At 66.2% G+C, this 56,284-nt stretch carries 59 protein-coding genes, 1 tRNA gene and 1 pseudogene; 23 read left to right on the top strand and 38 right to left on the bottom strand.

Annotated elements, in window-relative coordinates; genetic code table 11:
* Positions 1–216: 216 nt before the first annotated feature.
* A complete protein-coding gene (locus ABCR94_RS00315; protein WP_347116908.1) occupies positions 217–795 on the top strand; it encodes a DUF1353 domain-containing protein in 579 nt (192 codons plus the stop codon).
* 54 nt (positions 796–849) lie between these two features.
* On the opposite strand, the gene ABCR94_RS00310 is transcribed toward ABCR94_RS00315, so the two are convergent.
* From ABCR94_RS00310 to ABCR94_RS00285, 6 genes are all read right to left on the bottom strand, one after another.
* Positions 850–975, bottom strand: a complete 126-nt coding sequence (locus ABCR94_RS00310) for a hypothetical protein (protein ID WP_347116907.1) — start codon at positions 973–975, stop codon at positions 850–852.
* A gap of 84 nt (positions 976–1,059) precedes the next feature.
* The gene (locus tag ABCR94_RS00305) at positions 1,060–1,407 is read right to left on the bottom strand and encodes a hypothetical protein (RefSeq protein ID WP_347116906.1); all 348 of its coding nucleotides are present in this window, start codon (positions 1,405–1,407) and stop codon (positions 1,060–1,062) included.
* A gap of 86 nt (positions 1,408–1,493) precedes the next feature.
* Positions 1,494–1,733 carry a hypothetical protein gene (locus tag ABCR94_RS00300; protein ID WP_347116905.1) on the bottom strand — a complete coding sequence of 80 codons (240 nt, stop codon included), beginning with the start codon at positions 1,731–1,733 and terminating at the stop codon, positions 1,494–1,496.
* Entirely contained in the window at positions 1,730–2,131 is a 402-nt protein-coding gene (locus tag ABCR94_RS00295) for an HK97 gp10 family phage protein (RefSeq protein WP_347116904.1), read from the bottom strand. Before ABCR94_RS00295 ends, ABCR94_RS00300 begins: the two co-directional genes overlap by 4 nt.
* Positions 2,128–2,547 carry a DUF6093 family protein gene (locus tag ABCR94_RS00290; protein ID WP_347116903.1) on the bottom strand — a complete coding sequence of 140 codons (420 nt, stop codon included), beginning with the start codon at positions 2,545–2,547 and terminating at the stop codon, positions 2,128–2,130. Before ABCR94_RS00290 ends, ABCR94_RS00295 begins: the two co-directional genes overlap by 4 nt.
* Positions 2,540–2,908 (bottom strand): hypothetical protein, encoded by a 369-nt coding sequence (locus ABCR94_RS00285; RefSeq protein ID WP_347116902.1) that lies wholly within the window; start codon positions 2,906–2,908, stop codon positions 2,540–2,542. Before ABCR94_RS00285 ends, ABCR94_RS00290 begins: the two co-directional genes overlap by 8 nt.
* 153 nt (positions 2,909–3,061) lie before the next feature.
* Here ABCR94_RS00285 and ABCR94_RS00280 point away from each other — a divergent pair, with 153 nt between their 5' ends.
* Positions 3,062–3,403, top strand: a complete 342-nt coding sequence (locus ABCR94_RS00280) for a histone-like nucleoid-structuring protein Lsr2 (protein ID WP_347116901.1) — start codon at positions 3,062–3,064, stop codon at positions 3,401–3,403.
* A 126-nt stretch (positions 3,404–3,529) separates the two neighbouring features.
* On the opposite strand, the gene ABCR94_RS00275 is transcribed toward ABCR94_RS00280, so the two are convergent.
* From ABCR94_RS00275 to ABCR94_RS00260, 4 genes are read right to left on the bottom strand one after another with little or no spacing between them, the layout of a single operon-like run.
* Positions 3,530–4,252, bottom strand: coding sequence for a DUF6082 family protein (locus ABCR94_RS00275; protein ID WP_347116900.1), 723 nt, complete (start codon positions 4,250–4,252; stop codon positions 3,530–3,532).
* The gene (locus ABCR94_RS00270; protein WP_347116899.1) at positions 4,249–4,407 is read right to left on the bottom strand and encodes a hypothetical protein; all 159 of its coding nucleotides are present in this window, start codon (positions 4,405–4,407) and stop codon (positions 4,249–4,251) included. Before ABCR94_RS00270 ends, ABCR94_RS00275 begins: the two co-directional genes overlap by 4 nt.
* 17 nt (positions 4,408–4,424) lie before the next feature.
* The gene (locus tag ABCR94_RS00265; RefSeq protein ID WP_347116898.1) at positions 4,425–4,946 is read right to left on the bottom strand and encodes a DUF6879 family protein; all 522 of its coding nucleotides are present in this window, start codon (positions 4,944–4,946) and stop codon (positions 4,425–4,427) included.
* Positions 4,939–5,208, bottom strand: coding sequence for a hypothetical protein (locus tag ABCR94_RS00260; RefSeq protein WP_347118399.1), 270 nt, complete (start codon positions 5,206–5,208; stop codon positions 4,939–4,941). The genes ABCR94_RS00265 and ABCR94_RS00260 overlap by 8 nt, the downstream gene beginning before the upstream one ends.
* Positions 5,209–5,627: 419 nt before the next feature.
* On the opposite strand from ABCR94_RS00260, the gene ABCR94_RS00255 reads away from it, so the two are divergent.
* From ABCR94_RS00255 to ABCR94_RS00245, 3 genes are all read left to right on the top strand, one after another.
* Positions 5,628–6,146 (top strand): proline dehydrogenase, encoded by a 519-nt coding sequence (locus ABCR94_RS00255; protein ID WP_347116897.1) that lies wholly within the window; start codon positions 5,628–5,630, stop codon positions 6,144–6,146.
* A 286-nt stretch (positions 6,147–6,432) separates the two neighbouring features.
* Positions 6,433–8,154 (top strand): hypothetical protein, encoded by a 1,722-nt coding sequence (locus ABCR94_RS00250; protein WP_347116896.1) that lies wholly within the window; start codon positions 6,433–6,435, stop codon positions 8,152–8,154.
* A gap of 122 nt (positions 8,155–8,276) precedes the next feature.
* On the top strand, positions 8,277–9,467 hold the full coding sequence (locus ABCR94_RS00245) for an amidase domain-containing protein (RefSeq protein WP_347116895.1): 1,191 nt from the start codon (positions 8,277–8,279) through the stop codon (positions 9,465–9,467).
* A 39-nt stretch (positions 9,468–9,506) separates the two neighbouring features.
* On the opposite strand, the gene ABCR94_RS00240 is transcribed toward ABCR94_RS00245, so the two are convergent.
* The 8 genes from ABCR94_RS00240 to ABCR94_RS00205 form a co-directional block, all read right to left on the bottom strand.
* Complete coding sequence (locus ABCR94_RS00240; protein ID WP_347116894.1) at positions 9,507–10,163, bottom strand: hypothetical protein; 657 nt, start codon at positions 10,161–10,163, stop codon at positions 9,507–9,509.
* Positions 10,156–10,692, bottom strand: coding sequence for a SigE family RNA polymerase sigma factor (locus ABCR94_RS00235; protein WP_347116892.1), 537 nt, complete (start codon positions 10,690–10,692; stop codon positions 10,156–10,158). The genes ABCR94_RS00240 and ABCR94_RS00235 overlap by 8 nt, the downstream gene beginning before the upstream one ends.
* Before the next feature lie 367 nt (positions 10,693–11,059).
* On the bottom strand, positions 11,060–11,698 hold the full coding sequence (locus tag ABCR94_RS00230) for a 2'-5' RNA ligase family protein (RefSeq protein ID WP_347116891.1): 639 nt from the start codon (positions 11,696–11,698) through the stop codon (positions 11,060–11,062).
* Between the two features lie 91 nt (positions 11,699–11,789).
* Positions 11,790–12,647 carry an endonuclease/exonuclease/phosphatase family protein gene (locus ABCR94_RS00225; protein WP_347116890.1) on the bottom strand — a complete coding sequence of 286 codons (858 nt, stop codon included), beginning with the start codon at positions 12,645–12,647 and terminating at the stop codon, positions 11,790–11,792.
* A gap of 96 nt (positions 12,648–12,743) precedes the next feature.
* Positions 12,744–12,920: a hypothetical protein gene (locus ABCR94_RS00220; protein WP_347116889.1), complete on the bottom strand. Its 177-nt coding sequence runs from the start codon at positions 12,918–12,920 to the stop codon at positions 12,744–12,746.
* Complete coding sequence (locus tag ABCR94_RS00215) at positions 12,920–13,975, bottom strand: phosphotransferase enzyme family protein (RefSeq protein WP_347116888.1); 1,056 nt, start codon at positions 13,973–13,975, stop codon at positions 12,920–12,922. Before ABCR94_RS00215 ends, ABCR94_RS00220 begins: the two co-directional genes overlap by 1 nt.
* Positions 13,959–14,255: a hypothetical protein gene (locus ABCR94_RS00210; protein ID WP_347116887.1), complete on the bottom strand. Its 297-nt coding sequence runs from the start codon at positions 14,253–14,255 to the stop codon at positions 13,959–13,961. Before ABCR94_RS00210 ends, ABCR94_RS00215 begins: the two co-directional genes overlap by 17 nt.
* Entirely contained in the window at positions 14,252–15,139 is an 888-nt protein-coding gene (locus ABCR94_RS00205; protein WP_347118398.1) for a phosphotransferase enzyme family protein, read from the bottom strand. The genes ABCR94_RS00210 and ABCR94_RS00205 overlap by 4 nt, the downstream gene beginning before the upstream one ends.
* A 468-nt stretch (positions 15,140–15,607) precedes the next feature.
* On the opposite strand from ABCR94_RS00205, the gene ABCR94_RS00200 reads away from it, so the two are divergent.
* On the top strand, positions 15,608–16,984 hold the full coding sequence (locus tag ABCR94_RS00200; RefSeq protein WP_347116886.1) for an NsdA family TPR-like regulatory protein: 1,377 nt from the start codon (positions 15,608–15,610) through the stop codon (positions 16,982–16,984).
* A complete protein-coding gene (locus tag ABCR94_RS00195; protein ID WP_347116885.1) occupies positions 16,926–17,627 on the top strand; it encodes a 2'-5' RNA ligase family protein in 702 nt (233 codons plus the stop codon). Before ABCR94_RS00200 ends, ABCR94_RS00195 begins: the two co-directional genes overlap by 59 nt.
* On the opposite strand, the gene ABCR94_RS00190 is transcribed toward ABCR94_RS00195, so the two are convergent.
* From ABCR94_RS00190 to ABCR94_RS00155, 8 genes are all read right to left on the bottom strand, one after another.
* Positions 17,602–18,093, bottom strand: a complete 492-nt coding sequence (locus ABCR94_RS00190) for a helix-turn-helix domain-containing protein (RefSeq protein ID WP_347116884.1) — start codon at positions 18,091–18,093, stop codon at positions 17,602–17,604. The two genes, ABCR94_RS00195 and ABCR94_RS00190, sit on opposite strands and share 26 nt — an antisense overlap.
* Positions 18,094–18,145: 52 nt before the next feature.
* Positions 18,146–19,384, bottom strand: a complete 1,239-nt coding sequence (locus tag ABCR94_RS00185; RefSeq protein ID WP_347116883.1) for a cytochrome P450 family protein — start codon at positions 19,382–19,384, stop codon at positions 18,146–18,148.
* Positions 19,288–20,598: a cytochrome P450 gene (locus tag ABCR94_RS00180; protein WP_347116882.1), complete on the bottom strand. Its 1,311-nt coding sequence runs from the start codon at positions 20,596–20,598 to the stop codon at positions 19,288–19,290. The genes ABCR94_RS00185 and ABCR94_RS00180 overlap by 97 nt, the downstream gene beginning before the upstream one ends.
* Positions 20,595–21,194, bottom strand: a complete 600-nt coding sequence (locus ABCR94_RS00175) for a GTP-binding protein (protein WP_347116881.1) — start codon at positions 21,192–21,194, stop codon at positions 20,595–20,597. The genes ABCR94_RS00180 and ABCR94_RS00175 overlap by 4 nt, the downstream gene beginning before the upstream one ends.
* Entirely contained in the window at positions 21,148–21,528 is a 381-nt protein-coding gene (locus ABCR94_RS00170) for a DUF742 domain-containing protein (protein WP_347116880.1), read from the bottom strand. The genes ABCR94_RS00175 and ABCR94_RS00170 overlap by 47 nt, the downstream gene beginning before the upstream one ends.
* The gene (locus tag ABCR94_RS00165) at positions 21,525–21,950 is read right to left on the bottom strand and encodes a roadblock/LC7 domain-containing protein (protein WP_347116879.1); all 426 of its coding nucleotides are present in this window, start codon (positions 21,948–21,950) and stop codon (positions 21,525–21,527) included. The genes ABCR94_RS00170 and ABCR94_RS00165 overlap by 4 nt, the downstream gene beginning before the upstream one ends.
* Positions 21,950–23,263 (bottom strand): ATP-binding protein, encoded by a 1,314-nt coding sequence (locus tag ABCR94_RS00160; RefSeq protein ID WP_347116878.1) that lies wholly within the window; start codon positions 23,261–23,263, stop codon positions 21,950–21,952. The genes ABCR94_RS00165 and ABCR94_RS00160 overlap by 1 nt, the downstream gene beginning before the upstream one ends.
* Before the next feature lie 97 nt (positions 23,264–23,360).
* A complete protein-coding gene (locus tag ABCR94_RS00155) occupies positions 23,361–23,555 on the bottom strand; it encodes a hypothetical protein (RefSeq protein ID WP_347116877.1) in 195 nt (64 codons plus the stop codon).
* 748 nt (positions 23,556–24,303) lie between these two features.
* Between ABCR94_RS00155 and ABCR94_RS00150 the strand changes: the two genes are divergently transcribed.
* Positions 24,304–24,834: a helix-turn-helix domain-containing protein gene (locus ABCR94_RS00150; RefSeq protein ID WP_347116876.1), complete on the top strand. Its 531-nt coding sequence runs from the start codon at positions 24,304–24,306 to the stop codon at positions 24,832–24,834.
* Here the strand turns inward: ABCR94_RS00150 and ABCR94_RS00145 are convergent, their stop codons facing one another.
* Together ABCR94_RS00145 and ABCR94_RS00140 are read right to left on the bottom strand one after the other, a co-directional pair.
* The gene (locus tag ABCR94_RS00145) at positions 24,835–25,701 is read right to left on the bottom strand and encodes an IS3 family transposase (protein ID WP_347118397.1); all 867 of its coding nucleotides are present in this window, start codon (positions 25,699–25,701) and stop codon (positions 24,835–24,837) included.
* Between the two features lie 50 nt (positions 25,702–25,751).
* Complete coding sequence (locus ABCR94_RS00140; protein ID WP_347116874.1) at positions 25,752–26,081, bottom strand: transposase; 330 nt, start codon at positions 26,079–26,081, stop codon at positions 25,752–25,754.
* A 55-nt stretch (positions 26,082–26,136) separates the two neighbouring features.
* On the opposite strand from ABCR94_RS00140, the gene ABCR94_RS00135 reads away from it, so the two are divergent.
* The 6 genes from ABCR94_RS00135 (at position 26,137) to ABCR94_RS00110 (ending at position 31,944) form a co-directional block, all read left to right on the top strand.
* Complete coding sequence (locus ABCR94_RS00135; protein ID WP_347116873.1) at positions 26,137–27,144, top strand: NsdA family TPR-like regulatory protein; 1,008 nt, start codon at positions 26,137–26,139, stop codon at positions 27,142–27,144.
* 10 nt (positions 27,145–27,154) lie between these two features.
* The gene (locus ABCR94_RS00130) at positions 27,155–27,883 is read left to right on the top strand and encodes an HAD family hydrolase (protein ID WP_347116872.1); all 729 of its coding nucleotides are present in this window, start codon (positions 27,155–27,157) and stop codon (positions 27,881–27,883) included.
* A 756-nt stretch (positions 27,884–28,639) separates the two neighbouring features.
* Positions 28,640–28,963 carry a hypothetical protein gene (locus ABCR94_RS00125; protein WP_347116871.1) on the top strand — a complete coding sequence of 108 codons (324 nt, stop codon included), beginning with the start codon at positions 28,640–28,642 and terminating at the stop codon, positions 28,961–28,963.
* A gap of 4 nt (positions 28,964–28,967) precedes the next feature.
* Positions 28,968–30,269, top strand: coding sequence for a radical SAM protein (locus ABCR94_RS00120; RefSeq protein WP_347116870.1), 1,302 nt, complete (start codon positions 28,968–28,970; stop codon positions 30,267–30,269).
* Positions 30,266–31,141 carry a radical SAM protein gene (locus tag ABCR94_RS00115; protein WP_347116869.1) on the top strand — a complete coding sequence of 292 codons (876 nt, stop codon included), beginning with the start codon at positions 30,266–30,268 and terminating at the stop codon, positions 31,139–31,141. Before ABCR94_RS00120 ends, ABCR94_RS00115 begins: the two co-directional genes overlap by 4 nt.
* 17 nt (positions 31,142–31,158) lie before the next feature.
* Positions 31,159–31,944 (top strand): hypothetical protein, encoded by a 786-nt coding sequence (locus tag ABCR94_RS00110; RefSeq protein WP_347116867.1) that lies wholly within the window; start codon positions 31,159–31,161, stop codon positions 31,942–31,944.
* 141 nt (positions 31,945–32,085) lie between these two features.
* Here the strand turns inward: ABCR94_RS00110 and aspS are convergent, their stop codons facing one another.
* Together aspS and ABCR94_RS00100 are read right to left on the bottom strand one after the other, a co-directional pair.
* Positions 32,086–33,408, bottom strand: coding sequence for an aspartate--tRNA(Asn) ligase (gene aspS / locus ABCR94_RS00105; protein WP_347116866.1), 1,323 nt, complete (start codon positions 33,406–33,408; stop codon positions 32,086–32,088).
* A gap of 579 nt (positions 33,409–33,987) precedes the next feature.
* A tRNA-Trp gene (locus ABCR94_RS00100) sits at positions 33,988–34,063 on the bottom strand.
* Between the two features lie 487 nt (positions 34,064–34,550).
* On the opposite strand from ABCR94_RS00100, the gene ABCR94_RS00095 reads away from it, so the two are divergent.
* The 5 genes and pseudogenes from ABCR94_RS00095 to ABCR94_RS00075 all read left to right on the top strand — a co-directional run bounded on the left by ABCR94_RS00095 (position 34,551) and on the right by ABCR94_RS00075 (position 45,066).
* A complete protein-coding gene (locus tag ABCR94_RS00095) occupies positions 34,551–36,725 on the top strand; it encodes an N-6 DNA methylase (RefSeq protein WP_347116865.1) in 2,175 nt (724 codons plus the stop codon).
* A gap of 75 nt (positions 36,726–36,800) precedes the next feature.
* Positions 36,801–38,884: pseudogene (locus ABCR94_RS00090) on the top strand (type I restriction-modification system subunit M).
* Positions 38,884–40,128 carry a restriction endonuclease subunit S gene (locus tag ABCR94_RS00085; protein WP_347116864.1) on the top strand — a complete coding sequence of 415 codons (1,245 nt, stop codon included), beginning with the start codon at positions 38,884–38,886 and terminating at the stop codon, positions 40,126–40,128. The pseudogene ABCR94_RS00090 and the gene ABCR94_RS00085 overlap by 1 nt, the downstream one beginning before the upstream one ends.
* 3 nt (positions 40,129–40,131) lie before the next feature.
* A complete protein-coding gene (locus tag ABCR94_RS00080; protein ID WP_347116863.1) occupies positions 40,132–43,347 on the top strand; it encodes a type I restriction endonuclease subunit R in 3,216 nt (1,071 codons plus the stop codon).
* Between the two features lie 165 nt (positions 43,348–43,512).
* Positions 43,513–45,066, top strand: coding sequence for a serine/threonine-protein kinase (locus ABCR94_RS00075; protein ID WP_347116862.1), 1,554 nt, complete (start codon positions 43,513–43,515; stop codon positions 45,064–45,066).
* A gap of 114 nt (positions 45,067–45,180) precedes the next feature.
* On the opposite strand, the gene ABCR94_RS00070 is transcribed toward ABCR94_RS00075, so the two are convergent.
* From ABCR94_RS00070 to ABCR94_RS00050, 5 genes are all read right to left on the bottom strand, one after another.
* The gene (locus ABCR94_RS00070) at positions 45,181–45,501 is read right to left on the bottom strand and encodes a hypothetical protein (protein WP_347116861.1); all 321 of its coding nucleotides are present in this window, start codon (positions 45,499–45,501) and stop codon (positions 45,181–45,183) included.
* 60 nt (positions 45,502–45,561) lie between these two features.
* Entirely contained in the window at positions 45,562–45,774 is a 213-nt protein-coding gene (locus ABCR94_RS00065) for a hypothetical protein (protein WP_347116860.1), read from the bottom strand.
* Positions 45,771–46,820, bottom strand: a complete 1,050-nt coding sequence (locus ABCR94_RS00060) for a major capsid protein (protein ID WP_347116859.1) — start codon at positions 46,818–46,820, stop codon at positions 45,771–45,773. Before ABCR94_RS00060 ends, ABCR94_RS00065 begins: the two co-directional genes overlap by 4 nt.
* Positions 46,817–47,245: a head decoration protein gene (locus ABCR94_RS00055; protein WP_347116858.1), complete on the bottom strand. Its 429-nt coding sequence runs from the start codon at positions 47,243–47,245 to the stop codon at positions 46,817–46,819. The genes ABCR94_RS00060 and ABCR94_RS00055 overlap by 4 nt, the downstream gene beginning before the upstream one ends.
* 108 nt (positions 47,246–47,353) lie before the next feature.
* Positions 47,354–48,025, bottom strand: coding sequence for a hypothetical protein (locus ABCR94_RS00050; RefSeq protein ID WP_347116857.1), 672 nt, complete (start codon positions 48,023–48,025; stop codon positions 47,354–47,356).
* 161 nt (positions 48,026–48,186) lie between these two features.
* Between ABCR94_RS00050 and ABCR94_RS00045 the strand changes: the two genes are divergently transcribed.
* On the top strand, positions 48,187–48,753 hold the full coding sequence (locus ABCR94_RS00045; RefSeq protein ID WP_347116856.1) for a hypothetical protein: 567 nt from the start codon (positions 48,187–48,189) through the stop codon (positions 48,751–48,753).
* 13 nt (positions 48,754–48,766) lie between these two features.
* On the opposite strand, the gene ABCR94_RS00040 is transcribed toward ABCR94_RS00045, so the two are convergent.
* The 3 genes from ABCR94_RS00040 to ABCR94_RS00030 form a co-directional block, all read right to left on the bottom strand.
* On the bottom strand, positions 48,767–50,536 hold the full coding sequence (locus tag ABCR94_RS00040; protein ID WP_347116855.1) for a hypothetical protein: 1,770 nt from the start codon (positions 50,534–50,536) through the stop codon (positions 48,767–48,769).
* 205 nt (positions 50,537–50,741) lie between these two features.
* Positions 50,742–52,280 carry a terminase large subunit domain-containing protein gene (locus ABCR94_RS00035; protein ID WP_347116854.1) on the bottom strand — a complete coding sequence of 513 codons (1,539 nt, stop codon included), beginning with the start codon at positions 52,278–52,280 and terminating at the stop codon, positions 50,742–50,744.
* The gene (locus tag ABCR94_RS00030; RefSeq protein ID WP_347116853.1) at positions 52,267–52,818 is read right to left on the bottom strand and encodes a hypothetical protein; all 552 of its coding nucleotides are present in this window, start codon (positions 52,816–52,818) and stop codon (positions 52,267–52,269) included. The genes ABCR94_RS00035 and ABCR94_RS00030 overlap by 14 nt, the downstream gene beginning before the upstream one ends.
* Positions 52,819–53,296: 478 nt before the next feature.
* Here ABCR94_RS00030 and ABCR94_RS00025 point away from each other — a divergent pair, with 478 nt between their 5' ends.
* The 3 genes from ABCR94_RS00025 to ABCR94_RS00005 all read left to right on the top strand — a co-directional run.
* On the top strand, positions 53,297–53,947 hold the full coding sequence (locus ABCR94_RS00025; protein ID WP_347116852.1) for a DCL family protein: 651 nt from the start codon (positions 53,297–53,299) through the stop codon (positions 53,945–53,947).
* A 60-nt stretch (positions 53,948–54,007) separates the two neighbouring features.
* Positions 54,008–55,630, top strand: coding sequence for a DUF6417 family protein (locus ABCR94_RS38990; RefSeq protein WP_521975845.1), 1,623 nt, complete (start codon positions 54,008–54,010; stop codon positions 55,628–55,630).
* Between the two features lie 199 nt (positions 55,631–55,829).
* Positions 55,830–56,284 (top strand): hypothetical protein (locus ABCR94_RS00005; RefSeq protein ID WP_347116851.1); only part of this gene is annotated, 455 nt, incomplete at its 3' end.

Below are 56,284 nucleotides of genomic sequence, written 5' to 3'. Positions count from 1 at the left end.
GCAGTGGGATGTCTCCGTAGCGACGCGATTGGCAGCGGCGCAGCATCTATCGACCGTTGCCGGCCGCTCACGAGCATGCAACTCTACGCCTGCTGCATCCCGTTGGCACGGGAAGACTGTTCACTGCCCTACCCAGATGCGCAAGCATCTGGGTAGGGGGAAAATGGACTCGACAGGCTCGGCCAGCTCCTGGCTTGACTGAAGGCGATGTTCGCTATGGCGGTCTCCGCTGTCCCCTCGGTGCAGGAAGTCTTCAGCGAGGTATCAATCAAGCAGGTCGACGATAAATTCTGGCAACTCGTTACGGACCTTGAGTACCAAGGCAGTCAGGGAAGATATGTAGTCCCTACCGGATTTGAAACGGATCTGGCTTCAGTGCCACGCCACTTCGTATGGCTTTTCCAAACGTACGGCAGGTACACCCAGGCGGCCATCCTCCATGATTGGCTAATCAAAGAAGAGCCGACCGTAAACCGGTCTGAGGCCGACCATGTCTTCCGCGTTGCCATGCTGGAGTTGAAGGTTCCGTTTGTGCGCCGCTGGATGATGTGGGCTGCTGTGCGCGCTGGTGGACGCCTAAGCTACACAAGGCCCACGCAGCTTATGTCCTGGACTTGCGTAATCCTGCCGTCATTTATCTTCCTGGCGGTACCGTTCTTCATCTTGACTGCTTGGTTGATGCTGTTCAAGATCATCGAAGTGATCTTCTACGTCGCCCTGAAGCCATTCAGCAAGAAGCCTGTCCCTTCCCCAAACGTGTTGCCGGAAGGGCGGATAATTACACACGGCGAATAGGTGCTCGCCCCATACGCAGGGATTTGGCATAAAGTCGGAATGCCCTGTTTTTGCTCATGGGATGGCGAGGATCTTGAGGCGGCGGGTGGCGTCGCGGGCCTTGCGCGGCAGCGCGGCGCCGATCGCATGGTGTCCGGTGGTGCGGAGGGCGCCGAGGGCGAGGTTGCGCCAGGTGGCCATGGCTCTTGGTGCGTTTCCGGTCCGTAGCTGGGAGGCGTCCTCCGCGCCCCCGAACAGCGGAAACACCAAAATCTGGCCGGAGTACTACAGGGGCGTCGACGAGACATCGAGCTGATATCGCTGGATGGATGTCACCACACCTTCGCTCGCCATTGAGTGATCAGGGCCCTCGTCAGCCATCAGCTCGCGCGACCACACTTCGATGCCGTGCGCCGTGATCGGATGCTCCCAGCCGTTGGCCGACTCCCGGTCGAGGAAGGCTCGTCGTACGCGGTCAGCCAGCCACTCCGCCTGATCCGTACGGCCAGCAACGACGGTCACCTGGTAGACGAGATGAGCATCCTCCGACGCGTCGGCCAGCGGCGCCCCATCGACCAGCCCTCCCTGCGGGTACAACACCGTGTACGGCACTGCGGCGGGCTTGCCGTCCACGAGGGGCAGGCTCCCGAGCCCGCACGGCCGCTCCGTCGCCCGGGCGGTCATAGTCCGTACAGCGGCAGACATGGAAGCGCGGTCGATCATTCGCCGTCCCCAGTGAAGTGAGCCCCCGCAGGTCCCTCGATGGACAGCACCCCATAGCGGCACATGCCCAGCGCGTCCCATTCCGGAAGATCTGGTGTCGTCAGGACGGACAATGTCCGCTCGCCGTCTTCATCCAGCACCTCTGCGACCACCACGGCGCGAGCGAGCATCCCCCGCTCGTTATCGGCCAGGACCTCCGCCAAAGCAGCTTCCAATTCCTCAGTCAGCGCGCTCACAGGGCCCTCCCCACGGCCTGGCCAATCTCCCGCACAAGTGCGGGCCCGGCCTGCTCGACAGCCATCCCCAGGTGCGGGAACGGCGGCTGGTTGTAATGACGCCCCAAACTGTCGACGCCGACGAACCCGAACTCCAACCGCCTGCCCTGCGGCGCACCCGTACCAACCTCACCGACCACCACCGGCCCAGCACGGTGAACCTCCGTACGCCACGACGCCCGATACCGACCGGTGATCGCACGCGGCCCCGGCCTGCCCGAGGCGTGGCGCTGCACCTGCACCAACAGCGCCTTCGCACCGTGATGCATCGCCACCTCCGCTGCTGCCATGGCGGCCACGGCACTCCGATCCAAGGTTTTGGCGAGCGCCGCCGGGTCCGTGAACGCCCCGCCGCTCACGGCGCCGACGTCTTCCGGTTGTGCTCCTCCAACCACACGGTGCGAACGACGGGGAACGACGACACTTCGCCGAGCGCCGTCACCCGGTACGTACGGCCCACCGCCTGCTCGTCCCGGGCCTCCACGACCAGCACCATGTCGTTCTCCCACACCTCCGGCGCAGCCAGCGGCAACAGCATCCGATAGCCGGCCAGTGCTTCCTCTACCCACGCACCGCTGGGGTCGCCCTTTCCTCGGATGCGCTCCTGGTGCCCGTACAGTCCAGCGGCGCCCGCATACACCTGCACGGGATCGGCAGGTATCAGGTCACCCGTCGACGAGTCGAAGACGTCGTCACCGGTGCCCCGAGTGGCCTTCACCTTGTCCGGCATCAGATGCTGTTCGGCGAACCGGGCTATCCCGGACTGATCAAGCACGCTTCGCCCACTCCGTCAGCTGCGCCAGCACCCCCCGGGTCAGCTCACCCGGCTTCCCGTCGAGATCCCCACGGCCAAGGACGGCTTCATCGAGCTGCCGCCAGTCCACAGACTCCAGGAAGCCGACCACGACGTGCCGAAGGTCGGCGGGTTCCGCCGTCACCTCAGCCAGCCCGTCGAACTCCACACCCTGCCAACCCTGCTGTACGTACAGAGTGACCTCGGGGCCCTCGTCGACGGTCTGCGTGATCCGATACGCCTCCACCGCCGATGCGACATCGTGTCCATCGATCTCAATGACCGCGGGTTCATCCGGGCGGGCCGCGATCCGAACGCGTTGGGGCTTCAGGTACGTGCTCATGTTCTGGAGCCTAGGTGTGCGAAGCATGCTCCGACCGCGGCAAGGGCAGGCGCCCGACGCGTGGGACAGCCCGGTCGCAGCGTAGGCCTGGCCCCTTCCAATGTGCGGTGATGTCTGGCTTCTCGCCCTTTCCAGCCGCCATATCATTCGAGCATGGCCCAAAAAATAGTCACGACATATGTGGACGATTTGACCGGCGAAGAGTCGGCGGAAATCTCCACACACAGCGTTCTTATCGACGGCGCTGGGGTCGAAATCGATCTCACGGACAAGAACTACGATGCCCTCCTCGAAGCCCTGAGCCCCTACCTTCACGCGACAGGTGCCCGAAGGGTTCGCGGCGGAACAGCAGGCAAGCAGCAGGCCCGCAAGACGACCAGCAACACGGACGACGCGGCTGCTATCCGCCGCTGGGCGAAGGAGAACGGCTACGACGTCAGTGACCGCGGACGCGTGCCGGCGCCGGTCAAGGAGGCGTACGAGAAGGCCCGCTGACCCTCTCGACCACACGAAGGGTGCCACTTGCCGAGGCGTGGGATTCCGGCTGACGCCTCGCGCTACAGCCGCCGGTTCTTCAGGCACTCAACGACGCGATCGTTGGCGGTCAGTCACGCCGGACCACTACTCGATATCTGACACCACTCGCGGCGGGGTGACGCCCGGGACGCCGTGGTCGGGGAGGGCCGGCGCAATGCGAGGCGGCGTGCGGAGCGCAATCTCGTAGCGTCCGTCAATGATCTGGTGCAGGAGCCGGGAGCGCCGGGTGGCGGCCGTCGCGATGCGGCCGGTGCGTGAGCGTGCCCAGAACGTGCGGCCGATCTCGCCGGCAAAGATCTCGTCCGCCCCGGCGGCCACCCATTGATCGGTGAGATCCCCGACCTCGAACGCCATCTCCCAGTGCGAGACGACAAGGTTGACGTACATGTGCTGCTGGCGTAGCAGGACACTGCGGGTGGCGTCCGGGCCTCCCCAGCAGTCGAGGTACTGAGGGTTCTCCATGGCGGTCTTGGCCAAGTCGATGTGCATGATCCGCGTGTTCTGCACCCGGGCAGCCTTCGCCTCGCGGGCCTGCAACACCAAAGACGCGACAACGCCGAGCACGGCCAGTGCGGACAGCAGGGCCGACACCGCCCCGTACGTCTGGCCGATCTCACTGATCCGCTTCCAGTCGTGTTCACTTCCGCGGTCCAGCGCAGGCAGGGCGAGCGGAGAGACATAGACGAGACCGAGCGAGGCGACCAGAGCGAGTACGGACAGGGCCAGCACGAACGCCCGGGACCGGTACCAGGACCGTTTCCGGACCACGGTGCGTGGTGCCGTAGAAGGCTCGGGTGGCGAAGTCATTCCGCAGCCTCCGCACACCGGGCGCGCAGCAACGGCTCCGTCTCGCGGGCATGAAAGACCGAGAAGTCCTCACCGGCGGCGTACAACTGCTCGAAGTCGGACCGGCAAGCATCGATCAGTGCCGGATCAGTGTGCCGGTAAGCGCCAGCAAGCACACCGTCAGGCTTGTACCTCAGCTCAAAGAGCGAGTACGTCCCGAGAAAGACCAGTTCGGAAAACCATCGGGGGGGGGTGCCAGTTTGCCAGGTCGGCTCTCGCCGACCACTACACGGATCTGCTCGCCCAGCTCAGCACGCTGCCGAAGCACAGCCATCTCCCACAGCACGTAATCCGACGGCGGAATCTCGACATAGCGGACACGCCGCAGTCGCAGCCCGCGCTGCTCGGCATCAGCGAACTGCCGCCCCATCGCGGGGTGCTCCTCAGCAAGAAGGGCGAGGGACTCGCGCCACGCACCCTTGTCCACCGCCTCCCAGGAGGGGAAGCCCGGCTCTTGGAAAACCTGGCCACACTCCAACTTGTCGACCACAGACACCTCGGGGCGGGCGTAGTCCTCCCGAAACGCCTTCAGGTAGCCCCCCAGAGGCAGGAAGGAGCCGCGCTCATCGGCAGGAAGCACAGTGAGAGCACCGATGCCAGTACGGCCACCGGGGACCTCGGCGGCCTCACCGGCATCACGTATCGGCTCATGCATCAGGAATGTCCGGCTTGGCCGCGACGATCAGGCTCCGCGGGATGAGAACCAACCGCTCGTCCGCACCTATCGATACCCCGGCGGGAAGACGCTCGGCCACCTCCGACGTGACATCTCGACCAATCACCGCAACATCACCATTGGCCATTTCCCATATATCCGGGCAACTCTCCGTCGCGCTCGTGATCCCCAACTCCTGCGGGGACCGCCCCAGACGACGAACAAACCCCGCACCCGAATCAGCTTCCCAAAGCCGCGCCATGGTCATCTCCCCCGCAACGAAACATAGTTGACCACTCGGCCATACACACGAAGATCGATCCGAGGCTAACAACCAGGACACACAGCCGCAATGGCACCTCAGGTATGCTCCCACCCGCGATGTACTCCCCGCCAGAACAAGTTCATGGTCGCCGCAGCCCGACACGTCCACACGGTTCGCCACCGCTCGAAGAGCCGCACCCTTGTACACCGGAACGCTCGGGTCGCTTGTCCATTGTCTTCTGTGCCCGTTGCTGAAGCGCCGCCAATTACATCGGACGTCAGGGCCGGGCTTGTCACGGCCGAGCACACGTGCCCGCACTCGCTCAGTCACGTGATCATTGCGAGCGTGCCTTTCTGGACTGTGGCGAGGTCGCGGACCTGACTGCCAGCGGATCGAAGGGGCGACAGAATGGGATCATGGATGCTGGACTCGCCGCACTTCTCGGCGCCGCCGTAGGCTCCCTCGCCACCCTCGGCGCGGCGATGGTGAACGGGCGTGCGTCGGCTCGCTCGCAGTTCGGCCAGTGGCGCAGGCAACACCGTAGGGACGCCTACGCGAATTACCTCGGCGCGCTTCACGACCGCGACATTGCTATGGACGCGGTCTTCGATGCACTCCAGCCGGACACCCCTGACCTGCGAGATGTCGACGACAAGGTTCAACGCTTCGTCACGCTGGCGCGGGAGGTCCACCGGGCCGTCGAGATCGTCGTACTTGAAGGCCCTTCCTCCGTGGTGGAAGCAGCCGAGCAGGTGGCCCACGCATCCGGCGACCTCTCAGAGGTCATGCGGCGGATGGTGCGCAACGCGCACGCAAGCGAAGCTTCCCGCAAGGCAACGGACGGCGCTCTGGGCACCGAGCGGCAGCACCTCCTCTACCAGGCCGTGAAGAGCTTCCGCACGGCAGCGGGTGATGTCCTCGGCAACGCGAACTGACCAGTCCACGATGACGGCACCGTGCAGCCGGTCGCCGATCACCTGGAGAGGCCGTCCTTAACCTTCAACACACGGGACAGGTAGACGGCTTCAGCTTCGCGACCGCTGTCAGGTGGAGCCACTTCAAACCGTCCTCGCGATTTCCCAGCTTCACGAACTGCGGCCAGTGCAAGCCGTTTTGGTGGGCTCAGATGACGCCACCGTAGTTGCCGGACGATCGTCCGCCGCGGGGAGAGGCGTGGCCGTGCTCGCCCGGGGCCTCTGGGGGAGGTCTAAGGTCCTGGGCATGCCTGCGCATCCGCTCGCCGACCAGGCCGCCTCCCTGCGGTCCACCACGCTGACCTTCCTGCGCTCTTCGCTGAGCCGAGAGCTGTGGAGCGATCTGCTCGCAGAGGGGGCCACGTTCGTCATGCCCGCAGCATGGGGAACGCTGCCCCGCGCACGGCAGGTCGAACAGTCGCTGAAGGCGGAGGAGCGCCGGGTGGCCGGCGGCACCACCTACGGGCTCGATATCCCGGTGGTGGCCGCGGTCCGGGCCGTCGCCGCGGATCGCTCGATCCCGCTGCCGTTCACCGAAGAGATATTGCCCGCCCCGTCCGGCATGCTCGTCGCCGCAGCCCCGCTCCACGACCTCGGCGAAGCACCGATGATCGCGGCGACCTGGGGCCCGCCCTTGGAAGGCTTCGGCCCGGGTGTCCATCTGACGTGGTGGTTTGTGGCGGATGCATCCGGTCCTCCCGTGATGACACGGACCGGCCGCCAGGTGCCGCTGGCCCCCGACTTTGATCTGCACCTGCCGTTTGCACCGATCGTGGACAGCCGCCTCTGGCACGCTGAGGTGTCATCGGACCTGGAGAGCTCGGCGGCGCCCTTGCGGGCGGTCGTCGCCGCCTGGTACGTACTGTCCGGACACCTTGCCGACGTGTCCGAGCAGCGGCCACACCCCTCCGTCGGCCGCGCCCTGGCCGCGCAGAAGGCCAGGCACCGTAGTGTCCAGGTCGCCACCGCCCCGTCCGCCGACGATGTCCGCCAGGCCGTCATCGCCCACGCCGCAGCGCAGAGCGCACAGGTCCGCGAGAAGTACCACGCCGGGGAGATCGGCGGCCTCGACTCGTGGAGCGTCACGCCCCGGACCGTCTCCCACGGGGTGTTCGATCCCGAACTCGATCACCAGCTGGACGCGCAGGGACGTGACCTCGCGCGCCTTTACCGTGAGGCCGCCGGGTACTGGCACCGGCTCGAAATGGAGGTGTTCCAGACCTACCCGGGCCTGTTCGAGCAGCTGGAGGAGTTGCGGGCCCGCGAGCAGGGAAAGTGGAAGCCGTGGTGCTGGGTGCCGGCCACCCGGGTGGCCGCCTGGCTCGTGACCCAGTTCCAGGTGCCCGTGGACCAGGCGTTGTGGGACAGCCCGCGTATCGCGGCCCTTGGGGCGTGGCGCAGCGGCGGCCGCCACGCTATCCTTCCCAAATTCTGGCGCCCGCACCTGTCCGGCGACCGTGTTCCCACCGAGCTGCCCCAGATCCTGCCGGTCCCCGGGATAGGCCTCCTGATCCCGGATGGGGAGACCGTCCGCCTGGTCCTCGCTTGCCTGGACGACAACAAGAACGCCACCGGTGGTGAGTTGATGCTCATCGACGACCAGGGGGACCGCACACGCGGGTTCCGCGACCTGACCAAGACCACGCTGTTCCTTACCGGCGAGACGCTCCTCGACGCGGTCAGGACGACCCAGCAGGACTACGACCGCGCCGCCGTACAAAACGGCGAGCCGCCGGAACCGACCGACGAAGCCCTGTACGCCCAGCACGCCCAATTCCAGGGCTTCTTCACCGGACTGCTGTCCACGGTATGCGCCCCCGATGCAGTCCTCAAGGACGCCGGAGCCACCGTGGGCCGCAAAACCCCCGCCCCCTGGCCACCCCAACCGGGCCGACTGCCGGAAATGCTGCTCTGGCTCCTGCCGCGCCAACGGACCTCCGCTCCCCGGCGCTTTTCGGCCCAACTTTGACGAGTGCGCATCAAGGCCCTCCTCGTGCCGCTAGCGTCGGCCCCGACCACTCGACGTACGTCATCAACTCCCGTTGCGCAGGCGCCGCGTACGGGGAAGGCATACGAGACAGGGGACAACGAATGATCATCCGGACAGGGGCGGGGCGGGCTGCGATCGCCGCGGCCGTCACGGGATTAGCCGCAACACTTCTCACGATCAGCCCGGCGCAGGCCGCGCCGGCCGCCGAGGAATCGGCACTGCTCGAATCCGCGAAGACCTACTTCGCCGGTGAGAACGCGATCACGGTGGAGGGCGGCCCGGCGGCTGCCACCCGCAAGGCTGAGAGCCTCAAGGTCGCCGACACGTTCCGCGCCACACGGGACAACCGTATGGAGGCGCGCGAGCAACTGCAGAGCATCAATGACCTTGCGGGCGTGCGCTATTCGGCCGTCGATACAGAGCTCACCCCGGTCGGCAAGGCCCGCACCGAGGGGGACACCGCGCGGATCGGCGTGCTGGAGCACACGGAGTACACCTTCGCCGGCAGCAAGGACGCGCCGTACAGCTACACCGTGCGGCACGAGCTGTCCTTCGTACGGGCCGACGGCGGCTGGGCCCTCGCCAAGATCTCCACCCAGGACGGTCCGGCGGACCTGGCCACACCGAACAAGCTCGACCCCACCGAGCTGAGCGCCGCGCAGAAGGCGGCCAAGGAGCTGCGGGCCGGGGCCGCGAACGGCGAGAAGAAGCTGACCGACCCGGCGCAGAAGCAGCAGTCGAGCCGTGAGCGGGGTGCCGGCCCGAAGGGTGAGGGTGCCCGACCGCTGGCCGCGTACGACTACACGGCGATGGTGAACTTCGCCACCAAGTACGCCAAGCCCGTGCCGAAGGACAACGTCCCCTACATCAGGGACACGAACGACTGCACCAACTTCGTCTCGCAGGCGCTGAAGGCCGGCGGCTGGGAGCGGGTGCTCGGCTGGTACCGGAGCGACTCGGCCTGGTGGTACACGGGCAACCCGTGGCCGTTTCCGAAGCACAGCTACACCTGGGGCGGAGCGCCCAACTGGCAGCGGTTCGCGCGCGACGAGTCCGAGCGGGTATATGCGCTGTCCGGTCCCGCCGGCCTCGGGATCGCGGATGTGGTCCAGTTCGAGATCTTCGGCTACAGCGACCCGGGGCAGCCAGGGCACACCATGATGGTCACGGACTTCACTCCGGACTGGATGCCGAAGATGAGCTACCACAGCACGGACACGCTCAACCGGCCGCTCAGCGAGATCATCGCGGAGCACAGCGGCGGTGAGAAGTTCTGGTACTTCCGTACCTGAGCTGTCCCGGAATGAGGGCGCGCGTCGCGGTGGCCGGGGTCATGCCCCGTTCACGGCGGCGCGCAGCCGGTCCTGCGGCACCGAGCCCGTGCTGCCGTCGGCACACCGCAGTTGGACGCGACCGTCGGCGCTGAGGGGCAGCGCCTGCTCCGGAGCCAGATGGAAGAGGGGTGCGCCCTTGCTGTCGGGGCGGTCCGCGCGGTCGAGGAGGAGTACATAGCGTCCGGGGGAGGGGAGTTGGACCTCGGCCGTCGGGTACCAGACGTGGACCGGTCCGGTAGACGGGACTCCGGTGCCGTCGGCAAGGGCGCCGTCGACGTCGAAGCGGAACGCCGAGCTCTTGGTGACCCCGTCGTCCATCCGGATCCGGCCCTCGCGCAGGGTGCCGTACACCGGACGGTAGCCCTGCCCCTGGCGTTCCTTGATCTTCTGCACCGCGTCGTGCAGACACTCCGCGGACGCGGCCGGAGGCGGCTCGTCATTCCCGGTCGCACCCCCGACGAACAGTGTCCCGGCCACCGCGGCGGCGCCTGCCGCAAGCGCGGCCGTCGTCACAGCGAGGCGGCGGCGCAGAAGCGAGCGGCGGGCACGGGCGGTGAAGGCCGTACCCGGTGGGGCGATCCGGCCCTCCGGTTCGGCGGCGGACATGAGCAGCAGGCGTACCCGCTCGTTCTCCGGAAGCTGCTTGTCAGTCATCGGCGTGACCCCTCTCCCGGATCGCCCGGTCGGGTACCGAGGTGGTGGAGAACCCTTCGGCACGCAGTGTGGCAAGGGCGCGGGCGGCCCGGCTCTTGACCGTGCCGGGCGAGCAGCCGAGCACATCGGCGATCTCCCGCTCGGTGAACTGGTGGTAGAAGCGCAGCACGAGCACGGCCCGTTGCGCCGGGGGGATGGTGCGCAGGAGTTCGCGTACGGCAACCGCGGTCGCCACCTGCTCCTCGTGTCCAGGACCCGGGAGCTCCGGCAGGCGCTCGGCAGGGATCTCGGTGTGCCAGCGCCGACGCCGGTCCTTGACCAGGAGCCGCACCATGGTGGTGCGGGTGTAGGCCTCGGCGGCCTCGAGCCGTCCGATCCGGTGCCAGGCCCGGTATGTGCGAAGGAGCGCCTCCTGCGCCAAGTCCTCGGCCCGCGGGCGCCCGCCGGTGAGTAGCGTGGCGGTGCGAAGGAGCGAACTGTAGCGTGCGGCCATGAAGGCCGTGAACGCCTCGTCCCTGCGGTTCCGCATCCCCTCGCCTCTCACTCGGCGCTATTGACCCCTACCCCTATCAGAGGACCTGGGGGTCCCAGAGGGTTCCCCAGCGGGCACCGCGAGCCCATGCGCCCACATTGTGGAGGACCAGTACGTACCCGAGTAGTGCTTCTGCCCGTCCCGCCAACGGACGGTACGCCACGGTACTGAAGGCTGGAGCACATCGACGCTCGTCCCCAGCCAGGCCCGATCCGCATCGATCTTCCCGTCTGTACGACGGAGACTTACCGAAATCTGTCCGATCACGCGCGACATGCCCCCCAAGCAGCGTGAGCTGGGATCGGAAGCCCGACGGAACCGCCGTCCGGCCACGACTGTCCCGCGAAGATCGGCACGATTTTCTTCATGACGCTCCTCTAGGGTCGGTGGTTTCCGGCAGGGCAGGGCCAAGAGGAATGGTGGTGATCGGTGTCCACGAATACAGGCGCCGCCAGTCCTGCTGCTGGTCGACGAGCATGATCCTCTCGACCGTCATGCGTGCGCGCGCCGGCCGCACTTCCTTGGCGAGGGCGCGCTTGAGGTCGTCGTCATTCCACTGAGAGTTCGAGTACGCGAGGGAGAGATGGGGCCAAAACCGGTCCGGGGCCGGCGGCAACGCATCGGGGCCGATGACGCTCTCCGTTGCTTTGCGCAGAGCCCAGTACACGGCGGAGAGATTCTCCTCGGGGTAGAGGTCGACCACGACGCCGTTGTGGATCGCGTGCACCGGGCCGATCTCGATGTCGAACGGCTGTATACCAGTGAGTGCGGTCCGGCCAGCTTCGCCCACCGCGGTGGACTGCTCGGCAGTGAGCGGGCCGATGGACTCCAAGGTGGTGTGCAGCCACTCCACCGGAACCCGGGTCAGCTCCGGATAGCGGGCTAGGAGATCGTCATGGGCGTGAGCGAACCGGTGGACGTCTGCCTCGCCCTGGAACAACAGGTGCCAGTGGGCGCGCCGTTCACCGGCTGGCCACTGATGGGAGCTCCAGAAGTCCTTCATGCGAGTGCCTCCAGCAGGTAGTGGGTTTCGCGTACGGTGCGGATCTCGGAGGGGGCAGCCGTTGCTGTGTTCGCGCGGGCTCAGAGTTGTGTCACCGGTAGGTCCACGGGGTGGTGGTGTCGATCAAGTCGGTGTCGAGGGTGATCATCGCGCCGTGGTGGTCGCTGGCGTCTTCGGGCGTATCCAGAAGGGTGTAGGCGACGAGGGCGGGGACGAGCGGGGCGCTGACCCAGATCTGGTCGATCCGGTCATCGGTTCCCGTCGGCGCGAGGAGCGCCGCGTCCTTGGTGCGCTGGTACAGCTCCCAGGCGGCGTCGCGGAATCCGTTGGCATGCAGCTTCCACGCCACGCGGCGATCCGGACGGGGTGCCGCCTTCTCTGCGGGATCGGTCAGGACGGTCCGCGAGCCGAGGTTGTACGGGCGCATCTCGACGTAGTCGGGCTCGGGCCCTTCCTGTGGCGGGTAGTTCACGTCACCGCCGATGATCGCGTACGGCCCGAGCTTGTAGCTGCGCGAGGCAGCGAAGTCCACCTCGATGATGGCCTTGTCGACCGAGTACGGGGTGCAGTGCAACGAGGTGACGGCGAGCGGGTCAGGAAGGCCCGGGATGTTGAACCCCGCCGTGCCGAGCCCATGATGGGTCTCGTCCTTCGCGTAGTCAGCGTTCCAGTACGCGTACCGGCCAAGGGTCGTGCGCCGGTAGAGCGCACCGGTGCCCAGGCCGCTGCGTGACGGTGCGAGGAGCACATCCATGTCCAGGTCGTGCTCGGCCCGCACCGTCTGTCGGCGCCCGTCGGCCGGCCAGCCCTCCAGCTCCTGCAGCAAGGCCACGTCGGCCTGCGCGGCGCTGATGCGCTCGGCCAGGAGCGGCCAGCGATCCTGCGGGATGCCCGTGCCGGTCTTGAGACCCCCGCGACCCGTGTTCTGGATCAATACCTTAAGCAGCATGGTCAATCCCCTCAGTGAAGTCGATCAGTTGGGCGGCGCTGGGGCTTGCCCCGTCGGGTGTCTCTGCGGGCAGAATCTCGAAAGTGTGCACAGCGTTCACGCGGTTCCCTGTGTTGAGGCGCGGACCTGTGTTCCTGCGGGCATGGAGCGCATGGCACGGATGGGCGAGAACCACAGCATGAGGAACGGGGCAGCGATGACCACGAAGTAGGTGTTGTGGAACGCCGGGTCGTCGGCCAGTCGCGGGGGAGTGGACGGCGGGGCGTCGCTCATCAGCGTCCCCCGCGCCGGTTGGTCGACGTCTTGAGTGCGTCTTCGATGTCGTCCAGGCTGTCGAGGAGGTGGCGGATGCTGGTCTGCCGCTCCTGCCAGTGCCGCTTCAGGTCCTCTTCGGCCTCCGCAGGCAGTTCGTACTCGTAAGTGGTCGCGCCGTAGAAGCTGAACAGCATGTAGAGAAGGGAGATGCGCGCGCACGCCAGTACATCGGCCAGCGGCAGGCTGGGATTCTCCGAGCGATACGCGGCGACCATCGCCTGTACGCACTCGCGCCACCGGTCGCTGATGGCGACGGTGCGAGGGTCGAATGCCGCCCGTCCCAACTCCCAGGCAGGCAAGGATCTTGCGCTGCGAAAGTCGATGACACCGGTGACGACATCGGTGAGGACGAGCACATTGGGACGGGTGAAGTCTGCATGCAGGGCCTGTTCTATCAACTCTGTGGGCAGCCCGTCCCGAAGTCGGCTGACGTGGGTGCTTAGATCCGCACGTCGCTGGCCGATCTGAGCACTCAACAGAGCCGGATGGTCGTGCTCTTGGCGACGCGCCGTGTCGAGTACGGTGTCGCATTTCCTCAGGGCGTCCTCGACGGAGCCGGTCCGCCACCTCGAGGGCTGTACGCGCTTCGGCAACGGGTACGCGGCCAAGACCCGGTGCATGCGCCCCAACACCATGCCGATGTGCTCAGCGCGCGCCACCGTCATCGCCCCAGCGGCCACCCGGCCCGGCGCCTCGTCGGCCACGGCCCACGCGCTGCCCTCGGCCAGGGTGACCAAGTTGCCGTCCCGGTCGGGCCACACCCGCGGCACGGGAAGCTGCGCGGCCCGGCAGTACTCCGACATGTCCCAAGCCGAACGCGCTGCGTCCAGGTCGGCAATCGACGCGTACTCCTTGACGAACAGCCGTCGGCCATCGGCCAACAAGATCCGCCGGTTGATGGTGTCCGTGCCCATCGGCACCAGTTCGACCGTCTCGGCCGCCACCTCATACCGCTCGGCCAGCACATCGGCCGCTAGTTCTTCGTCCCGGCCCGCGCTATCCACGCCGGTCACGGCTTCCCCGGGAGGAAAGGCGGCGTGTGGCGAGCACTGTGAACGCGGTGTCCTCCGTGAGCGTGCTGCCGGGGCTCGAGTCGGGCAGGGCCGCGTCGGTAGTGGCGCCTCTGTCGGCGAAGAGGTCGGGCGCGGTGATGTCGTCGAACTGGTCCACCAGGGCTTCGGTGACGAGGCGGGGGCCGGTGTACGGAGCCTGGTTGAGCAGCGTGACGAGCTCATCGGGGATGCCTGGTCGGGGCTGCCGGGAGTGGTCTGTTGTACCGGTGAACGCGCTCATCCGCTCGTCTCCCTCCGGATATGCGATGCATGCTCGGCCTGGAGGTGCCGCAGCATGGTGTGGGCTTCGTCGACGGATTTAACGTCGCGGTGCTCAAGGCCCCAGTGCAGGGCGCTCACCGCATCGAGTGCGGCGTACGCGGAGCAGGCCCGGCGCTCATCGTCGGTGAGTGTGCGCCCATAGCCTTGGAAGAGCGCCTCTTCCAAGTCCGGCCGGCCGCGCAGGATGCGGTAGCCCAGGCGGGACAGGTCACGGCGCGCCGGGGATTCCACGCAGGCCCGCTCGAAGTCGATGAGGCGCAGGAGCCGTTCACCTTCGTCCCACAGCCAGTTTCTGGGCATGAAGTCGGCGTGCGAGACCAGGACCGGCAGGTCGGGTGGAGCGTCCGTGGTGAGGGCACGGAGCATCGCCACGTCATTTGCCGTCAGGTGTAGCGCGGCGCTGGCGAGCATCTTCTCGACGTCCTCACCCCAACTCCTGTCGCCCGCGGGTGACACGGTCCCGCCTACCCCGGCAGTGTGCAACCGGGCGAGGAGCAGACCGGCTTGGCGGTACACCTCCTGCTCCTCCGTCGAGTCCAGGCGGAGACTGTGAACGGTGCGGCCGGAGACGGCGGTGGTCACGATGGCGTGCGCCTCACCGTCGACGGCCATCAGAGTGGCGGCTCGACCCGTCCCGAGTGCCGTAGTCCACCCGCGCTGGTAGGCGTCTACTTCACGCCGATGCATCTTGGGCCCGGAATGGAGCTTGGCGAACCACCGGTGCCCGTCCGGGCCTTCGACCTCCCAGACGACGGGCCGTCCGTCACCGGCCGATGAATGATCTGCGACGATGCGGAAGCTTCTGGTCACCGACGCCACCAAGCGGTGGACCGTCTCGGGCATGTCAGTCACAGTGGTGATTCCTCCCGTGTACGAGACCAACTCGCGCCACCGTGTGTGATCGCGAATTTACACATGGTGGCGTGCCGTTGGTGTGTAGCTCGCCGACCGCCACTGAAAATCGACCTCAGCGATTTCTGAACGAACCGATCCCCCACCGTCGTAGGCCGTCTCGATGCTTGTCTTCCCTTTATGCTGATGGGCTGCCAAGGGTGTTGCGGTAGGCCCGCGTTCGCACATCCGCCCGGTGATATCACTGAGGTGATGGCGCCCAGCCATGCTCCTGGAGGAGGATCTCTGCCCTGATGGGAGATAGCTGTGGCAGATGAGGGAGATCGCCGATGTGCCCGGTGCGGCAATCCGCTGAGCCGGTACAACACCGACGTGCGATGCGCGGTGTGCACCCGAGCCGCCGACAACGAGCCCAGAGCTCCGTTGAGGGTGCCGGCTCACGTGTGGGAGAACCCGGCTGTGACCGTGGCCCTGGCCAACTGGGACTTCGGCACAGTCTTCCGGCTGATCAGGCAGATCGCCTCCCTGCGCCAGGAAGACATGTCGGCGATCACGGGGCTGAGCCAGTCGTTCCTGTCCATGCTCGAGTCCGGTGCGCGGCGACTGGCCAACATCGACAAGATCATCCCGCTTCTTGAGCGACTGGGTGTTCCCCCGCACGTTGCGCCGCTCTCCATGCCAGGATCCACAGCCCAGGGCCACCTCCCGGCATCCGGCCCGTACTCCACGTTGGTACCGGCCCCGGCGTGGGAGAGCCCTCTGGGGATCGCAAAGAGGCTGAACACCACCACCACCTCCAACACCGATCCCGCGACCGTCGCTGTCCTGGAGCAAGGCGTAGCGGAACTCGTCGACCGCTACGAAGCCGAAGGCCCCAACCACCTGGCTCCCGAAGCCGTCGACCTGCGCAACTTCGTCCAGCAGTTGCTGGACGGGCAGCAGCCGCCGCGCCAGCGCGAAGCCCTGTTCCGGCTGGCCGCCCAATCCTCCGGCCTGCTGGGCTACATGGCCGTCAACGCCGGCCGCGAAGCAGTGGCCGAGGCGTACTGCAAGGAGGCCGAAGAACTGGCGAAGGCGATCGCCGACCATGAACTGATCATGTGGACGTACGGAACACGGTCACTCAACGCCTACTACGCGGGCCGCTACGACCAGGCGGTTCAGTGGGCTGACGCAGGGCTCGCGATCGACCCCCACCACCCGCAAGCCATCCGGCTCCAGTCCAATGGGCGCGCTCGGGCCCTGGGTAAGCTCAGCGACCGCTCCGGTGCCGAGCGCGCGATAGCAGCGGCCGAGGAGCTGAGCAGTCGGCACGCCGTGCCCATGGGGCTGACTTCCTGTATCTCCTTCGAGCCGTACGGGAGGGCCCGCACGCTGGCCAACGCTGCGACCGTCCATGTCGCGCTCGGCAACGCGCCACGGGTGCTCGCCTACGCAGACCAGATCGACGAACTCGTCGAGGAGTCTGACTCCGCCTGGAGCCAAGCCCTGGTCCGCTTAGACGTGGCCACCGCACTGCTCACGGGCCCGCGCCCGGACGTTGAGCACGCCATGGTTCTTGGCCGCCAGGTCCTTGAAGCCGGGGGCGGACCACCGATCCGCTCCGTGGTGCAGCGGGCCGGCGAACTCCATGCCCGTGCCGAGGACTGGCGGGACCTGCCCGCCGTACGCGAGTACGGCGATGCTTTACGGACCTGGCAGTCCGCCCCGCAGACAAGAGACCTGGCGAAATCTGCCAAGATGGCACGCCTGACGGAGCAGAGGAGAGGGACATCGGATGCAGCTCACGGCCGACCCGGGCGCGTTCCCTCCCACCCCTCCACCCGATACCAGTGACGCGTCGGCGATCGCCAACCACGAATGGGCCGCCTTCGGCAATGTCGAGGAGATGGCCAACCACTGGGACCGGCCCGGCTGGACGCCTTCCACTCGCGCCTACTACTGGATGTTGACCTTCCCCGACGCGTTCCCGCTCATCGACCATGCACGCCATTGCCAGAAGGCTCTCCGCCACCTCGGCTTCGACGACATCAACGAGGAGGGCCTGCACCTGACACTGGGCCGCATCGGCCACGTCGGCGAGATCGGCTCCGGGCAACTCGACCGCCTGGTCGCCGCAGCGCACAAAGCCCGCCCGAAGGCATTCACCATGCGGGCGGTGCCGCTCACAGCGTCCCGCGGTGCGATCCGCTACAGCGTCGCCCCCTGGCCCCCCGTCATCCAGCTCCACGCGACTCTCGCCGCAGCCGGTGTCGAGTCGGGGTTGCCGCCGCGCAAGCCGACGTCGATTCTTCGTCCGCATCTTGGTCTCGCGTACTGCAACCGCCCCATGCCCGCTGACATCGTCCGTGACGCCGTGCGGCCCCTGCGCTCCCTCGACGGGGTGGACGTGCCCGTCCAGCGGGTGCAGCTCGTCGAACTCCGCCGCGAAGGCCGGGCCTACCGCTGGCACGTCATCCACTCACTGGAACTGCGATGAGCACGCCAGATGCCATGTCGGTCAGCGAGTCGTCGACCACCCCGTAACACCAGCCCAACGTCACCAGCTGCGCGTCGTTGGCAGCGCCCACACGTCGTCGCAGGACCTTGACCCGCTCGCGTGCGGCATCCCGAGAGACCTGGCTCGCGTCAGCCGCACGCTGCAGCTTCGCGCCGGACGCGACGAGCCGCCAGGTCTGCATCTCGATGCCAGTGAACTCGCCGCCGAAGGTCTCCCGCGAAGGCTGGGGGAGCTGTTTGGTGAGGTAGCCGGCGTGGACGAGAGCGGCGCGCCCGCTCACGCCGAGCTTCCGGCCGATGCTGGTCAGCTGCACGCTGACGGTGCCGGCCGTGATGCTGAGCTCGGCGGCGATCTGATCGGCGGTCTTCCCCTCGGCGATCTTGGAGAGAACTCGGACTTGGGCAGGGGTGAGGGGCAGGGGCGTCATGCGGGGGCGTGCGGGCACCGGGAAGTCCGTTCGTTTCGGTGTACGAGGGGGATCGGTGGGGCGGGGCAGGTCAGTCCGCCGGTGGAGCCTTCCGGAGGTGGACCGGCAGGCTGCGCAGTCCGTCGGAGATGAACGAGTCGACGGGCTGCAGGCTGTCGGCAGGGGCGGCGAGGGTGAGATCGGGGAAGCGGTCGAAGAGTGCAGGGAGGGCGGTGGCGGCTTCGAGGCGGGCCAGGGGTGCGCCGAGGCAGTGGTGTACACCGTGGCCGAACGCGAGGTGCTCGGGTGTGAGGCGCGTGATATCGAACTGGCGGGCTGTCGGCCCGTGTTGGTCCGGGTCATGGCCTGCGGCGGCGTAAGTGGCGAGGATCGCGTCGCCCTTGTTGATGGTGGGACCGCCGGAGACGTGGATGTCGTCGACGGCGTAGCGCAGGGGGAGGTTGGCGATGCTCGGGGACCAGCGCAGGGTTTCCTCGATGACAGCATTCCATGACGCGTCACCGGTGCGCAGGAGGTGAAGCTGCTCGGGGTGGGTGAGCAGGGCGTGGACGGCGTTGCCGATGAGGTTGACGGTGGTTTCGTGGCCGGCGGAAATAATGAGGAGCAGGGTGTCGAGGAGTTCGCCTTCGCTCAGATGTGAGCCGTCCTCGTCGCGGCTGGCGACTAGGACGCTGGTCATGTCGTCGCCGGGCGCCCGGCGCTTGAGCGCCACCAGTTCGGTGAGGACGGCGTGGATCTCGCCGTGCGTGGCGGCTGCCTGCTCGGGGGTGATGGTGGTGTCGAAGATGCGGCTGACGAGGCGGGCCATGTCGGGTCGGGAGTCGTGGGGCAGGCCGTATAGGTCGCAGATGACCTGCATCGGCAGCGGATGGGCGTAGGCCGCCTTCAGGTCCACGCTCTCGCCGTGGGGCAGGGCTGCCATGGCATCGAGGAGCGTTTGAGTGATGCCCTCGATGCGCGGTTTCATCGTGGTGGTACGGCGTGCGGTGAAGGCGGGGGCGATCAGTTTGCGCAGTCGGCGGTGGCCGGTGCTGTACGCGGTGAACATGTTGGTGACGCCGACCCAGTTGCTGATCCAGGTGTCGTGGTGTTCGCCGTTCATCCAAGCGGGCCAGTGCTGGTTGGGGTCCTTGGACACGCGGTCGTCGGTGAGTAGCGCCTTGAGGAGCACGTGGCTGGTGATGTACCAGGCGGGTATACCGCCCGGCAGGATCACACGGACTGCGGGGCCGCTACCGCGGAGCTTGTCGGCTTCGGCATGGATGTTGCTGCCTGCGGGGTCGAGGACGAAGGGCTGCTGCTGGTCCACGGGGTGACTCCTGCCTGGTCGGGGGAAAACGGGGTGAAACGTGCGGGAAGGTGGGCTAGTGCGCGGTGGAACGGGCCCGGCCGCCAGTTCAACTGGTCACGCGGTACGGCGAGTTCGAGGTCGCACAGATGGCTGGTCAGCCGCTCCACTGCGGCTGTAGCGATCAGCAGTGCGGGCTGCTTGACCGGGCACGTGTGCGGCCCCGCGGCCCAGGCCAGGTGCGAGCCGCCGTCCGTTCGTACGGAGTCGGTGGATAGCCCGTCGGGGGCGGTGTTCGCCGCGTGGTAGGAGATAAGGACCAGCTGGGTGGGGTCGATCCAGATACCGCGGAAGCGCACCGTGCGCCGCGGGAAGTGGGCGCTGTAGTTCGCCATGGGCGGCTCGCTGCGCAGCACGTCGTTGATCGCGTCCCGGGCGGTGAGGGCCCCGCCGGACAGGGTGCTGTAGTAGTCCGGGTTGGACAGCATCCGGGACAGTGCGTTGGAGATCAGGTTCGTGGTCGGCTCATGCCCGGCAGCCATGGTGAGCACGATCTGGTGGACCACCTCTTCCAGGGTCAGCCCAGCGGGATGATCCATGAACCACGAGGTCAGGTCCGGCCCGCGCGCCTTCTGCTTGAGGGTGACCAGCTCCATCACGTACTGCTCGAAGTCCGCTCCCGCCTGGGCGCCTTCCTCGGGAGTCGAGTCGAACATGCTGGCCAGCGCGTCGACGAGGCGCGGACTGTAGTGGTCGGGCATTCCGAAGAGGCCGTTGAACAGCACTAGGGGCAGCGGGCGCGCGTATTGGGTGACGAGATTGCTCTCGCCCGTCGCGGCGAACTCGCGGATGAGCTGATCCGAGGCCCGGGCGACCTGCTCGCGCAGGCGGTGCGGTTCGATGAGGGAGAAACTGTCGGTGATGACGGATCGGTAGCGTTCGTGGGTGTCGCCGTCGTTGAACAGTGCGTTGGGGCGCCACTTCATCATCGGCAGCACCGGGCAGTCCGCAGGCAGCGTCTCCTGCCAGGCGCGGGGGTCCTTGGACCAGGTGTCGGTGTCCTTGAGGAGGTCGAGTGCGGCCTGGTGGTCGGTGACGAGGTAGGCGGTCACGCCGGGGGAGATCTCGACGGGGGCAAGGGGCCCGTACTGCCGTAGCCGGGCGTAGACGGCATGCGGGTTGGTGGCGAAGTCCGGCCCGTACAGCGGCACCGGATTCGGCGTGTAATAGGTCATGAGGCGTCCAGAGCAGAGTGGGTGATCAGGTGGGAGACAAGAGCGATGAGCGCGTCGATCGATGAGGTCGCATCGCGTGCATCGCAGGTGACCAGCGGAGTCTGATCGGCGAGATCGAGCCGGTCGCGCAGCACTTCGGGTGCGTACGTCGGCGTGTCCGGGAAGGTGTTGACCACCACCGCGTAGCGCAGCCCCTGCTCTTCGATCATGTCGAAAACCTCGAAGGAGTCGCCCAGGCGCCGAGTGTCGACCAGGACGAGGGCGCCGAGCGCACCGCGGGTGATGTCCTCCCACAAGGGCTTGAAGCGTTGTTGCCCTGGGGTGCCGAACAAGTAGAGGACGAGATCGCCGGGCAGGGTACGACGGCCGAAGTCGATAGCGACTGTCGTGGTGCTCTTGTTCTGGACGCCGGCGAGATCGTCGACACCGATACCGGCCTGCGTCATCGTCTCTTCGGTGTGCAGCGGCACGGTTTCGGACAGCGCGTCGATCATGGTGGTCTTACCAACCCCGAATGGCCCCGCGACCAGGATCTTCACCAGCGTCTGGTCAGCGTTCTCCAGGTACTTGGGGTTCACGGAGGGTGCGGAGTCCACTGAGTAACCTTTCTAGGAGCTGCGGTTCTGGCCGTTCGGCCTCGGGGATGGGGGCACGGGCACAGAGATGCCCGCTGTCGACCACATCGGCCACCAGCACGCGGACCACGCTCACCGGCAGGCCCAGGTACGCCGCGGCCTCGGCGAGCGACAACGCCCCGCCATGGACGAGCACCGCCAGGCGGCGCTGCGCCGGTTCTAGCCCCTCCGGTACCTGCGAGGTGGCCGCGCTGAGGACGGTGAGCCGGTCCAAGGTGTTGCGGGTCGGCTGGGTGCGGCCCGCCGTAGCCAGGAAGGCGGGCACCAGGCGCCTGCTGCCGCGACGGGCCGTCATGCCGGTGTGCCGCTGTCCCGGGCGTGGGAATTCATGACCTTGTCCCCGAGGGTCGCGACCTGGATCTGCATGTGATGCGAGACCACTCCCATATCGGCCTCCCGCTCGGCGAACACCGCCAGGACCGTGTTGGCGCCCGCCGGGATGGCGAACACGAGGCCCGAAGTCGCTTCAACGACGATCTGGCGGAGCTGGGTGCTGTCGTCACCGGAGAGACAGATGGTCACGGCGCGGGCTGCTCCCTGGAGGGCAGACATCATCGCGGACGAGCCTTCGCGGGCGTCTCGGCCGAGGCTGGGTGAGGCACCCATGACCAGGCCGTCGCCGGACAGCACCAGTGCGTGCACGACCTTGGGCAGGACCATCAGAGGTTCCAGTACCCAGGACATGTCCTTGACCATGGGGCGCTTGGGGGTGGTCATCAGTGGGTCCCTTCACGGTGATCGGTGTGGGCGGTGGCCCGGCCGGAGGCGGTGCCCGACTGGAGTGCACTCCAGGTCGCGTACGTCTCTTGCGGCGTACGGGTCTTCTCCGTATGGACAGCAGGGGTGTGACCGGTGGGCTGTCGCCGTCGGCGGCGAGGCAGACCGTCTTCTTCGTCCCCGGCATCAGCCGTAGGCACGGGCGGGGTAGCCCGGGGCACAGGTGGGGCCTGGCGCAGGAGCGGGGCCATGGCCGACATCGGATGCGCCTGCTCATCCAGCAGTGTCAGCAGATGTCCGGGGATGAACACGACAGCACGGACACCGCCGTACGGAGCGGGCTTGTCGATCGACACGGCGAAGCCGTACTGCCGGACCAAGCGGCCGATGGTGGCGAACCCCGAGCGCGGTGGGTCACCGAGTTCGGTCAACAAAATGGGCTGCTGCCCGGACAGTAGGCCGGCCGCGAACTCCACCTCGTCGGCGTGCATGCCCACTCCGGCGTCGTCGATGACGACGCACGCACCGGACTCGACCTGGTGGAGGCTGACGTCGACGGACAGGGTGCCGTGCGAGTGGTGAACGGCGTTGGCAAGCAGCTCGGCCACCGCGATGGCGACCGGCTCGACCGCCCGTGCCACCACGGCGACCGGGACCTCCAGCTGGCTGGTGACCTTCACACGGTGATAGCCGCGAATGCGGGACTGGGCGCCGACGACGACATCACCGAGATGGGAGTCGGCGCGCGTCAGCCCCGGCCACGCCCCGCACAGCACCCCGGTGCCCTGGATGCGGCGCAAGTTCTGTTCGTTGAGCTGATCCAGTGCGATGATGTCTGCCGCGATGTCCGGGCCGTCGTAGCGGTGCTGCATCGCGTCGATCTGCGATTGCAGCTGGTAGCTCTGGGCCTGGATGACTGTGGTCGCACCCCGCATCACGGCCTGCGCGGCTTCGTCCACACGATGCCGCTCGGCGGTGACCGCCGTCGTCAGGTGCTCCAGAGCCGCCCTGTGGACCTGGTCGATCTCCGTCCCTGCGAACGCGGGGTGAAGGAGCCCCGGAACGCGGATGTGCCGGTGCGCCAGGTGGCTGGCCAGAGCCGGCATGCGGACGGTGACCAGATGCCGGGTCTCCTCCACCAGGGACTGGCGCAGCACGTCGAACTGCGTGCTCTCTTGGACGGCGGTATCCCGCTCGGTCCGGAGCTGCGCGACCAGACGCCGGGCACGGAGCAGGAGCGGCGCAGCGACAAGGGCAGCAGCAGCCGCACCCGCGGCCAAGACCTCGGGCAGCACCTCAGGTATCTGCGTCATCAAGGGGTCCTCAGTAGACGGGGGATGGTGGAAGGCCACCGGGGCAGGGGACAGAGGAGAAGCAGCTCCAACGGCGTCCCTGCGCCCGGCGGCCGGTCTAGAAGTTGATCCCGCCGATCATCCGGACCACTCCGGTCGTGGCCTCACGGATCGTCGGAGCGATCGAGGAGCTGGCCAGGTGGAAACCCAGAAGGGTGCAGACAACCGCGTGGCCCGCCTTGAGTCCGCCGCTGCGCATGAACACGACGGTGAGGATGGCCAGCACGACGACGGCGGAGACGCTAACGGCCACGTGGCACCTCCCACCCGCTATCGGGTGTTGAGCGGGCCAGGGTGATGCGGTGCTGGAGTTCGCTGCTGTTCGTATAGGGGCGCACGGCTTCATGGGGGATCAGCCAGATACGACAGCAGGCGTAGCGAGCCGGTTCCCGCTCTGGGGCTGAGCAGGACAACGTGCCGGGCCGGCAAAGTGTCTGTGGTGCATGCCAGCGGTACACGGCACCCGGCTCCACCGGAATGTGCATGAGCAGGTGGGTCAAGCAGACGAGGACAGGCCCCACGAGAAGGTTCTGCGTGCGGACATCCTCCACCGCCCGCAGGCCGATGCGCATACCGGTCTGCACCACATCGATGGGGGAACTGAGCACCGGCGGCGGAGGCGGATGCTCCACCAGTTGCACCCTCCAAGGCAGCTCAGTCTGCAGCGCGGACGACAACGTTGGCTCCGGTGTGAGAGGACAGTGGAGAGAATCCGGCGCATCCCGTCGGGCCACAGCAAAGGAGGCATGCTGACGACCAGATGGCAGAGCGTGCCTGGCCTCAACTCGGCTAGGAGTGGCAATCACCGGGATCTCCTGTACGTCTGGACGTACGGTCTGAGCAGCCCGACCGGTCAACTTCCAACAGCCGGATGCTGGCTGACCACCAACACTGTTCGTCGAAAGACGGCTACGCACATTCCGAGGGTGATATCACTTTGGTGATCCCGGTTCCAGGAACGGCCGTTGAGGCCGCGCACGTTCTCTCAGGGAGGCGACGGGGTGGCAAAGCAGACAGTGCGACAGTGTCCTGAATGCGGCTGCGGTCTGAGCCGGTACAACACGGAATCACTGTGCGCAGGCTGCGCCCGCTCCCAGGGCGCGACAGAGCGCGAGTGCCCGGCAGTTCCCGACAGGGTGTGGCAAGATCCAGAAGTCCGTGAAGCCTTATCCGCTTGGGACTTCGGGCAGGTCAGCCGCCTTCTCCGGCAACGCAGTTCCCTCCGGCAAGATGACATGGCCCAGCTGACCGGCCTGAGTCAGGCGTTCCTGTCGATGCTTGAGTCCGGGGCGCGGAGACTCACCAACATCGACAAGATCATCGAGTTCCTGACCGGCCTCGGCACCCCTGCTGAACTGGTCCCTCTTCCGCTCCCAAGGAAGTCTGCCCGCCCGGCCGGACGGGAGCCGTCCAACCCGTTCATCGGCGAACTAGACCCGTCATTGCCCTGGACTGCGAGCCGTATGGTGGCGGCACTGAACAACGCGGCAGGAGGTGGCTCTGAGGTTCCCCCGGTGTGCGGGAGGTGCTGATCAGCTGGTCAGGATGGGTTGACGTGGTTTCAGGTTCGCTTGTTCGGTCGTCGCCTGGTTGGCGTAGTGCTTCTCCTCGAACTCGATGGGACTGAGGTAGCCGAGGCGTTTCTGGATGCGTCGGCTGTTGTAGAAGCCGTCGATGTACTCGAACAGCGCGAGGTTGGCCTCGGCCCGGGTGACGAAGACGCGTCCGCGCACGCACTCGGTCTTGATCAGCATCCACAGATTCTCCGCGAGGGCGTTGTCGTAGCTGTCGCCCACGGACCCCATCGACCCCTCAATACCCGCACGTACCAGCCGTGTTGTGAGCTTGATGGACGTGTATTGACAGCCGTGGTCGGCGTGATGGATCAAGGTGCCGGGCACGGGCTCGCGGCTGGCCAGGGCGTACTCGAGGCAGGACAGGACCAGGTCGGCGTCCGCGCGGGCGGAGGTCTCCCAGGCCACCACCCGGCGGGAGAAGGCGTCGCGGATCGCGGAGAGCCACAGCGGTCCCTCACCCGTGGGGATCATGGTGAGGTCGGTGACCCACAGCCGGTTCGGCACGGGAGCGGTGAAGTCCCGCTGCACCAGGTCCGGGGCGAGCGTGGCCGTCGGGTCGCGGCGGGTGAAGCCCTTGCCCGTGCGGCGTGGGCTGAGGCCCGCCAGATCGGCCTCGCGCATCAATCGCTCGACCCGCTTGCGGCCGATGGCCACGCCCTCGCGCTTGAGCACGGCATGCACGCGGGGCGAGCCGTAGATCCCGCCGGAGTCGGCATGGATCTCCTCGATCTTGGTCGTCAACTCCGCGTCACGGCGGCGGCGTTCACACGGCTCCTTCTCCTGCCGGCGCCAGCGGTAGTAGGTGGACGAGGGGACGTGCAGTTCCCGGAGTACGGGCTCGACACCGAGGTCACTGCGTTCGCTGAGGAACGTCAGTACCTGCGCCGGGTCGTGTCGAGTTCCTGGGCGAAAAAAGCCGAGGCCGTGCGCAGGATCTCGTTCGCCCGGCGCAGTTCCTTCACCTCCCGCCGCAGCTGGCCCAGCTCGTCCTTCTCCTCGGTGGTCAGCCGGTCGTCGCGCTCGCCGCGGTCGGCCTCGGCCTGGCGGATCCAGCCGCGCAGTGCCTCCGGGTGGACCCCCAGCTCAATGGCCAGGCGCTTGATCTGGGGCTTCGGCTCGGCGGTGCGATACATCCGCACCGCACGCTCACGCAACTCCAGCGGATATTTCCTCGGAGCGGCCATGGTCAGAGTTCCTCTCATGAGAACCATCTGACCCGCTGTCATCGCCCTCCGCATCTCGGGGGAACCTCACTCTGTGGAGCGCCGAAAGTTCCTCACCGTGAGCGGCTTTGCCCTGACAGCATTCGTGCACCACTGGGGCACGGAAGAAGCCGAGCCGCTCAAGCGTGCCACGGACGGCAGTAGAATCTCAGACTCCCTGCTGGACAAACTGCAGGGAACCACGGATGAGCTCCGGGTCATGGATGCAAGTGCCGGGAGCGGCACGCTCACCCAGTTGGGCAAGGCCCATCTCGAACTGCTCAAGCTCATCATCAACGAGTCCTCTTACGACGAGGCCACCGGACGCTCCCTCGCAGCGATCATCGCTGACACCGCCACGCAGACCGGCTGGTTTGCCTTCGACTCGGGTCAGCATGACGTCGCTCAGGGGTACTTCCTCGCAGCTGCCCGTGCCGCGAAGTCCTCAGGCGACATACGCCTGGGAGCTGGCGCGCTCTCGTACATAGCGATTCACGGCTACTCCACCGGCGCGCCGCGGGATGCCGTCAATGCAGCGCGAGCGGCCAGAGAGAGAGTCAAGGGGATCAACGCACCCTCCCTGGAGGCCATGCTCCTCACCCGCCAGGCTCGCGGTCACGCCAAGCTAGGAGAACGGCAGGCCGCGCTCGCAGCTCTGGGCCAAGCAGCCGAACTGTGCTCCGCGGGACGCTCCGAGAACGACCCGCCATGGCTGTACTGGATCAACGAAGGAGAGATCCACGGGCAGGCCGGCAGCTGTCACCTCGACCTCGGAGATCCCCAGCGCGCCGTAGACAGCCTCGCCCGGGCCCGGGAGGCGCTCAATCCCACAGACCTCCGAACCCGGGGCCTGATTCTCACCCGCGCAGCAAGGGCCCAGATCCGGAGCGGCGATGCGGAAGCTGGCGTCGCCACCGCAAACGCAGCGATCGACCTGGCCCAACATCTCAACTCCGCCCGCCTGACCGATCATGTCCACGACGTGATAGACGAACTCACCCCGATCAGCCACACCCCGTACGCTCGGGACCTGCTTGAGCGGGCCGCCATCGTGACGGGATGAGGAGCAGAACGTGACTAAAGCCGCGCCAATCCTGGTGCTCTGGGACATCGACCGCACACTTCTGTACGTCGGTGACATCGACCGACAGGTCTACCGGGAGACCTTCGCCGAAGTAGTCGGGCGCCCGGCTGATCGTCTACCTGCGCGCGGAACCGGGGTGACGATGCCGCTCGCGATCCGCGGGCTGCTCGTGGACAACGGTGTTCCGGAAAGTGACGTGCCGGAGCTCTTGCCGCTCATGGTCGAGTTGCTTCCGAAGCAACTAGCCAGTCACTCGGAGGCGCTCCGACGCGAGGGCGTACTCATGCCGGGCGCCGTCACAGCACTGCGCGCCGTCCACGACGATCCGGGACTGGTCCCGACCGTCGTCACCGGCAATCTGAAAGCAAACGCCCTCCTGAAGCTCGACGCTTTCAACCTCAGCCGATTCGTGGACACCGAGATCGGCGGCTACGCCTCCGATAACGACCACCGGCCGTCGCTCGTCGCCGTCGCCCAGAAACGCGCTCAGATCAAGCACGGCACCACATTCACCCGCGCCAATACCGTGATCATCGGCGATTCCCTCGAGGATGTCCGAACCGGACTCGAAGGCGGCGCGCCAGTCCTCGGCGTCCCCTCCGGCAAGACCTCTGCGGAAGCCCTCATAGGAGCGGGGGCCAACACCGTCCTCGACAGCCTGGAAGACATCCAGCAGCTGATGGACGCCATCGCGTCCGTCAATTCTTCGCACAGGTGACTCGAGCCGAGGCGGTAGAGCCGACGCTCGATCCTCAGTGTCGCGGTACGGAGCGCACCTCAACGGCTGGGAACAGGGCAGGCTATGACCTGGCCAGGTATTCGGTTGCTTCAGGAGGGGTCCACGTCGCCATGGTGAGTTCGCGAACACCAGGCACCGGCTGCGACCGTTGACCGGATACGAAGAATCACCCCCACTTCAGATGCTGGCCCTTGACCAGTAGTCCTTGGGCATCTCGCCCGGCCAGCCAGCGGGGCACACGAACTGAAGTGAACCGGATCTTGTAGCGGCCCTGAGCTCAGTCAGGCCTTCCTGTCGATGCTGGAGTCAGGAGCCCGGAGGCTCGCCAACATCAACAAGATCATCATGATGCTCGATGGCCTTGATGCGCCGGCCGAACTCACGGGCCCCATGCTCCGGTCTTCGATGAACTCTGACTCGCAGCATGACGCGAATCCAGGCCCATTCGGCCGCCCGTCTCTGCTGGAATGACGTCGAGGCGCTGCGTGCCGAGGGCGTGCTGGCGTCGTGGCCAACTGAGAATCGCCTGCTCAACGGCCAGGCGAGGCGCTGCCGCGAGCCATATCACTACGGAGATATTACTCGCGGAATGTGCGCTCTCGCTCACTTCTCGGCAGTCTCATGGCCTGACCCGCGAACCTTGCGGGCTTGCACAGCATCACGTCACAGGTGGGGAACATCCAGCGACAGGAGATGAGTGCTATGCCAACACCGCGCCGCACCAAGGGAGATCACATGCTCCACGCGGACGTTGTGGACTCGAAAACGAAGGCCGGAGTGTGGATGGGCGAACAGGACGCCTTCAAGACCAACCAGGCCAACATCGTCGAAGCCCTCAAGGACAGCACGGACTGGGTGCCGATCGAAGGTGCCGTCATGATCGTCAGCACGACTCCCGCGGGCATCACGATCGTCGCCCCGAACCCGACGCTGCCCGGGATGATCGTCCTCGCCGACGGCGGGTCCCCTCAGGCGTCAGAGGTCCTGCGGGCCAAGGGAGAGGAACTCGTCCGCAAGTCGATGGCTGGCCTCGGGATCGCCGAAGTGGAAGCTGCCTAGGACGATGACTTCTCCCCAGCTTCTGTGGGGGAGGTACGTTCAGTTCGACCGGGACGGCGAGGCTGCTCTCCTCGACCCGGTCACTCTGAACAGCGTGTACCTCGACCGCGGGGAGGTCACCGACCTCTCTGCGGTTCCCCCGACCGCCACCCACACCGCTCTCGCGGAGCTCGGCTTCGCCCCCGACGGCCCCAGGACCGACGGGCGCGCAGCACTCCGAAACCACCTCGCACGGCTCGGATTAGGCGCAACCCCATTACGAATCAGCGGACTTCGTGTGGTGCTCACCGACAAGTGCAACATGAGCTGCGACTACTGCTTCGTCCAGACGAACACCGGCAAGGCCGACATGACCGAGGCCGAACTCGAAGCCGGACTGTCCTACCTGTTCGAGACGAATGCTGGCGAAGACGAAGTCTCCATCCAATGGTTCGGCGGCGAGCCGACGATCCGCTTCGACCTCATGCAGTACGGCGACCGGCTCGCCGACCGCCTCGCCGCACAGCACGGCGTGAAGCGCATTCGCCGTACCGTCGTCACCAATGGCGCTCGCCTCACCGACGACATGATCGACCACTTCGCCCGCCACCAGTACGGCGTCGGAGTCTCCATTGACGGCCCACCGGCCATCAACGCCGAAAACCGTACGCTCCTCGGCGGCCAGCCGGCCGACGACCGGATCCGCCGCAACGTCCAGCGGCTCCTGGCCGCTGACGGGGTCCACGTGGGATGCAACCTCACTCCGACCTCCGCAAACATCGGTCGCCTCGCTGAGATGGTCACCTGGATCATCGACGACCTCGGGCTGACATTCATCTACACCAACACCCCCATCCCCACCGGCGGACGCTGGAGGGTCGACGGGGCCGAACTGGCGCGGGAGCTGTACAAGGCCCGCATGGTGGCGCTCGGCCGCGGCGCAATGATGTTCTCGGTCCTGGACCGCGCCTTCCAAGCCCTTGACCGGCGCCACCCCATGCTCTTCGACCACATGCAGAGCGACCGGACCCTCAATGTCGCCCTGCTACCCGGCAACCGCATCAGCCTCTGCGACATCAACTTCGATGAACCTGCCTTCCTCCACACCATCGACGAACTTCGCGCCGATCCCAGCCTGCTGGGCGGCATCGCGAAGACCATCGCACCGATCGCCGACTGCGGCACTTGCCCGGCCCTCGCGATCTGCGGCGGCCCCTCCCGCAACGAACAACTTCTCATCGGCGGCACCACCCCTGATCCGCAGATGTGCGCCTTCTACCAAGGCACCGTGGAGGTCGCCGTCTGGGACAGCACGGGGGTCCAATGACCACACCCTTCAGTGCACCCCACCGCTTCAAGGAAGCCCTCGTCAGTACCGCTGGCCACTGCAAGATCGCCTGCGGTTTCTGCCTGCGCCCCGACCGCGAAGCCGGATTCGTCGATATCCCCACTTACACGCGGACCTTGTCCCGCTTGAAAGAGGTCGGTGTCGAAGGGATTTGCCTCACCGGCGGGGAACCCGCCCACCACCCGCAACTGCGCGATCTCGTGCGCCTAGCCCATCAGTTCGGCATCGCCGTGTCCGTGGTGACCTCCGCCCGCACCGAAGCGGACGTCACCACGCTCGCCGCAGTCGGACACCTGCTGACGAACCTCACCGTCTCCGCGGATTCCGAGGGTGCGATGAAGCTCGGACGCACCACTCGTTCCGTCAAGAGCGGCCTTGCCACCCTGGAAGCCGTCCCCGCCCCAGTGAAGGTGCTGCACCTGACCTACTGGGACGTGGAAGAAGCCGAGGGTCGCAGCATGTACGAGCAAATCCGAGACGCCAACATCGATCTGCAATTCAGCCCCGTCATGCTCGACAGCGCCGACCAGCGCGATGCCGGGCTCCACCTGGGCGACTACCTCCAGCAGCAGCGCAGCGACGCAGAAACGCTCGCTTGCTATTTCCAACTCAGCCCCCGCTTCCAGAAGCACCTCGCGGCCCTACGCACCATGCTCCTTCAGCCGAGACGCGCACTGTGCCGATCCACGGTGCTGTACGTATCGGCAGACGGCAGACTCCGCCGCTGTCCGTACGGCACAACCGGCGTCACCGTTCAGGCGCCCCGGTCCACCATCCGCGCGTACCTGGAGGCGAGCCCGGAAGACGAGGTCACCCCAGACTGCGCAGCGATCTGCCGTACCGACCGCTGAAACCCGAGGGGACGTCGATGCCCGACACCATCGCGACGCCGGACGAGTTCACCGAACGCTGGGTGGCGCCGCCCAACTTCCGGATCAGCCCGGACTTTGGGCTATTCCAGTTCGAACTCCCGCCGGCCCTGGAAGTCCTCGATGCCATCCGGCAGGATGACGAAGTACGCGTAACGATTCTCGGAGACCTCGACCCGGATCTTCGCAGCGCCAGAACTAGAGCCTTCCGACACGCCCCGGTCGAGGACATCGCCGCGTGGCCGTTCCGGCTCGTGCACTTCCACCTCGCTCGCCTCTACGACGGGCCACTGCGCGGTTTCCACGAACAGGTCATGATCCCGTGGCGCACCTTTCTGTCCGCCCACGGCTTCACATGGCACCGCTGCGCGCCGGCCCTGTTCATCTCAGGGCCAGGCGGCAGCTCTACCTACCACTCGGACCAGTCGCATGGTCTGGTTTGGCAGGTGGAAGGAGTGAAGACCTTCCACAGTTACCTCGACCCGGACCAGGTGCTCTCCGCCGAGGCGGCCATCAAGGGGGAGACCACCGCGGAGATCCCACCGCTCCATGACGCTGCAACGGTCCAATCCGTACGCATGGAGCCGGGCGACCTGCTGTGGAGCCACATCCTCACGCCCCACTGGGTCACCAGCGAGTCGGCCCTGAGCATGAGCATCAACCTCTCCCACGGCGGCCTGTGCCACCACGGGCACTACGCGGACCGTGAGGTCACCGTCCGCGAGCACTGGGACAACAACCCTGATCAGGCATGGCTCACCGACGTGCGGAACACCCGGTACTGATCGGTAGCCAAGAGAATCCCCTGACCTGGCAGGATTTCGAGTTGTTCGTGAAGGCCCAACAGGGTCTGACCAGTACCGATCCGAGTGGTGCCGCAGGTCTCACTGCGGCACCACCAAAATCAAACCGGGTCACGAACCTCGTTACGGGGTAAGTCGGTTCGGCCCGCGGAACAAGAACGTGGCCTCGCGGATCGAGTCCAGCCCGAGCATCACCATCAGCACCCGGCCAAGCCCCATACCCAGGCCGCCGTGCGGCGGGCAGCCGTACCGGAATGCGTTGAGGTAGTCCTGCAAAGGCTCGGTGCTCATGCCCTTCTCTGCGGCCTGCTTCAGCAGCACGTCATACCGGTGCTCGCGCTGTGCGCCGGTGGTGATCTCCAGGCCCTTCCACAGCAGATCGAAGCTCAGCGTCAGGTCCGGCCGGTCCACCGGGCGCATGTGGTAGAAGGGCCGGATGCTCGTCGGGTAATGGGTGATGAACACGAACTCGTGCCCGGTCTGTTCCTTGATGTACGCGGCGATGCCCCGCTCACCCTCCGGGTCGAGGTCCTCCTTCGCCCCCTCGGGGTCCCAACCCCTGGCACGCAGGACCTCCTGCGCCTCGGCCATCGTGATCCGCGGGAACGGTGTGGGCGGCACTACGACCTCGACACCGAGCAACTCCTGGATGGCTTCGCCGTGCTGGCCGGCGACCTTCTCGATGGCGTACGCGAGCATCTGCTCCTCGAAGACCATCACGTCCTCGACATCGGTGATCCACGCCAGCTCCACGTCGACCCCAGTGAACTCCGTGGCGTGCCGGGACGTGAACGACGGCTCCGCACGGAAGACGGGGCCGATCTCGAAGACCCGGTCGATGCCCGCGGCGATCGCCATCTGCTTGAAGAACTGCGGCGACTGCGCCAGATAGGCGGAGCGGTCGAAGTAGCCGAGCTTGAAGACCTCCGCACCGGACTCCGAGGCAGTGCCCATCAGCTTCGGGGTGTGCATCTCCGTGCACCCCTGCGCATACGCATACTCGCGCATCCCCTGCTCAAGAGTGGTCTGCACGGCGAACAACAGTTGTGCGGCCGGGCGGCGGCGTACATCGAGGAAGCGCCAGTCCAGGCGCTGCTCCAGGCCGGTGTGCTCGTCGATGGGAAGCGGCGTCTCGGCCCGGTTCAGGACCTCGATCGACTCCGGAATGATCTCCAGGCCGCCGAGCTTCACGATGGGGTTGTCGACCACACGGCCGATAATCCGGACCGCGGACTCGGTGCTCAGGCGCTCCAACTCGGCTTCGAGACCGTCGTCGGCGCCGCCGCGCTTGTGGGTCACTTGGGCTGTGCCGGTGTGGTCCCGTACCAGAGCGAACTGCATCTTGCGTTGCAGGCGGAGAGTGTTCACCCAGCCTGAGACCGAAACGGTTTGGCCCACGTGTTCTCGCAGGTCAGCGACCAGTACGCGGGTAGTCGTGTGGATCATCGCAGCCCTCCAGGGGCGTCGTCATGATCCCTTGGGAGCGTGGGCGAGAAGGGTACTCGCGGTGCCACCACGCCTGCGCCGCCACTAGACAGCGGCGGCCTCATTCGTGCCCGATGACGAGGGCTAGCCGGCGGGGCATGAGACCCCGAGGGGTCGTTTCTCCCCGCGCTCAGGAGGGTCTTCACCAAGGGCGCGAGACTGCCTTCCCAGCTACCGGCAGCTCTCTCTGCTCACGTGACCCGCGGCTACTCGTCTCCATCAACGCGTTGCAATCGAGGATATGGCGACGGTCTTGACTCTGGCAACGGTATTGGGCCACAGCGGCCGAGCTTCACTCATATCGGCGATCGCTCTCGGACACGCACCAGCACTTTCACGCGCCAAGCCCACCGGAGGCACTTCCTTTTATGGCCGAAAACGCCATCTGAAGTTCCCCCCCCTGAACGTGGACAGCGGGTGGTTACGCTGCGGGGGGTCAGATCTGGTTGCAGCAGGCTCCACGTTTCGAGTGGGGTGAGGTACCCGAACTCGGGGTGCTTCCCTGGCACCAGCACGCGGACTGGGCCAAGCCGGAGGATCTGGCAGGGGCGACAGGATTGAACCTGCGACATGCGGGTTTGGAGTCCGCTGCTCTGGCCAGCTGAGCTACACCCCTTCGGTGGTGTCACGATCGCATCGCCAGCGTGCAGGCTGCCACCCGTTTTCCCGCTGCCCGCCTCCGCATTGCAGGCAGGCAAGGGCGAGAGCCGACAGATGGGCTGCGCGCATTACGGTCCCAGCCGGTCACGAGGCTGCGCTAGGGGGTGAACCGGAGTGGGTAATCCTCAGCTTCGACGCCGTCAGTGGCGGACGCATGCCCGCCGGTCCCTGGCCGCTCAACGAGCTGACCGCAGCCTTGAGTGCCTATGCGGCTGCTGCTGAGGCGATCGTGACCCCCTTGAGTAGCTGCTACAGCTTGGGCTCGATGGGGGCACCCTGGCGTGCGTAAGGCATAGAGGTGGCCAGTAGGGGTGGACACCACCGGCCACCTGAAAGCACAACCAAGGTAGTGAAAGCGCCGTCAAATGTCACAATGGGCTCGGTGATGTGTGTACAGTAGTGGCAGCTCGACAGTCCGCCTCCGCGACCGACAGGAAGCTTGAATGCCGCAGAAGCCCGAAGCGGCGACTCTAGTGACCGCCGCCGAGATCTCGCGTTACGCGGGTGTCACACGCGCCACGGTTAGCAACTGGCGTCGTCGGCACGCGGACTTCCCGGCGCCCGTAGGGGGCACTGAAGCCAGCCCCCAGTACGACCTTCAGGCCGTGGAACGCTGGCTGGCGGACCGTGGTCAGCTTCCGGCCGTCTCACCCGTGGACGACCTCAGGTCGCAATTGCGCAGACCCCCGGGCGGCAGTTCCATGGGAGAGCGCCTGGCCCCCGTGGTGCTCGTTCTCGTGCGCCTGGAAGCGCAGGGACGTAGGGAGTTGCTCGACCTGCCGGATGCCGGTCTATCCGAGCGCGTCGCTGAGTCGGTTCGTACCTGCGGCGACGATGTACCAGGCGGAACGGGCCTGGAGTACTTCAGAGCAGAGGACGCACCCGTGCTGCGCGCACTGACCCGCTGCGTCCAGGAGAGCGGAGCGTCGGCCGCACTCGACGCACTGGCGGAGCAGTCCCACGGCGACAGCCGGGTGCGGGGTGTGTACACGACCCCAGCCTCGGTGATCGAACTCATGGTGGATCTGGTGGGCCAGGCTGACGCATTCCCGGGCAGTGTTCTGGACCCCGCGTGTGGAGCCGGTGGTTTCCTCGTGGCTGCGGCCGCGCGCGGAGCCAGCGCCCTGTATGGGCAAGACGTACTCGCGGCACAGGCTGGGCAGGCCGCAGTACGGCTCGGCGTCCTTGCCCAGAAGGCATCGACACAGGTCAAGGCCAGCGACAGCCTGCGGCATGACGCATTTCCGGACCTTGAGGCCGAAGCGGTCCTGTGCAACCCGCCGTACGCCGACCGGGACTGGGGCCACGACGAACTCGCATACGACTCACGCTGGGAATACGGAGTCCCCCCGAAGGGCGAGTCCGAGCTCGCCTGGGTCCAGCACTGTCTTGCTCACCTGGCGCCGGGAGCCTTCGCGATCCTCGTCCTCCCGCCAGGGACCGCCGAGCGTGCCTCCGGACGCCGCATCCGTGCCGAACTCGTACGACGTGGAGCGGTCCGGGCGGTCATAGCACTTCCCGCTGGTGCAGCCCAACCACTCCACATCGGATTGCATCTGTGGCTGCTCCAGCGTCCGGTTCAAGGGAAACCGGGATGCCAGTCGGTGCTGTTCCTCGACGCCGTACCTCTCGGTGCTGGAGCGGCCACAGTGACGGCAGGCTCCCGAACCGACAGCAGAGGTAACAGAGAGATCGGCTGGGCGGACTTGCGTAAGGCCGTCGTAGACCGCTGGCGAGATTTCAGTGCCTCTCCGGACTCGTATCAGGCCGAGCCGGGCATCGCACACGCAACTCCCGCCATTAAGCTCCTGGACGATGTCACCGACCTCACCCCGGCACGTCATACCAGGGCCACCACGGTCGCGGTCGCCCCCCAGGAGTTCGCCAGGCAGGTGCACCGGTCACAGATCGATCTGACCCTGGCTGTCGATGCGCTAAGAGAGCGCGGCCAAGTCGAGGATTGGCCCCCAGCCGGACCCGAGCCGCGCATCTGGCGTACCGCCACGGTTGCCGACCTTGCCCGAGGCGCCGCGCTCACTGTGCACCGTGCCAGTCCTGTCACGCGAACGACGCGGAGGCGCGAGGACGTACGCCGACATGATCAAGACAGCGAACGTGGCGTACTGACCACCTCCGATGTCACCAGTGGGCTGCCCGCATCAGGCCGACTCGACGAGAACCGGAGCAGCAAGCCTCTCGAAATCTACCAAGACGACGTCGTGCTACCGGAGTTGCTGCACAACGCGAACAGCAGCGTGCGGGTGGCCGACAACCAGGACGCGGGAAGCCTCCTCGGCCCGAACCTGTGGCTGTTCCGCCCCGATCCGGAGCGCCTGGACCCATGGTTCCTGGCCGGCTTCCTTTCAGCCGAGGAGAACGTCCACAGTGTCGCGATGGGCAGCACGATCATGCGTATCGACGCACGTCGACTGCGGGTCCCACTGCTGCCGCTGAATGAACAGCGGCAGTACGGTGCGGCCTTTCGGCGACTCCTTGACCTTCAAGCGGTGGCGATCGAGACCATGCGGCTCGCCGCCGAGACGACACGGCAGCTTGGCGCCGGCCTCACCAGCGGGGCGCTCCTGCCACCCGCGGTCGACGGCACGTCAACTACCTGACTGCTGACACGACATGACTTTTCCCGCGAGACTTCAACCGCCGCCTGCTTCTGGCGGCCCAGTGGAAGGAACCCGTTGAACAACAGCAAGCACACGGAGCTGGCGAGCCACATCTGGTCCGTGGCTGATCTCTTGCGAGGCGACTACAAGCAGTCGGAGTACGGCAAGGTCATTCTGCCGTTCACGGTGCTGCGCCGCCTGGAGTGCGTTCTGGAGCCCACCAAGGACAAGGTGGTCGCGCAGGCCGCAGCCCTTGAAGGCCAGGAGGAGATTGAGGCCGACCGCTGGCTGCGCCGCGCGTCGGGCCACGCCTTCCACAGCACCAGCACTTACACGCTGAAGAAGATCACGGACGACGCGGGCCACGCTGCCGAGCATCTGATCGAGTACGTCGGTTCGTTCTCGCCCAATGCCCGGGAGGTCTTGGAGAAGTACGAGTTCGTCCGGCAGATCAAGAAGCTCGACGACGCGGGCCTGCTGTACCAGGTAGTGGGACGCTTCGCGGACTTGGACCTGCGGCCCGTTGAGCGCAACGAGGGGGGCGAGGTCATCCTCGGTGAGAAGGGGCAGCCCAAGGTGGTGGTCTCCAACCACCAGATGGGCTACATCTTCGAGGAACTCATCCGCCGCTTCGCCGAGCAGTCCAACGAGACAGCCGGTGAGCACTTCACCCCGCGCGAAGTCATCGAGCTGATGGTGAATCTGCTCATCGCCCCGGACGAAGACGCCCTTACCTTGCCCGGCGCGGTACGTACTGTCCTCGACCCGGCCTGTGGTACGGGCGGCATGCTCACCGCCGCCGAGGAGCATATCCGTGCCTTCAACCCGGATGCCACGGTCAAGGTATACGGACAGGAGCTCAATCCCGAGTCCTGGGCGATTTGCCGCTCCGACCTGATGATCAAGGGTCAGGACCCCGACAATATTAAGTACGGCAACTCCTTCAACGACGACGGCCATAAGAAGGCGAAGTTCGACTACCTCCTTGCCAATCCGCCCTTCGGTGTGGAGTGGAAGAAGGTTAAGGACGATGTCGAGGACGAGTATGAGACGCTCGGCGACAGCGGCCGCTTCGGCGCCGGCCTGCCGCGCATCAACGACGGTTCGCTGCTGTTCCTGCAGCACATGCTCTCCAAGCGGCAGCCCGCAGAATGGATCCCGCCGCAAGGCCCGGACGAGCCGGGCCGATGGAAGGGCGGCAGTCGTATCGCCATCGTCTTCAACGGCTCCCCGCTATTCACGGGAGCTGCCGAGTCTGGCGAGTCCCGCATTCGGCAGTGGATCCTGGAGAACGACTGGCTGGAAGCCGTGGTCGCTTTGCCGGACCAGCTCTTCTACAACACCGGCATCTCCACGTACTTCTGGATCCTGACCAACCGCAAGAGCAAGGGGCACCAGGGCAAGGTTGTCCTTCTCGACGCGCGTGAGCACTTCGTCAAGATCCGGAAGTCGCTCGGTGACAAGCGAAAGAAGATCGACGATGGCCAGATCAAAGAGCTAACCCGTTTGTACGGAGAGGCCCTGGATGTCGTCACCGCCCCGGAACACCCCCTGCACAGCAAGGTCAAGGTCTTCAAGAACGAAGACTTCGGCTACCACCGCTTCACAGTTGAACGTCCGCTCAAGCTCCGCTTCGAGGCGACGGAAGCGACGCTGTTGACGCTTGCCGCGTCCAAGCCGGTCCAGAACCTGGACGGGGCCGCGGAGTTCATTGAGGCGCTGAAGCCGCTGATTGGCCAGCAGTGGCCGACAAAGATGGAGGCGTGGGTTGCTCTGAAGGACGCCGTGGTCGCGGCGGGGTTGACCTGGCCCACGGGGGCGCCGTTCAACAAGGCGCTGCGGGAGGCTGTCGGTGTTCGGGACCCAGAGGGCGAGGCTCAGATCCTGAAGGGCGGAGCGGTCGAGCCGGATCCCGACCTGCGAGAGTACGAGAACGTGCCTCTGGAGGAGGATGTTGAGGAGTACCTCAAGCTCGAGCTGCTGCCGCATGTGCCGGACGCGTGGATCGACCACGATAAGACCAAGGTGGGCTACGAGATCCCGCTCACACGGCACTTCTACCAATACAAGCCACCTCACCGAGGCCGTTGGCGGAGATTGGCGTGGAGCTGAAGGCTCTGGAGGCGGAAATTCAGGCGCTGCTCAGCGAGGCGATCTAGTGACGACCGGATTTGAGTCCATTCCGGCTGGCTGGAAGATGTCCCGACTCGACAGAGTGGCTACCGTAAACGCCCGAATCGGCTGGAAGGCGCTCACGGCTGCGGAGTACCAGCCTGAGGGGTACGCATTCCTGGCTACGCCAAATATCAAGAATCCAGAAATCGACTACAGCAACGTAAACTTCATCTCCGAGTTCCGGTACCAGGAATCTCCGGAACTCCAACTCTCCGAAGGGGATGTTCTTCTAACGAAGGATGGATTTACGATCGGAACGGTTAACATCGTCCGACGCCTCCCTCGTCCCGCTACCGTAAATGGCTCGATCGCTGTGCTGCGATCCTTTGGGATTCACCCAAGGTTTCTATACTACGTGATCGCTAGTAGTGTAACCCAAGAGCACATCTGGACTGTCAAAGACGGCATGGATGTCCTGCACCTATTTCAGCGGGACATGAAGAAATTCCCAATTCCGCTACCGCCTCTCCAGGAGCAGCGCCAAATCGCCGACTATCTCGACGCCGAAGTCGGCAAAATAAATTCCTTGATGTCAAAGAAGCTTGAGATTCTCTCCCTTCTTGAGGAAAGAATTGACAGTCGCATCCTCGGACACATCGGAGCTAGCCGGCTCGTCAATCCTGATTCCGGCCTGCCGGTGCTACCCATCCGCAGGATGTTGTCCAAAATGCGCCGACCGCCACTGGCCGGTGGAGAAGTGATTACCGCATTCAGGGATGGCCAGGTAACGGCGCGATCCCTTCGGCGTCCTGACGGCTACACGCTCTCGTCGACCACAGAAGCGCAGGGGCAGCACGTAGCAGCGGGTGATGTGGTCATCCACGGTCTTGACGGCTTCGCTGGTGCGATCGGTGCATCTGAGGTGCCCGGAAATTGCAGTCCGGTGTACCACGCCTGTATCCCTCGCAATGGCGGCGATTCTCTCTTCTTCGGAAGGCTCTTGCGAGTACTTGCAGTCTCCGGATATTTGGGGCTCTTCGCCATTAGTACACGGGAGCGTGCGGTCGACTTCCGTAACTGGGATCTCTTCGGCAGGATCCCAATCCCCAATGTCCCCTTGCAGGAGCAAAAGGAAATCGGGGCATGGATCAGTTCGGTCCGGCCACTCCGTGTCACGGTAGGGCGGGCAAATGCCCTTGCAAGGGAACACCGCCAGGCCCTGATTACGGCCGCCGTGACCGGCCAGTTCGACGTATCTACCACCAGCGGACGAGGAATTGAGGAGTAACTCATGAGCCCCATCCACCACGAGTCCGCCTTCGGTGACGCCATAGTTGCCGCGATGCGCAAGCACGGCTGGGCCGAAGCCGCCCCTGCCGACTACCGGCCCGCGCTTGGCTTAGACACCAACCAGCTGTTCAGCTTCATCGGCGCCACCCAGCCCGCCGAATGGAGCGAACTGCTCGGCTTCTACGGCGGTGACCCGAGCGCCGCCCAACGTGGTTTTGCCAAGCGGCTCGACCAGGCGATCGCCAACGCCGACGGCGGAATCCTCGAAGTCCTGCGCAAGGGCGTCAAGGACCACGGTGTTCGTATCCGGCTGGCGTACTTCAAGCCGTCGCTCGTCGAGTCCGAGGCGATCCTCGCCAACTACCGTTGCAACCGCCTCACTGTCGTCCGGGAGTTGGAGTACGCCACCAAGCAAGCCGACTGTGGTAATCGGCTTGACCTCACCCTCTTCCTCAACGGAATCCCTGTCGCCACCGCCGAATTGAAGAACCCGCTCACCGGGCAGAGTGTGGAGCAGGCCAAGACGCAGTACCGCACCTCCCGTGACCCGAGCGAGCTGATCTTCACTCGGCGTGTGGTTGCCAACTTCGCGGTTGACCCGGACTTGGTCTTCGTAGCGACCCAGCTGCGTGGTGAGAAGACCAGGTTCCTACCATTCAATACCGGCTCCGAAGGTCCCGGAAGGCCCGGCGGCTCCGGGAATCCGTCCGCGTCCACTCCCGGCACGTATGCGACCTCGTACCTCTGGGAGCAGGTCTGGCAGCGAGACAACTGGCTGGACCTGCTGGAGCGTTACGTCCATCTCCACACGGAGAAGAAAGTCGAGGGGAAGGCGAAGAAGTCGCTGATCTTCCCTCGCTTCCACCAGTGGCACGCCGTGCGTGAGCTCACCACGCACGCTGCCCGCCATGGGGCCGGTCACAACTACCTGGTCATGGCCTCGGCCGGCTCGGGCAAGTCGAACACCATTGCCTGGCTCGCCCACAGACTATCGTCCCTGCACACCCTTACAGAGTCGGCCGCTCTTGACCCGGACGCGGTGGAGAGGGGCCTGCAGCCGGGTAAGCCCGTCTTTGACAAGGTCGTCATCATCACCGACCGCACCGTTCTGGACCGTCAGCTCCAGGACACGGTGGGCAGCTTCGAGCAGACCGCCGGGCTGGTCGTGAAGGTGGGCCGGGAGGGCGGGTCGAAGTCCGAGCAGCTCGCCCGGGCGCTGTCCCGGGAGACCGGGAAGATCGTCATCGTGACGCTGCAGACATTCCCCGCGCTCGTCGACTATCTGCAGCGCACGCCGACTGAGATCAAGGGCAGCCGGTTCGCGATCGTCATCGACGAGGCGCACTCTTCGCAGTCCGGCGATGCGGCCACCGCCGTGCGCAAGACGCTGCGCGACCTCGGCCTGGACTCGGACTCCGAGGACGAGGGCGCCACCGAGGTCGTGGCGGAGGCCGCGGGGGAGACGGAGGCTGTGGCCGGTACCGACGCCCGGCTGAAGAAGAACGCCGGGGACCGGGGCCAGAGCGCGAACCTCTCCTACTTCGCGTTCACCGCGACGCCCAAGTCGAAGACGCTGGAGCTGTTCGGCACGCTCGCCCAGGTCGACGGCAAGGCCACCTACCGGCCGTTCCACACCTATTCCATGCGGCAGGCGATCGAGGAGGGCTTCATCCTCGACCCGCTGAAGAACTACGTCACCTACAACACGTACTGGAAGCTGGTCAACAAGGACCCGGACGACCACGAGGTTGACCCGTCGAAGGCGAACGCACTGCTCGCCCGTTATGCCCTCACCCACGAGTCGACCGCCGCCCAGCACGCGCAGGTGATCGTCGAGCACTTTAAGGCCCACACCTCGGGTCGGCTCGGTGGGCGGGCGAAGGCCATGGTGGTCACCGCCTCCCGACACAGCGCGGTGCAGATGGCGCGCTCGATCATGCAGTACATCGGCGACCGGGGCTATCACGGCATCGGGGTGCTGGTGGCGTTCTCCGGGACCCTCACCTACGACGGTGAGGAGACGACCGAGCCGAAGGAGAATGGTGGACTCGCGGAGAGCGCGCTGCCGAAGGCGTTCGCGTACACCCGGGCCACTGACAAGTCCATTAAGAGCGGCGGTACAGGCAAGCCCGAGTACCGGATTCTTGTGGTGGCGGAGAAGTACCAGACTGGGTTCGACCAGCCGCTGTTGACGACGATGTACGTCAACAAGACGCTGGGCGGCGTCTCTGCGGTGCAGACCCTCTCGCGGCTGAACCGGACGGCCGACCGCAAGTCCCAGGGCGACCTGGCGGTTCTTGACTTTGTCAACGACGCCGAGGACATCCAGGACTCGTTTCGCCCGTACTTCGAAGAAGCGATGACGCTTCCTAGCGACCCTAACCTGCTGTACACCGCGCAGGGCAAGGTCATGGCGGCGCCGATCCTCGTCGACGCGGAGATGCAGGCGTTCGCCGAGGCATTCCTGGCCGCCCAGGAACAGGCGGCCGGCAATGCGGTCAAGTGGGAGAAGCTGCACGCCGAGCTCTACCGGCTCACTGATCCGGCCCGGGACCGTTTCGCTGTGTTCCTGGATGGCGAGGACGAGGACGGCCAAGAAGTGGCGGAGGACTTCCGGGCGAACCTTAATGGCTATATCCGCATGTACGGGTTCCTCGCGCAGATCGTGCCGTATAGCGATGCCGACCTCGAACGGCTCTACCTCTTCGGCCACCACCTCCTCAACCGGCTGCCGCGGCTCCAGGACGGCGGAGTGGACATAGGCCAGGTCGACCTCACCCACCTAAAGGTGGAAGAGGCCGGCGAGTACGACGTGAGCCTGGCCTCCGAGGGCCCGGCCCTGATGAAGGGCATCGGCGATGGTTCCGGCGGCGCGAAGGAGCAGGAGCAGTCCTTTCTCTCGGCGCTGATCGAGCGGTTCAACGACAAGTTCGGCACCGGGCTTACTGAGCAGGACGTGCTCCCGGCATTCGAGGAGACCGTTGCTGATCAGCGGGTGCGCCAGGCTGCTGTGGCCAACGACTCGGAGGAAGCCTTCGGGCATGTCTTCGAGCCCGTCTTTGAGGAGAAGATGATGGACCACGTCACTCTCACCGCGGACGTCGGGCGGCAGTACTTCGGCCCGCAGCCGGACTTCCGCAGCTCCCTCAACCGCAGTGCCCGCAGCGCAGCATGGCGGATGATCCGGCGCGACGAGGGTCTCGACGCCGTGTACTGACCGTGGATACACGCGGTGCGCCGGGCTTGGCCTTGGATCGAAGGATCCCGGCCAGGTCCGGCGATGGCCTGGACGACCGATCACCACTGTCGACACACTGGTCACACATGATGGCGCGCTCGATGAGCGAGAAGTGAACAGTACGGGGGACGTGTGCAACCTCGAATGATCTCTGGACGGTACGAGCTCACCCATGAGTTGCCCGGCGGCGGCATGGGCCAAATCTGGCAGGGCTACGACAGCGTGCTCGACCGCGAGGTTGTCGTGAAACGCATCCGCCCCGACGCGATCACATCCGCGGAAACCGCCGACGAACTCGCCAAGCGGTTTCGGCGCGAGGCACGGGTCACCGCACGCATCAAGCATCCAGGCGTCCCGCAGGTCTACGATGCTGTACTCGACCGGGCCTCCGAAGAGCTGTACCTGGTGATGGAGTGGGTGCAGGGCATCTCACTCGGTGCCTACATTCAGCCCGCAAAACCGCTCCCGGTCACGTGGGCTGCTGCCATCGCCGCCCAGATCTGCACGGTGCTCTCGCACGCGCATGCCCTCCCTGTTGTCCACCGGGACCTGAAGCCGGGCAACGTCATGGTGGCAGAGGACGGCACCGTGAAGGTCATCGACTTCGGCATCGCCGCCATCCTTCGCAGGGGCGTCACCCGTATCACCGCCACAGGTACACCCATCGGCACGAGCCAGTACATGGCTCCTGAGCAGGTGCAGGCCGCCCAAGTCACGCCCCAGAGCGACCTGTACGCGCTCGGGTGCATCCTCCACGAGCTTCTGTGCGGACTGCCGGCCTTCGACGGCGGCAGCGACTTTGAGCTGATGCACAAGCAGGTCTACGGCATACCCGTCCCGCTGAGGCAACTGCGCCCGGACGTGCCCGGACCTCTGGAGCAACTGACCCTGCGCCTGCTGGAGAAGAAGCCCGAGGACCGACCAGCCCACGCCCAAGAGGTCTACGATGCGTTGCTGCCGTTCGTACCGCTGCCCGGGCAGCAGCACATGGTTGAGGAACACGGCCCAGTCGGCGCCCCCGACCCCACGCTCCTGTACCGCAGGCCGTACGCGCCCCGTCCTCAGCCCCAGCCCTCGGTGGCGACACCGACCGTACTGGACCTGTCCGCTCAGCCGACGCCCGCCGTGGCGCAGGTCCGCGAGGCAATCAAGGTGGCGATCGCCCAGTGCGACGCTCTCCTTGAGGAGGAGCGGTATGCCCAGGCGGCCGACGTGCTCCAGGAGGTCACCGGTCCGGCGGCTGCCGCGCTAGGCGCCGAGAGCCCTCTGATCCTACGGCTCCGTTCCCGCCGTGCCGCGATCCTCGTCGTCGGCGGTGACTTCCGCCGGGCCCTGACGGAGTTCGACGCGCTCGGCGCAGCGTACGCACGCACAGCAGGACCCGACAGCTTGGATGCCCTTGAGTGCCGTCGCCAGGCGGCCTACTGCCGGGCGGAACTTGGCCAGTCCACGGCAGCCTTGCAGCAGTTCCGGGCAGTACTGGAACAGGTCAGAAGCGTCGGTGGTGATGCATCCCCCGATGCGCTGGACCTGCGGCGCAGCATCGGCATGCTGCTTCTTTCGGAGAGTCAGGTGCCGGAGGCGGTCGAGGTGCTACAGCCCCTGTACGAGGACTTGGGAGTGGTTTACGGGCCGGATCACGAGGACAGCCGGGAGATCGCCGGTATCCTCGCTCGCATCAGGCTCGCCGAAGGGTGACCGCCTTCTCGCTATCAACTCCGATCGCCTGCCGTATACCTCCTTGCTGGTGATGTTCGTGAGCGCCAGGTCATGAACGGTAGGCTGCGCGACCTTTGTCGTGGCTCGGCACGTCTATCGGCGGGGTCGGGCCCTCAGCTGCACAGTGGAGAGCAGCTGAGGGCCGGTGACGGACGGTTCGTCAGGTGTGGGCTCATCAGTGAGTGCCGTGAGACGCCGCTCGAGAGCGGCGACGTTGGCTGAGTTGTCGATGGTCGCGACGCCGTTGACGGTGACCTTTAGTGGCTCGGCTACGAGCGCGGCGATCCGCTCGTGGAGGACTTCGAGGGCGACCGTGCGGGCTGAGTGCAGGAGCTCGTACCGCTGGGCTAGGTCACCGGGGTCGGTTTCGGGGCCGAGTTGGGATTGGAGCCAGCGCAGTACATCGCTGTTCACGGTGGTTCCTGGGGAGTGGGCGGTGGGGAGCAGCACGTGCTACTCCCCACCGGTATGGGCTTAGTCCTGTGCGGGCTTGGGCTTGCGGGCCGTCTTATGGCCTAGTTCCGGGGCTTGCCCGTCCTGCCAGCACTTGGGGTTGGTGATCTGCTCGGCGATCGCCGGATCGCCTACCTCAGTGCCGGCGGGCAGCACGAGAGGCAACCGTTCGACGGGATCGAGTACATGAACGGTGACCGCGAGAACGCCGGGGGAATGGACGGCTGCGATCACAGGACGGTCGCTGCGATGTGGCAGTCCGGCGAGTACAGGACGGGCATCGCCATGGCGGCGCCCTTGGTCCAGATCTGCACCGGGTCGTCCTCGACGTCGCGGGTGATGACGATGCCGGGGGCGTCCTCCCGCTCGATCTGCGGGTTCGTGCCCCGCGACAGGGCCAGGGACTCGGTGGTGGTGCCGTACTGGGTCTGACCCCACTTCGCCCGATCCGGGGGCAGCATGATCCAACGGTCCTCCGGCAGGACCCGCTTCGAGACGTCGTCCTGCCACACCTGCGCCTTGTAGAAGGTCACCGGCGGCAGACCGTACGTGCCGCGGACAGAGTTGATCTGCTCCGGGTTGAGGGCCGAGGTCGGGGTCTGGCCACCTGCCGGGGTGCCGTAGTAGGCCGCCCGGTACGCCCCGTTGGACGCGAGGTGAGACCACGCCTTGCGGGAGGTGAGCACCATCTCGGGGGTGGGGGCCCCGATGGAGTCGAGGTAGTCCATCCACCGCAGTTCGTCCGCGATCGGATCCGCGTCCGGGGAGCTCCACGGCTTCGGTGCAGTTGGCATGTTCGCCGCCGGGACACCGTAGTCGACCTCGACGGTCAGACCATTTTCGCCGGCCAGGCTGAACTTGCCGTCCAGCAAGACATCACCGGCAGCAAGTTCCAGACGGGAGCGGATTGCCTCGACGTGCCGTTCGACATCGTCGTAGAGCAGCTCCACCAGGCGGTCATCCTCTGCACCGCGGGAGGCGTCGAGGAGCAACTGCTCCATCTCGCCGACGACGAGTTTCTGGCCGAGCGCCGGAAGGGTGCCCTCGGTCTGTGTGGTTTCGGCCTGCCGCTTCGCGAACGGCACGGACGCGTCGTACGCCCGGTAGGAGGCGGTGTTGACGCGCCGCTTGGACTGCCGCACTCGCCACTTCACGTCCTTCACCTTGGTCTCGGCAAAGACGCTCTGGGTGAGGAGGAAGTCTGTGGGGGTGGGGATGGAGCGGGCGTAGACCGTCAGGTCTGCGACCGAGACGTTCTTGAGGAGGTCGGCGACGCTCACGTGCTCACCGCCACGAGGAAGCGGATCTGTGCGCCCGCCGGGTTGTAGGCGATCTTGGCGGGGTCGATGCCTCCGGGGATCTTCGCGGTCTTCACCGTGCCGTGCCAGAACAGCGCCGCGGGGACGTTGGTGGCGCCGGGCGTGAACGCCGCCTCGGCGTAGACGAGGCCGGCGAGGACCTCCCGGCCGTCCTCCGCTGCCGGGTCGTACGGACCGTAGAGGCCGGACGCGGTGATGCGGCCGACCGGCACGCCGGAGCGCACATAGCCGTACGGCTGGCCCGCAGTGGGCTCCGCGTAGTGGGTGCCCTTGGCGAGCTTGGTGAGGTCGAGGGTGATGGTTTCCGTGGAATCGGTGCCGTGCCGGGAGGCGAGCCAGTCCCGGTCAGCGGTCACCGTCACAGAGGTGGTGTACGGCTGGATCACGCCGCGTCTCCTGGTGGTGCTGCGTATGGTCGCGCACTCACCGGTTGTGGCGCGGTCCACGAGAAGAAGCAGGGGCGTGGTCCCCAAATCCCTTTGAAGGGCAGAGAGTTAGCCGGCGTGAGGGAGTAGGCCCCGACGGCGAGCCATCTCGATCCCGGCCGCTCCCGGCTTACGGTCGACTCCACCGGGGCGCGGTGGCGGTACGGAGGCAGGAGCACCACCGGGGGCAGCGGGAACCTGGCCGCTGCTGGGCGGTGCGGTGGTAAAGAGTTCAGGGCGGCGGGTCTTCAACTCCTGTACGGCCTCGCTGACAGTGGCCGGATCGGCATCGTCAGCGACGCGCAGCAGCGCGGCGGCGTCATCGAGTTCATGACCGGTCGCCCCGATGCCGGCGAGCGCAGCGCGACGAGTGGCATCCCGCTCCCGGGTCAGGGCTCCGGCCTCGCGCGCAATAGCGGCCTTCTCCCGCAAGTCGAGATCCTGCTCGCGTCGCTGTGCCTCAGTGAGTTGCTCCTGCTCGGCCTGTCGCTGCCCGGAGATGAAGTCCGTCAGATCCGAGGTACTAGAGAATCCGAGCTTGTCGACCAAGCCACGCACGGCGGCTCGGCCGCCCTGGTCTTTCTCCCGAGCGAGGAGCGTGTTCAGCTGCTTCTGGCTGATAGTGACGCTGGCTTCCTCGTTCGACGGGTCGTCGGAAGAGGCGCCGAGGATTGGGAAGATAGGGCGGCCGTCCTGGCGGTAGCCGAGTGCGGTGGACGGATCGGGCAGGCTGCGGGTCATCAAAGAGTGCTGCTCCCACGACGGCCCCGCGCCATGATCGAGTCTACGGAGGTGAAGATCATGCCTGCGCTGGTGGCCGCATGAGCCAGGATCGAGCGCAAACGGCAAGATCGTTTAGGCGGTCGTAGCCGATATGATGTCCTATGGAGAGCGGGGGAATCGTGAGCATGGATCAATCTCGCAGTAGGGGCAAACTGGGCATAGGAGTGGGGGCAGTCTGCGCTGTCGCGCTGCCCGCCGGAACCTGGTGGATGATCTCGGCAGGCGCGTCGGCAGATGAGTCGGATCGGTCACTCACCTACGCCGAGTCCACTACCGTCCCCCTGCAGGGAAGCCGTGTGGAGGTCTCCTATCTGTCAGTCGATAGCGCGTCATCAAACATCCCCAACTACGGTGACAGCACCTTCACTCCGCACATCGCGCTCACCGCGTACAACGACTCCGATGAGGCCCAGGACTACACAGTGACCTTCAAGGTTCTGCGGGCAGGCAAGGGGGTGGAGCCGTACAACACTACTGTGAAGATCCGGCAAGTTGAGCCGGACGCAAAGGGCCTAGGCCAGTACGAGATCTCGGAGAAGGAGTGGGACCCGGACCTCTACGACGACGAGCCTGGGCAGGCAGGTGCGGAGTCAGAGACGTACATCGACAGCCCGACAGGCAAGGACTTCACCCTGAAGATCGTGTCAGTGAAGGCAGAGAAGCACTACGCCATCTCTGGACATTAGCGAGTTACACCGATCAGGCAGCCTGCTCCTCCTCCTCGGACTCTTGTGCTTCCGACGTCGCCCAGCGCGGTGTCCGATGCCCTTCCGGGCGAACGAGGATGCGCTGGGCCTCTGCACGCGCGTCGTCGATCGGATACCCGGCGTCCTGAAGCATTCGGATACCGGTCTCCAGCGACAGCACAGAAGCACCTACGCCCTTCACGACTTCGTCCAGGATCACGGTGCGGTCCGTGGGAGTGTGGGGGCCGAATACGATCCGAGCCGGAAGGCTAGCGCCTTGAGGCCAGCCCTCGGCCCGTCCTGCTTGGTGGATGCGCTGGACCATCTTGAGCAGAAGCGCGTACTTGTGGGCTCGGACGAGCCGCATTGAGTCAACGAGGGAGTCCAACGGCCCCAGCGACAGTTGGAGTGCATACCCACTGGGCACATCGGACGGATCGACGGTGCCCAGGCTGACCGCCGGCAGCCTGGCGTTCACGGCGGCGCGGTTGCGGATCTCCTCTACACGGGCCCGGAGTTCGGCTAGCTGACCGGACGTGTCCAAGACGTCCATACGTCCACCGTCGGCGAGTTGGAACACTGTGCCTGGCTCGACGCTGAGGGGCTTCGGGCGGCCGGTGGCACGGTCAACCTCGGCGCGGGCTCCGGCGAGTCCAATGATGGGTGCGCCGGTGGTCGCGGAGGCGCGGGCGGAGTCAGTGTCAGTCTCGGCCAACTCGTCCAAGGCCTGCATCACCTTCGCGAGGCTGGACTGCCCGAAGTGCTCTCCGTCGGCGATGGTGTTGCTGATGTGGACGAGCGGGATGAAGTCGAGACGCAGGTCCAGCCGATGCAGGACTTCGCCGTCGGTTCGGGTGCGGAAGCGGGCCTTGTCGAGCGGCAGATCATCGAGACTCTGCCCGTGGCGGAGGTCGTCGAGAGCCCATTCAGCGTCGGTGAGGTAGCAGGTGCCCTTCGACCGCCGGTCTGGCGCCCACGGGTAGGCGCGCTCGATGCGGCCCGACTCCGGCACGAACGTGTCGCCCAGTTCGAGAATGAGACCGCCAACATCGTCTTCCAACGGAAGCCTGCCCGACTGCGCAGTAGCGTCCGCACTGCTTCGGGTAGCCGGGGCGATGGGGCCGAGCTCGTACGTGATCCTGCGGAGCTTGGCTTTCACACCGCGCTTGGGATCTTCGGGTATCTCCCACGCCACATGCACGCGCTGGGGGTAGTCACCTGGGTCGGCGTCGTCATCGAGGACGGGAAAGTAGAAGCCGGGATCGTACGTCTTGAGCCGAACTCGGCCCTTCTCCGGATCCCAGGCCAATAGATACAGTCCGTCGCCGAGAAGCACGGCCTTCCGCTCGGCGGCCTGCATCCGCAAAGGCAGCAGCTCCGCCTCCGCCCAGCCCCGCAGTCGCTGCTGCGCCTCGGCCGCAGCCGCAGCCTCTGGGGACGCATCGTCGTCACCTGCGTGCTCGGCGCCGGGCACGGTGATCTGCTGCGACTTCCCCAGCAGGTGGGCGAGCGCCGTGTCCACGAACACCGACGGATCGCCAAATTCTCGCCGCTCGGCTGCGGCGTCATTTCCTGTCAACGAGGCAAGTTCGCCAGCCTGGTTGGAGTCGTAGGCAGCGATCAGCTTGTACGCGGCCAAGCGCCGCACGGCATCGTCGGGCAGCCAGCTGGCTTGCAGCTCAGGAGTGAGAGCACGGTGAGGACGGCCATCGTGCGTTCCGGCCATCACCGGCTTGTAGTTCAGCCACGACCAGGCATCGGTCAGGAAGGTGCGCACGCCCACGGGGACAGGTCCGTAACGTCGGCCCCGCGCCACCTCCAGCGTAGGTGAGCCAGATACGGCCCTTACAAGCCGCTGACATGCGACTTCACGCAATCACAGACTTTCATGCGTACGTCCATGGATGCACACACAGGATCAGCCCCACCAAACCACATACAGACCGACCTTCACGTCTGCCTACCGGCATACCTACAGACACAACCGCTCACCGGCGGCCCGACAGACGCCCGTCCTGATACGTCGATGTACTCACTCCGCTCTGCGCGGGATCAGCGAGCTGCGTGAGTCCATGCACTGCGGCGTCCATACGGTCTGGGGAGTCCATGCCAGCAACCCATGTCACCATCTGCTGTTCCAGCGCCGGCCATTCCCCGACGTGGTGGACACGGCCCTGCTCGTAAAGCTGGGCGATCGGCTCTGCCCTCAAGCGTTTCCCGTGCTTGGCGGTGACGGACAGCACCGCGGGCATCAGCATGTTCTGGGTGCGCTTCTCGCGCTGAAGCTCCTGCCACGCCTGGTGCAGGACCTGGCGACTCATATCGCCCCCGTAATTCGCCTCCACCACGATGGCGTCCGCGCGCAGCTCGACCGCGAGCAGACACGTCTCCCGGCCCCATGAATCCGCCCCCCGGTTCGCGGATCGGTCATCGAGGATGTACAGGTGCCCGTCGCGGTCGGTGGCGGCGGCCACGATGCCGGTCTCGTCACCGACTGCTGATTCCCCGCCCGCAGGGTCGACGGCCACGACAATCCGCGTGAGATCGACTCCTCGGAACTGGGCGGCGCTGATGCGGTTGCTGGTGATCCACGGCCATTGCCAGACGCCGCCGTCCTGCGGGCGCGGCTTTTGCATGTAGAGGCTCCACCACACGCGCTCGCCCACAGAGCGGCGAATCTCGGCGAGCGCATCGCTGTCGTACCGCTCCGGCCACAGAGCAGTGCCGACTGGGCGGCCGAGTGCGTCGTTCTCGGACAGGGCGAGGGCGGGGAGGTCGATGACCGTCCACCGGTCGCCTTCGTCCGCGAGGATTCGGCCGGCGAGGTCGTCTTCGTTCCAGCGGGTCTGGATGAGGATCACGGAGCCGCCGGGCTCGATGCGGGTGAGGAGTACGGCTTGCCACCACTCCCAGAGTCGCCTTCGCATGGTGGGTGAAGAGGCTTCCGCAGCGTCCTTGATCGGGTCGTCCACCACGGCCAGGTGCGCGCCTTTGCCGGTGAGGCCGCCGCCGACACCGGCCATGACGGCGCCGCCCTCGGTTCCGGCCAGGTCGAAGCGGTTCGCGGCGGAGGAGCCGGGGCGCAGGTTGATGCCGATCTGGGGGCCGTAGGTGAGGATCGCGTCCCTGATCCACCTGCCGTGATCGTCGGCGAGGTCGGAGGAGTAGGAGGCGATCATCACCCGGTGCTCTGGGCGACGCCGGAGATACCAGAGGGGAGCCCACCTGGCCGCTCTGCGGCTTTTGCCGTGCCGGGGCGGCATGGTCAGCAGCAGCTTCGTCGGCTTCCCTGCGGCGACTCGCTCGAAGGCGGCGTCGATCTTCGCCAGGTGCGGGGCCTGCATCTCCCGCCCCCCGGTGAGGACAGATGCCATCGCGCCGGGAGAGCGGTCCATTGCCAGCCCGCGCTCGATGCGCGCGAGTCGTGCGCGAAGTTCGGGGGTAGAGGCTGCGGCTATCTCACGGCGGCGCTGTACGGGAAGCGTCCGGTAGAGCTGGAGGACCGCAGCCTCGTCAGCTCTGGGCATCCTCGCCCGCATTACCGCCGGCGAGGCTGATCAGCCGCTCCAGCTCGCCCAGGCCCGTGGTCTCGACCTGCACGGCGCCACCCTCGGGACCGGACAGTTCCGTGCGGACGGGGCGGTCCAGGCCCAGGAGGCGACTGCTGCGCTCGATGATCCGCACCGCGCGGTCCACAGCCTGGTAGTCCCCGTTGCGGATCGCGGACCGGTAGACGGTGAAGAAGAGACGCTCCAGGCGCTCCACCATCAACTGCCGTAGCTCATCGGTGTTCTCGTCCAGCGCCGTGGTGCGCTCGATGAGGGCCTTGGAGACGTCCTTGCAGGCGAGTTCGATAAGCCGCTTCGCCGTCGGCGGTTCCAGCCCGCTCCGGTACTTGTCGATGCCGTACCCCTGCGGGTAGGCGACACCGTCAGTGTTGATGGCAGGGTCGGCGGAGAGCTTGCGGCCGATCGTCAGCCAGTCCACGCCAGCGAGCTTCAGGTCGATCGCATCAGCGCGGCGCTGGGTGATGGCAGCCCGAGTGGCACGGTTGGGGCGGCCCATGAACGACTCCCAGGGCCCCGCGCCTCTTCTCTATGATCCCTGATCGAAGCCGTCAGTCGCGTTGCTCTGGATCTGTACGGCATGCAGGTACCCAGGTCCTCGCTGGTATGAGCCTTCGCTCCGGCGGGGTGGCGAAGTGGTTCGGGCGATGGTCAAGGCAGGCCGGGAGCAAGTCGGGCCACCTGAATATGTGCTCACCGCCGGAGGCTGCACCGGCCGGTTTCCGAGGTCGATTTCATACGCAGTGCGCACCAAGCCGCCCCGTCCCAGGTGGAGTTTGCTCGGCTTGAAGTGTCCGGCCGTTTCATGGGTGCGTTTAGGTTGGTGGTTGATCACTGATGAACGTCCCACAGGAGGCGCCCCGTGTCAGACCGTGACCCCAGGCTCGACTTAGCCGCCGACATCCGCGCGCGGATCGACACAGGCAAGCCGCAGCAGGCGGCTGATGGCCGGGAAGATCGAACGGAAGGGTTGATTCGTGGCTGAGTTCTGGATTGGGCAGCGCCAGTACCGGACGAAGGGTGATGCGGCTGAAGCGGTACGCGAAGTGCTGTACCGGTACACCGTGGGGAGCACAGTGGACGAGGAAGAAGATCACCTGCTCCTGGTGGACCTCCTCGACATGCACCACGAAGCGGACGACAAGATCGGCCCGGGCGTTGAAGCCTTCGCGATCGCCCCGCCGCAGCGCGGCCCGTACCCCGGCTTCGAGGTGATCCGTACGGACGGGAGCCGCATCGACTTCTCGTACAAGACGTGCATGAAGCCGCCGAGCCAGCGCCATCAGGTGCTGAACGTGATGCGGGACGAGGTCAGGCCGGACACGAACACCTACTTCGAGTCCCGGAAGACGGCCAATTCCCTCGTCTCGGACCAATCCGGGAGGTCGCTGCACAGCAGCGACACCGCTGTGAGTTACTTCCGCGGGCCCTCGTTCGTGGAAATCGCCGAGGAGTTCGCCGAGGCGGTCGGTGGGTGGGATGCGATCCAGCTGACCTCGTCGACGGACCCCGGCCTTGGAAAGTTCGTGGACCGCGCGCTGGCCGAGCGATGGCGCGATCACCACCAGGAGTGCGCTGTACTCGGACTTCTGTCGTCACAGGAGAACTTGCGCCGTCCGCGCAGGTGAGGATCTCAGGTCAGCGGCTTGGCCACCAGCAGGAGCACGGCCCGGGAAGGAAGTGAGCAGGTGAACGGCGACCTGGAGGAGATCGCGCGAGCCGAGCTCGTCGAACGCGAGCCCTGCCCGCGCTGCGGGGCTCCGCCCGGCTCTGCCTGCCGGGCCAACTCCGGCGTCGTCGCTGTCGATTACCACACCGGCCGCTACGCGAAGATCGCCGCACTGCGGTCCGGCCCGGCGGTCCGCATCCCCGCCGCCCGCGGCCCCGGCAAGCCGTGGCAGCCTGGCCCCGAACCCGACCCCACCGTCGGCGCCGCCCTCGCGCGGACCGGCGACCGCATCGGCTACGCGCGAGTCTCCAGCAAGGGCCAGGACGTCGCCGGACAGGTCCGCCTCCTGAAAGACGCCGGGTGTGTACGCATCTACGTCGAGAAGATCGGCACCCGGGAGAAGATCCGCCCCGAGTGCAACGCGGCCCTCGCCGACCTCCGGCCGACCGACACTCTGACCGTCACCATGCTCGACCGGCTCGGCCGCAACATGGTCGAGCTGATCACCTCCGCGCAGGAGCTCGCAGAGCGCGACCACCGCCTGGAGATCCTCACCGGGCCGCTGTCTGGCATGTACGACCCGCAGGGCGTCGGCAAGGTGCTGTTCGTCGTCTTCGCCGCGATGGCCGAGGTTGAGCGGGAGTTCATCCACGAGCGGACCCTGATCGGCCTGGACAGCGCCGCGGCGAACGATAACCACGGCGGGCCGCCGCGCCGCGATCAACGGCGACATGCTCGCCGTCGCCCTCCGACGCCGCGACACGAAGGAGTCGGTCACCGCCATCGCGAAGCACCTCGGCGTCGGCCGCTCCACGCTCTACCGCACCCTCGCCGCGTACGACGAAGCCACCGCCACCACGTCCGAAGCCCGAGGGCGACCGGTGGAGGCGGCTACCCGCCGGCGTCCTTGACGGCCTTCTTGAGGTCCGTGCCGGACATGAACGCAGGGGCCGTTGCGGTCTGGATATCGATCTCTTTGCCGGTTTGGGGATTTCTTCCCCTGCGCGCCTTCGTCGCATTGACCTTCAAGCCGTCCAACAGCACGTTCTCTCCCTTGTCCACCGCCTCGGTGATTGAGTTCAGGACTACCTCGACCGCAGCCGTTGCCTGGGATTTCGATCCCCGTGGGCACGGTTGGGTCACCCCAGGCTGCGGCATCAGCGAGGCGACCTTCCGTGTCCTCGAAGGGCTGGGACTCTGCGAGATGGCCGACACCGCCACCCGGGCCGAACTCGCAACCGGCAACCACCTGGTGTGGGCAGCGCGCCTCGCACCCGACGGCCACGACCTGCTCCTGTACCGTCCGGCGGATCAGGACCGCTCTCGGGCGTGGTTGACCAAGCAGGCAAGCGAGGGCTATCAGGAAGTCGCGCTGCAGCCCTCAGAGATGACGATGCTCCGCCGTTTCGTAGCTCTCGCCCCGAGGCTGAGTCACTCGCCTGCAGAGGGTCTCGACGACGCTGTTCTGGAGGCGCATTGGGACGCGGAATGCAACCGCTGGCGGCTTCAGGTCAACCGAGACCAGATGGACTCGATCGCGCGGACGTTCTACCTGGAGCGGTTCACGGGGATGACGACGGCGTCCAACCGGTTCGCACGCAAATACGGGGTCATGCATCGACGGCCTCGCGCTGCACGCTGAAGCCCCCGATCAACTGACCCCTCGGTGCGTCCAGCTGGCCGTCGGTGGGAGTGCGGGCGGGGAATATGGGGGAGATGCTTCGGATATGCCACAACGCCGCAGGTACTCGTGTGTCGCGCATATCCCTTGGGGCCTGCCGGTGGCTGTAGGTGACTTGGGCCTGGTCAAGCAGGTGAGCATCGGTGGGCACATGGTGAGCATGACGTTGCCGATCCTCAAAGGTGATGGGACATTGGGGGCGCCCTTGGGCTACGGTCGTCAGCCGCTTCCTTCGCAGCTCGTGGAAAAGTTCGACGGCCGGTGGGGGATCCTCGAACCGGACCGCTGCTACGTAACGGCGGCTTCGGCTTCCCTCCTCCTTCACCCGCAGGAGACGACGCCCGGCTCGGCGGAGTTACTGACCTTGAGGGAGGCATTCTCCGAGTGGTCCAGGACCCTGGAGGAGTGGGCTGCGGCATGGAGCGGGGAGCTCATTCTGGACTTCGACGCCTCACAGGAAGTGGCACTCCACATCCCCGTCGGTGAAAAAATCTTGATCGCGCGTCTGCCGCGAGGAAGAACGGTCATCGGCGGAACGGTGCCTCTGACCCTGGCTCAGGTGATCGGGGCGCTTAACCGAGCCTCCCGAAAGAAGCGCCTTCCGGTCGAGCACCG

The sequence above is a fragment of the Streptomyces changchenzhani genome (assembly GCF_039766235.1).
In the GTDB taxonomy this organism is placed as follows: domain Bacteria; phylum Actinomycetota; class Actinomycetes; order Streptomycetales; family Streptomycetaceae; genus Streptomyces.
Note: the sequence above shows the minus strand (reverse complement) of the source record. Positions and strands in the feature narration are given on the sequence as shown.

Coding starts and splice junctions, on each gene's coding strand:
- ABCR94_RS00075 (WP_347116862.1), top strand. CDS start 43,513: ATGATCTCTGGACGGTACGAGCTCACCCATGAGTTGCCCGGCGGCGGC.
- ABCR94_RS00110 (WP_347116867.1), top strand. CDS start 31,159: ATGCCCGACACCATCGCGACGCCGGACGAGTTCACCGAACGCTGGGTG.
- ABCR94_RS00315 (WP_347116908.1), top strand. CDS start 217: ATGGCGGTCTCCGCTGTCCCCTCGGTGCAGGAAGTCTTCAGCGAGGTA.
- ABCR94_RS00245 (WP_347116895.1), top strand. CDS start 8,277: ATGATCATCCGGACAGGGGCGGGGCGGGCTGCGATCGCCGCGGCCGTC.
- ABCR94_RS00235 (WP_347116892.1), bottom strand. CDS start 10,692: ATGCGGAACCGCAGGGACGAGGCGTTCACGGCCTTCATGGCCGCACGC.
- ABCR94_RS00095 (WP_347116865.1), top strand. CDS start 34,551: ATGCCGCAGAAGCCCGAAGCGGCGACTCTAGTGACCGCCGCCGAGATC.
- ABCR94_RS00035 (WP_347116854.1), bottom strand. CDS start 52,280: ATGCCCAGAGCTGACGAGGCTGCGGTCCTCCAGCTCTACCGGACGCTT.
- ABCR94_RS00230 (WP_347116891.1), bottom strand. CDS start 11,698: ATGAAGGACTTCTGGAGCTCCCATCAGTGGCCAGCCGGTGAACGGCGC.
- ABCR94_RS00030 (WP_347116853.1), bottom strand. CDS start 52,818: ATGGGCCGCCCCAACCGTGCCACTCGGGCTGCCATCACCCAGCGCCGC.
- ABCR94_RS00140 (WP_347116874.1), bottom strand. CDS start 26,081: ATGAGAGGAACTCTGACCATGGCCGCTCCGAGGAAATATCCGCTGGAG.
- ABCR94_RS00255 (WP_347116897.1), top strand. CDS start 5,628: ATGGATGCTGGACTCGCCGCACTTCTCGGCGCCGCCGTAGGCTCCCTC.
- ABCR94_RS00120 (WP_347116870.1), top strand. CDS start 28,968: ATGACTTCTCCCCAGCTTCTGTGGGGGAGGTACGTTCAGTTCGACCGG.
- ABCR94_RS00240 (WP_347116894.1), bottom strand. CDS start 10,163: ATGACTGACAAGCAGCTTCCGGAGAACGAGCGGGTACGCCTGCTGCTC.
- ABCR94_RS00260 (WP_347118399.1), bottom strand. CDS start 5,208: ATGGCGCGGCTTTGGGAAGCTGATTCGGGTGCGGGGTTTGTTCGTCGT.
- ABCR94_RS00225 (WP_347116890.1), bottom strand. CDS start 12,647: ATGCTGCTTAAGGTATTGATCCAGAACACGGGTCGCGGGGGTCTCAAG.
- ABCR94_RS00310 (WP_347116907.1), bottom strand. CDS start 975: ATGGCCACCTGGCGCAACCTCGCCCTCGGCGCCCTCCGCACCACCGGA.
- aspS (WP_347116866.1), bottom strand. CDS start 33,408: ATGATCCACACGACTACCCGCGTACTGGTCGCTGACCTGCGAGAACAC.
- ABCR94_RS00265 (WP_347116898.1), bottom strand. CDS start 4,946: ATGCATGAGCCGATACGTGATGCCGGTGAGGCCGCCGAGGTCCCCGGT.
- ABCR94_RS00275 (WP_347116900.1), bottom strand. CDS start 4,252: ATGACTTCGCCACCCGAGCCTTCTACGGCACCACGCACCGTGGTCCGG.
- ABCR94_RS00165 (WP_347116879.1), bottom strand. CDS start 21,950: ATGACCACCCCCAAGCGCCCCATGGTCAAGGACATGTCCTGGGTACTG.
- ABCR94_RS00210 (WP_347116887.1), bottom strand. CDS start 14,255: ATGAGCGCGTTCACCGGTACAACAGACCACTCCCGGCAGCCCCGACCA.
- ABCR94_RS00220 (WP_347116889.1), bottom strand. CDS start 12,920: ATGAGCGACGCCCCGCCGTCCACTCCCCCGCGACTGGCCGACGACCCG.
- ABCR94_RS00280 (WP_347116901.1), top strand. CDS start 3,062: ATGGCCCAAAAAATAGTCACGACATATGTGGACGATTTGACCGGCGAA.
- ABCR94_RS00205 (WP_347118398.1), bottom strand. CDS start 15,139: ATGCCCGAGACGGTCCACCGCTTGGTGGCGTCGGTGACCAGAAGCTTC.
- ABCR94_RS00195 (WP_347116885.1), top strand. CDS start 16,926: ATGCAGCTCACGGCCGACCCGGGCGCGTTCCCTCCCACCCCTCCACCC.
- ABCR94_RS00125 (WP_347116871.1), top strand. CDS start 28,640: ATGCTCCACGCGGACGTTGTGGACTCGAAAACGAAGGCCGGAGTGTGG.
- ABCR94_RS00160 (WP_347116878.1), bottom strand. CDS start 23,263: ATGACGCAGATACCTGAGGTGCTGCCCGAGGTCTTGGCCGCGGGTGCG.
- ABCR94_RS00115 (WP_347116869.1), top strand. CDS start 30,266: ATGACCACACCCTTCAGTGCACCCCACCGCTTCAAGGAAGCCCTCGTC.
- ABCR94_RS00170 (WP_347116880.1), bottom strand. CDS start 21,528: ATGACGGCCCGTCGCGGCAGCAGGCGCCTGGTGCCCGCCTTCCTGGCT.
- ABCR94_RS00050 (WP_347116857.1), bottom strand. CDS start 48,025: ATGACCCGCAGCCTGCCCGATCCGTCCACCGCACTCGGCTACCGCCAG.
- ABCR94_RS00250 (WP_347116896.1), top strand. CDS start 6,433: ATGCCTGCGCATCCGCTCGCCGACCAGGCCGCCTCCCTGCGGTCCACC.
- ABCR94_RS00285 (WP_347116902.1), bottom strand. CDS start 2,908: ATGAGCACGTACCTGAAGCCCCAACGCGTTCGGATCGCGGCCCGCCCG.
- ABCR94_RS00180 (WP_347116882.1), bottom strand. CDS start 20,598: ATGACCTATTACACGCCGAATCCGGTGCCGCTGTACGGGCCGGACTTC.
- ABCR94_RS00080 (WP_347116863.1), top strand. CDS start 40,132: ATGAGCCCCATCCACCACGAGTCCGCCTTCGGTGACGCCATAGTTGCC.